We start from the raw sequence: 57,671 nt of genomic DNA, 5'->3' as shown, positions 1-57,671 counted from the left end.
CTACCTGACCTGGGAGAGCAACGGCAGCGAATTCCAGCTCTACGACGGCGACGGCACGACCCTCTACGAAGGGCCCGCCACCTCCTACACCATCCCGAGGGACAAGATTCTCAACGACACCACCTTCACCCTTCAGGCGTCCATGACCTCCGAAGCCCAGCAATCCACCGGCTTCCACCCGGTCTACCAGTACGCCACCATCACCATCACGATCAACAACCCGACCTTGAGCCAGATGACCGTCACCAACGGCACACGCACGCCCTGGATCCAAGGAGCTGTGGACGGAAAGAAGAGCCGCGTCACCTTCTCCGAAGCGGGTGTGGAGATCCTCGACAACACGGGTGCTTGGGGGGCCCTGCAGGCCGACAAGGCCGACCTCAACGGCGTGAACACCGAATGGGTACAGGGAAAGAACGCCTACGACGGCCGGATCACCTTCCCGACAGAGGGACTGAATGTGAGGCGAGCAGGCGGCGGGGACTGGGGGACGGTGTTCGCCGACAAGGCCGACCTCAACGGCGTGAACACCGAATGGGTACAGGGAAAGAACACTGACGACGGCCGGATCACCTTCCCGACAGAAGGACTGAACGTGAGGCGAGCAGGCGGCCAGGACTGGGGAACGGTGTTCGCCGACAAAGCCGACCTCAACGGCGTGAAGACCACATGGGTACAGGGGAGAAGCACCGACGACGGATGGATCGGCTTCTACTCGGAAGGGCTGCACGTGTACCAGGGGCAGGGGAATCACAACTGGGGGACCGTGCAGGCCGACAAGGCCGACCTCAACACTTTGAAGGTCAAATACCTATAGTTAAAACGCTGAAATTGCTCCGGAGGCATGGAAACCAGGTCGAACTGGGGAAAGTATTCTTTTGAGCCGTGCCACCAGGTTGCAGACATTAGCAGCGCGGTCGCCGAGGGCAGTATCACCATACGAGGGCATGCGGCCTCTGAACGGCTCAAGCAGGCGGTGCGAGCGCAGCAGCGCGATGCCTTCCGCAGGTATTGCACGCCGTTCCCTTGGGATATGCGGGGTCGACAGCGTATCTCCATTCCGGAATCTGTGCCCCGCACGCGATGGCGCCGATAGTGCGACTTACCCGTATTGCATGGTTGCGCGATAAAGCACTGTCAACGATCGACGAGAGGGGCTACGCGATGGTCCTCGCCAATAACGACATCCTCCAGGGTGAGAACTCGCTCGACTTCGCCGATGGAGGTGAGGCCGACCCGGATCGCTTTCGCAACCTGATGAAGAAGGTGCGAGGTAAGTACACCGAATACGCGCCGGATACGTGCCGGAACTGCAAGGACAGTAAGCCTTGCACGAACACCGCATGCTTTTTTCGCGTTGACATGGCGTTATCGGACGAGAGGTCAATCCAATTTTACTTCACGAAACGTGATCTGTATCTGATCGGATGGACGATCGGCGATCCCGACTACGTGCCCGCACCGGGAGACGATCGACCAAAGTATGTTGCAGCCGGCGGCGACAACGATTTCCAAACCATGCCTGCAGGGTTGGATCGGATCAACGACGCCAACCAAATCCCTATCATGCACGGCCAGTTCAAGCAATTCAGTGAGATGAACGTATGGCTCATGGGCGGCAAGCTGGATGATCTCTACAATTTCCTGAAAGACCTCCGCGCCTACAAGGCCAATCGCAAAGCGGGGAAGAAACCCGATCAGAGCAATGCCGGCGTGGCGTTCAATGCAATGATCTACATGACGTCGGAGATGGTCCGGTTCGGGGCGTACTGTGATGGCTTCTTGAAGTGTTGGGTAGCCGGCGAATGGGATCAGTATCCCTTTGTAAGCGAATCAAAACGCACAGATCTTCCTCCCTTCTGTGGCGCAGTAACGGAGTGGGGCAAGCTCTCCCAGCTGATTGACAACGCCGACCGCAAGGGCGAAACCGGGAGCACGGTGGATATTGGCGGCAATATCAAATTAACCCTGCAGAATGCCAGAGACATGATAGGCGACGGAGTGTTGTGCCGCCCCGGCACCCCACAGGGCAGCTCATCGGGCCCTTCCTCATCGGGCGGTAAGTCGGGCAAGAAGTCGGGCAAGAAGTAGGGCGGGCAGTGAGACATGGATGATCTGCGGTCCGGCGGAGAGGATTCCGTCGATCTTGATGCGTTGAAGGCGTCTTTCCTGGGTGGTCTGCCGACGCTGAGCGCCACGGACTCCGCGCTTCCGGTGCGGTTGCGAGACATGCTCGGCACGTTCCCGAGCGGTTCCTGCCAGGGGGCGGCCGGTTCGGGGCGGGCGGAGGCGGATGCGGGACATACGACGCTGACGCTCTCCCTGACGTGCGCGTCGTTCGCCTGGCCCACCGGCGCGATCGCGACCGTCGCGGTGACGGGCGTGACGGCGGCGGTGACGAACAAGGGCGTGGTGACCCTCACCCTCAGCGGAACGTTCGATGGGGTCGAGGTGACCTCGACGATGACCGCGGCCGGTGCCGGGCGGCTGATGGTCGCGGTGCGGCCGACCCGGCAGGGTGCCTTCGCCGGAGAGATAGAGAGCTTGGGCAGGCGCTTCGCCGGTGACGTGTGGCAGAGCGCGCAGGCCGGGTTGAGCGAGTTCGGGTTCGACCCCGGGAACGTCGCCGGTTTCGACTACCGCCTGGTGAAGGATGCGGCCGACCTCTACAAGGTGTCGTCCGTGGCGGTGGTGGCCGACCTCGACATCAAGGGACTTCCGCTCCAGATCGCGTTGTGGCTTCCCGACCTGCGGATCATCGGTTCGCTTCGCGACGACAAGCCGATCGATGTCCGGTCACTGCTGGAGTCGTTCGGCATCCCCGCAGATGAGGTGCCCGCGGAGCTGGCCATCAGCGACCTGTCGTTCGCCGCCGCCCTCGGACACGCCTACATGGTCCGGATGAAGGTCACCGGCTTGTGGTCGTTCGACTCCTTCAAGATCGCTTCCCTGTCGCTGAACCTGGCCTACAACAAGTACGAGAAGTTCGTCGCCAATATCGCGGGCACCGTGGCGATCGGCTCGGTCCTCAGCATCGATGTCTCCGCCACCAAAGGCTTCGGCAAACAGGGCGGCTGGTCCTTCCGGGGCGGTCTCGCGGCCGGTGAGGACCTCGGCATGGCGGAGGTGACCGCGGCCCTGGGCCTGTCGGACGTGCCGGAACCGATCAAGAGCCTGGAGCTGACCGGCCTGTGGTTCTCCTACAGCACCGGTGCCGGCGCAAGCGTCTTCGACCTCGTGTTCCAGGGCGACATGATGATCACCGATGAGGTCCGCGCCTCGCTTGAGGTGACGGTCACCCGGGACGGTTCGGGAACGCGGTACGCCGGGACGCTGGACGTCGCCGGCTTCGACTTCGAGGTCGTCTTCGACAAAGACAAGTCCGGCACCGATGTGTTCGCCGCCACGTTCCGCGGCGGCGACGGGGGCATCGAGATCGTGCTGCGTGACTGGGTCGCGCACTTCTCCGCCGACCTGGCGGCGGATGTCCCCGACAGCCTGCGGATCGACTTGAAGGACGCCAAGTTCGTCCGGGTGAAGCCCGCGGACGGCCCGGCGCGGTTCTGCGTCGGCGTCGACCTGGCGGCGGGCATCGACCTTTCCCAGCTTCCCCTGGTCGGCGGGTTCCTGTCGCAGGTGGGGACGTTGAGCGTGGAGAACCTCCAGGTCCTCTACAGCTCCGGCGAATTCGCACCCCAGGCCGTCACGCTGGTCAACGGGCTGCTCGGGCAGGCGGAGGTGGTGCCGCTCCCGACGGCCGGGCTGAAGGCGGGTGTGGCGGCCCTGGCGGAGCTGAAGGTCGGGAGCGAGACCACGCCGGTCGCCCTCGGCGTGCCCTCCACCAACGCCCCCGCCACCAAGGGGAACGGTCAGTCCAACGCCCCCGCGGTACCGAACCCCTCCACCCCCGCCCCGCAGAGCACGCCGGCCTCCAACGTCCACTGGATCTCGGTGCAGAAGAAGCTCGGCGTCGTCCAGATCAACCGGGTCGGCGTGATGTACCAGCACAACGTGCTGCTCTTCGAGCTGGACGCCGCGGTCACTCTGGGGCCGCTGTCCCTGTCGTTCGACGGGCTGGCGGTCGGCTCGCCGCTGGACAGGTTCGCCCCCACATTCGACCTCTCCGGGCTCGGCGTGTCCTACAACGCCCCGCCGGTGGAGATCTCCGGTGCCCTGCTGCACCTGCCCGACGACCAGCTCGACCCCAGCGTGGCGTTCCAGTACGACGGTACGGCGACGCTCGCCCTGCCGAGCTTCTCGCTGGCCGCCATCGGCTCCTACGCGCAGCTGAAGGACGGCGAGCCCTCGCTGTTCATCTTCGCCCAACTGGAGGCGCCCCTGCTGGAGGTGCCGCCGGTCCTGGTCTCCGGGCTGATGGCCGGCTTCGGGTACAACCGGGAGCTGACCATGCCCTCGGCCATGGAGGTGTCCGGCTTCCCGCTGCTGACCCTGCACAAGCAAGGGCCTGACTCCGACGCGAACAATCCCCTGCACGTGCTGAACGTCCTGGAGGGGCGTGAGCCGGCCGTCGCAGGTAGCCAGCCGCGGCAGTGGATCGCCCCGCGCCAGGGCTCGTACTGGCTGGCGTTGGGGGTGGAGTTCAGCGTCGCCGAGGTGGTGAATGCCAAGGTGTTGCTGGCGGCGGAGTTCGGCCACGACCTGGTGCTGGCCGTACTGGGGATCGCGACCCTGCAGCTGCCGCTGCCCTCGGAGTCCGCCACCCGCACCTATGTTTACGCGGAGCTGGGCCTGGAAGCCACACTCCGGCCCATCCAGGGGACCTTCGAACTGGCCGCGCAGCTGTCCCCGGCCTCCTATGTGCTGACGCCCGACTGCCACCTCACCGGGGGGTTCGCCGCCGCGGTGTGGTTCGGGTCGAACCCGAACGCCGGGCAGTTCGTGGTCACCCTCGGCGGATACCATCCGGCGTTCCAACCGCCCGCCTGCTACCCGAGGGTGCCGCGGCTGGGCATCGACTGGGCGGTCGGCCACGGAGTGTCGATCACCGCGCAGGCGTATCTGGCGGTGACGCCGTCGTGCGCGATGGCGGGCGCGAAGCTCAGCGCCGTCTACCAGGGGGGTTCCGTCCGGGCGTGGTTCACCGCCCAGGCCGATCTGCTGCTGTCGTGGCGGCCGTTCTGGTTCACCGCGGGCATCTCGGTGAGTATCGGCGCCTCGTGCCAGGTCGACGTCTGGTTCGTGCACAAGACCGTCACTGTGTCGGTCGGCGCCGACGTGCAGCTGTGGGGGCCACCGGTGGGCGGTACGGTCACCGTCCACGTCGTGTGCTTCACCGTCACGGTCAGTTTCGGCCACGGGCGCCCCGGAACCGGCGACAAGACACTGGGATGGTCTGAGTTCGCCAGCATGCTGCCGAAACCAGCGGACATGGTCACCATCGCGGCGGTCAGCGGTCTGGACAAGACCATTGACGACGACGGCGGCGGCAACGGCGGCAAGGTGTGGCTGGTCCGCGCCCGCGACCTGCGTTTCTTCACCCAGGCCGGGATCCCGGCCAGCCATCTGCGGACGGGGGAGGAGCCGCTGTCCTCATCCGGGCCCGATGACGGACCTCTGGTCGACGTACGCCCCATGAAACGCAGCGGCCTGGTCAGCGAGCACCGCCTGAAGCTCTACTTCGAGAACGAGCTCACGCGGACCGACGGCTGGACGCTGACGCCCCGCCTCCGGAACCTGCCCGCGTCGCTGTGGGGCACCCCGCCCAAGACCGTCAAAATGGGGTTCCTGACCGGCGAAGAACGCGAGGCGCCCAGCGCCGACGTGCTCCCCGACCGTCCGGTCGGCTTCGACGTCCAGGCGCCGCGGCCCGAGCTGGCCCCCTCACGCGGCGTCTTCCCGCTCAGCGAGTACAGCGAGGACGAGCTCCCGCCCGGCCTCTCACCGCTGCCCCGGCGGCCCGCCGCCAACGGCGACTTCGTCTCCGCCCCCGACCCGTCGTGCGTGGACCTCATCGGTCGCACCGACCGCGGGGACGCCAAGAACGGCCGCGACCAGGTGTATGCGGCCCTGGCCGACGCCAAGCTGTTCACCGGCCCCAACGACTCCCTGGCCGGCCTGGCGGGCAACGCCGGCCACCTGTTCAGCCAGGCCCCCATGACCCAGGACGCAGGGAGCCGGACGTGAGCCCGAGCCCGCAACACTCCGCCCGCGACACGATCCCCGTCGGGGACATCGAGCTGCACGACGACTACCTGCCCGCTCTGCCCGCGGGTGACTACCGCGTCGAGGTCACCCACACGCTGTGGACCGAACCGGAGGCCGGGGAGGCGTTCACGGCCGTCCAGAGGTTCACCGTCCGCGGCCCGCAGATCGCGATCGACACCGGCGCGGTGGTCGCCAAGCAGCCGCCGGACGCCTCAAGCGGCCGGTACGCCGAGGTCCTGCCGCACGTTGTGCTCGGCGATCCCATGCTGCCGTGGGAACGCGCCATGCGCGGCGCCCCGGCTGGAACTCCCTGGCTGGCGCTGCTGGTGCTCACCGACGACCAGCTCGTCGACGGAACGACCGCCCCTACCCGCACGATCTCCGGCACGGTCGGAGACTTCCTCGCCGACGACCCGGACGTGCTCAAACCCGAACTTGCCCTGGAAGCCGACCTCGGTGACGCCGATCCCTGCGCGTACATCCAGGTCGTGGCCGAGGAGTTCCACGCGGTGGCGCCACGGCTGGCGGAGCTGCGGTTCCTGGCGCACTGCCGGGGGGCCAACACCGGTGACCGAGCCATCATGGGCATCAAGGAGGACGGACTGTTCGCCGTCGTCGTGGCGGGCCGCTTCCCGGCCACCGCTCCGCCCGGCTCCACCACCGCGACCAAGAACATCGTGCACCTGGTCTCCCTGGAGGGCCACGAGAAGATCCTGGTGGACGACCCGGACTTCCAGGGCTGCGACTCGGTGGCGCTGCTGTCCCTCGCCAGCTGGTCGTTCTGGGCCTATCCCGATCGGCAGGCCGACTTCGCCGATCTCGCCGAAGGACTCACCCGCACCCCGGACGGAAACCAGGCCGGCCGCGAGGAGATGTGGCTGCGGCCGGCCTCGCCGTACCAGGACACCGACGGCACCCCGGCGCCGCAGCGGCAGGTGGCGCGGCGGCTCAACGACGGCTACCTGCCGCTGCCGTACCTGACCCGCTCAGGCGAGGCCACCTACGGCTGGTACCGGGGGCCGCTCACCCCCGTCATGCCCGTGGCCACCGCGCGGGCGGCGCAGGCCACCACCGCCGACGCGCTCATCGGCTACGACCCCGCCTGGGGCAGCTTCGACATGTCGCTGGCCACCGCGTTCGAGACCGGCCGGGCGCTCGCCGTGGCCGACGCCGCCTTCGCCCAGCACCTGCTCGCGTTCAAACACGCCGCCCGGCACCTGATCGACACCCTCTACCACCAGGCCACCAGCAACCACCTGCCGCCAGACGACGACGGGCCGAAGACGGCGCGGGCCGCGTTCGGCAGCCTCCTCGACAGCGACCTGCTCACCGCCCTCGGCACGCCACCGGGCAGGCCCGCCGCCCCGTGGACACCGCCCGCGCCGGCCGCGCCACCGGCCGACCCGGCCCAGGCACTGGAGGACTTCCTGCGATCCGACGCCACCCGCGCCACCCTCACCGGGGCACTCGCCGACGGCGACGGGCTCAAGGACCATTTCGCCCCCATAGCACAGTGGCTCGGGCGGCTCATGCTGCTCCACCCCGTGCCGTTCACCCACCTTGTGCCTGAGGAGCGGATGCTGCCGCAGGAGTCGCTGCGCTTCTTCCACGTCGACCCCACCTGGCTGGACGCGCTGGTCTCCGGCGCCCTCAGCATCGGCGCGCAGTCGAGCCGGGACACCCTCCAGGACCAGATCGTGGCCGACACCGTCCGGACGGCGGCAGCCCGGACGGCGGCGGCGCATCGTGACACGCTCCGCGGCACCACACCCGACGACCCCGTCCCCGACGACACCACCGCCGGGGACGCCGGGAACGGCTTGGGCAGCGCCGCCCGGCCCGTCTCCGGGCTGCTGCTGCGCTCGGCGCTGGTCTCCGGCTGGCCGAACCTGGCCGTCCGCGCCGGAGGCCCGGACGGCGCGCTGCTGCCGGTGCTGCGCATGGACCACCTGGCGCCCACCGTGCTGCTGTGCCTGTTCGACGGCTTACCCGCGACGGTCGAACTCAGCGAACCCCAAGAAGGCTTCCGGTTCGGCGTCGAGGACCACGGCCTGATCCCGCTGCGGAACATGCTGCCGCCGAACTCGCCCACCGGCCCGCAGCTCGGCGAGCAGCTCGGCACCGACGTCACCTTCCCCGTCCTGGACCACCTGAGGACCGGCACCGGCGGCCGGGTCCTGGACATCGGCTCGCTCATCCCCGCGCTGACGGCCGCGCTGGAGACCGCACACAGCACCACTGTCGGCCCGGTCGGCCCCGCCGACCTGGCCATGCAGATGGTCAAGGTCCCCGAGGCCATCCGCTTCACCGGCCCGAACGGAGACCGACGATGACCACCAGCCCCGCACTCGTCGTCCCCGTCGGCCTGGACGCCCTCGTGGTGAACACCGCCCTGCGGGGCCGGGACGGCTTCCGCACCTGGCAGCACAACTACCAGGCGCTGAACGACTACATGAGCCCGGAGCCGGACGAGGGCGACCGGCAGAGCAACGAAGCGGTCCACAACCACACCGGCGTGCACCTGCACTGGACGCTGCCCCGAGGGCTCCGCCACGGCGTCCAGGATCCGCAGACCGGAGAGGTCCGCTATCCCTTGGTGCCCAACCGGTGGCTGGTGGTCCGTTTCAGCGGCACTTCCACCCGCCGGGCCAAGGCATGGGTGATCGAAAGCGACTGCCCGTACAGCGGCACCGCCTACCAGAACGGTCATCCCTACGACAGGTCGAGCTCCTATCTGGTTTCCGACGCCACCCTGCGTGCCTGGCAGTCCAGCCCCGACCCCTACCGCAACACCATGACGCCCGACGCGCCCCAGGTCCTCATCGGGCTCGCCTTCCCGCTCACCGACACCGCTCCCTGGACGGAACGAGCCACGGACGTCCCCCTGTTCGTCACCGCCATGGCCACCGGCGACCCGTACTTCACCACCTACACGCCGCACAACAGCAACGTCTTCTCCTTCCTCGACGACCTGTCCGACGTCACCGCCGCCGACACGCTCGGCTACCAGGTCATCGGCTGGTACTCCGACCCCGGCGCCGACATCCTCGCCTCCCTCCCGCCCGGCGCCTCCTACGCCGACCACCTCGCCCATCTCGGCTGGCAGGACCCCCGCCTCACCGGCGACCCCGACCAGGACACCGCGGTCACCCCCGCCACCCGCAGCCTGTACTCCGGCATGGCCCTGACCATCCCCTGGGACCCGAACGCCACCTCGGCACCCGCCCCGGACCCCCTGGACACGATCCGGGACAGCGGCGGGCTCAACGTCGCCGTCGGCAACACCACCGAAGACGCCTTCACCGCGCTCGCCGGCCGTACCCTGCACGCCACCGGCGCCTCCCCCTCCGGCTCGGACCTGCAGCTGCTCCGCACGTTCCTGCACAACGTCCTGGACATCGCCGACGAGAAGGGCGGCGACGCGCGGGTACGCCGCCACGTCCACGACGCCTCGTTCGGAGCCTCGGCCGGAGGCCACCACTGGACCGTGACACCACCCCCCGCCGACACGGCGGATCCGACGGCGACGCCCGCCCCCTTCACCCCGCCGACCTGGCTGGCCACCCTCAACGACGACCAGCACCGGCTCGACAAGCAGCTCGGCGAGCTGTACACCCACCAGTGGCGGCTGAACGCCCTGTGGCTGAAGTACGGCCTGGCCGACGCGCTGTCACCGCGTCCCGGCGCCGCGCCGGACCCGGACCGGATGCGACAGGAACTGGACCCCAACCAGGAAGGCTCGCTCGCCCACACGGTGCACGCCATGACCGCCCAGGTGCGGGACCTGGCCGCGAAGGTCCCCCAGCCCGACGACACCCGTCCCCATGCGGGCGACCACGACGCGCTCCTCGCCGGGATCAGCGCCTTCGCCGAAGCCCGGGGGCTCACCGGAGGCGCCACGCTCAAGGCCGTCCCCCGTCACCCGTACTGGCAGAGCAACAACCCCGTGGTCAGCGTGTCCGGTCTCCTGCCGCCGGCCGACACCACCGTCTCCGACGAGCCGGTGCCCGTACGGCCGCTCACCGACGACGGCACCTCGCCCCTGGTCGGCGCCGTCACGGTCGCGGGTACGACGATCAGCGCGACGCCCGGCGGTGCAGGTCACGGGGCGATGCCCGCCGTCCCGGGCCTTTCCGCACTCCCGCAGGAGATCTCCGCGCTGCTCGCCGAGTGCTTCCTGCTGGACGCGGGCAGCGCGCCCGCGCTGGCCGCCGCCACCGGCCTGCCGGTCAACGACATCAGCGCCGTCATCGCCGCCCACCGACCCGCCGACTACACCGGCACCCTGCCCGCGCTCGGCCTGGACCCCTGGGCCCAGTCCTGGGAACCCCTGATCATGGAGTGGAAGGTCGCCTACCGCCACATCCCCTACGCCGCAGGCACACAGCGCTGCTGGACCTTCGACGGCACCGACTACCGCTACACCGGCGCGGTCGGCGCCGCCCCGGACCCGGTCACCGTCACGGGCATCTCCGGTCTCGGCCCGCACCCCCGCTCCCTGTTCGCCGCCCGGCTGAAGGAGTACATCGCCCACCACGGCACCGACGACCAGCGCGGACAACTCGACGCCTGGCTGACGTCGATCGGCGGCTGGGCGTTCCTCGCCCAGGAACTCACCGGCTTCAACGAACGGCTGGCCGCCCGCGACCTGCGCGCCTTCCGCCGTCCCAGCACCGACGACACCGACCACCCGCACATCGCCGGCCTGGCCGGCTACCTCGACGCCGCCACCGACGACGGACTGCCCGCCCGTTACCGGGGCCGGGTCACCAGCTCGCCGTACCTCCCCGGAGGCGCCGGCGCCCCCTTCCACGAGACTCGGCAAGGGCAGATCCACGTCGAAGAGCTCTTCCTCTACGACAAGTTCGGCCGCGTCCTCGACGTCGTCAGCCCCGACACCGAAGGCGGCGGGCTGCACGACTACCGCAACTTCCCCCTTGTCGTCGACACCCTCCTCACCGCCGAGACGTCGCTCACCCCCACGATCGCGGCCGTCGCCCAGCTGCCACCACGCCCCCTCCAGCCCGCCCGGCTCGACTTCGACCTCCTCGACGCCCAGACCGGCACCCGCATCGTGCGCACCGCGGCCGACCCCAACCCCATCGGCGGCTGGATCCTGCCCAACCACCTCGACCACAGCCTGCTGCTCTACGACCCGGCAGGCCGCCTGCTCGGCACCTACCGCCTGCTCACCGGTGCCCAAGGGCAGCGCAGCGGCCGGTGGGAACCGCCGCCCGACGGCACCGTCACCACCCTGGACCAGGTCGCGGCGCTCGCTCCCCTGGTCGCGGGGCTGATCGGTTCATCCAACCTCGCCACGGAAGCCAACTTCACCGCCTTCCTCGACGTCATCGACGCAACCCTGTGGACCACCGAGCCACTCGGCCAGCGCGCCGACCAGAACCTGACCCTTTTGATCGGACGCCCTCTGGCCCTCGTCCCCGCACAGCTCCGGCTGACCCTCGAAGGGCCACCCCTGGGAGACACCGGCTGGGCCGCCACCCTCGACCCATCGCCCCCCGCCTTCACCGCCGACCGGTTCGCGGTCCGCCTCGGCGACCAAGCCGCCCGCGATGACGGCCTCATCGGCTACTTCACCGCCGACGACCCGGCCGCCTACCGGTACGACAGGTTCCACAGCGTCACCGCGCCCGATGACGGGCAGGACTACGCCACACAGATCGGGCCCCTCGGCACCCAGCAGGGCGGCAACTACCCTGAGCTGACCTTCGGCGATCCCGCCCCGACCCGGCTGCTGCTGCTCCTGGACCCGCGCGCCGCCGTACACGCCACCAGCGGCATCGCCCCCACCGCCGCCGTCACCGTGCCACCCCGGCACGTCGACGACGCGCTACGCCACGTGCAGGCTCTCTTCCGGTTCGGCCCCGTCCTCACCACCGAACACGCCCAGACCCTCGTCTTCCCCCGGCCGGCCGAGAAACGCGGCACCTGGTCCTGGCTGCGCCCCGCACCGGGACAGGCCCCCTGGACACCGTACGAGCTGACCCCCGCACTGCCGGACGCGCAATTTCCCGACAGCCCCGCCACGCTCGAAGACGGCATGCTCCGCCTCCTCACCGAACCAGAACAAGAGCACTAGCCCACACCCCACCCCCTCACCCGACTGGGAGGCTTCCCCATGTCCGACGCCCTGCTGCACTACAGCACCACCACCAGCCCAGCGCCGCTTGAAGCAGGCAGACCCGACAAACCCGCCTCCGCCCGTATCGACCTGACCGTCTCCGCCCCGGCCGGCCCGAACATCTACTGCGAAAGGATCCTCGTCGCCGTCCCGATCAGCGACCCGGACGGCGGAGGGGCGTACTTCACCGAGCAACCGCACGCAGAGATCATCGGCGGCCCTTGGAGCGCCCCGTCGGCCCAGATGAAGTCCGGGCAGGAACTCGGCCTCGCCGCTGCCACGAACTACTACTACATCCCCTTCGAGGCTCCGCCCGTACCTGGGTTGGACCTCGTCGACAAACCATTGCAATTCCGCATCACCGGCACGCTCGCCGCCACCACCGGCAGCGGACTCACCTGCCTGGTCACCGAAACCTCCGGCATGAGCAGCGGCACATACACCCGCAAGGACACGTTCGAGCTTGCCCTGCCCACCGCCGAGCCCGTCTTCTACCTGAACAACTTCCTGGCAAACGACCCGGACAAGCTGACCATCCCCAGGACGAAGTTCAACGCCGGCGATGCCGTCAACTTCACCTGGGAGAGCAACGGCAGCTATTTCCAGCTGTACGACGGCGACGGCACGCCCCTTTACGAGGGACCCGGCACCGTCTACACCCTCCCGAAGGACAAGATCGTCAACGACACCACCTTCACCCTGCAGGCGTCCGTGACCTCCGGAACCCAGCAATCCACCGACGTCCAGCCGGTCTACCAGTACGCCACTCTCACCATCACCGTCTCCAACCCAACCCTCACCGGGCTCACCGTAAACGGACTGCTTTCCGCCAAAAACGACCTCACCGTCTCCGGCTCTGGCTACGGGGAGAAGATCACCACGGTCGGCGCCAACGGCCTGATAGTCCAGAACGACTGTAGCGTCGTGAAAGACCTCTCCTCCGCCAGTCTCAACACGCGCGGCGACATCGACTGCGCCGGAGGACTTCTCGTCAAGGGGGACCTCGCCTGCGACGATCTCGACACGCGCGGCGACATCAACTGCCAAAAGGGGCTTTCGGTAGACGGGGAATCCAAGTTGAACGGCGACGTCACCCTCGGGGACCAAGTCAGCCATCACAGCATTACGGTAAACGGCGACGTGACAATCCAGGAAGACCTGGCAGTCGAGGGTTACTGCACCGTCAACAAGCTGCTGCATGCCAAAAACGACCTCGCCGTAGCTGGAGACGGCGCAGAGAAGATCAGCACGCGCGGGACCGACGGCCTTTACGTGGATGGCACCCTCACTCACTATGGGGATATAATCCGGGGTTAGTGGGCGTTTGACCCACTTGTCTAATCGACAAGATTTATTTAAGCTCGGTAAGCGATAACTCTCTGCGTTCTCATAAATGGACCAGATGCGAGAGTTCTGCGAGAGGCCCGAAACCGATCACGTTTCCGCAGATCGCTGTTCGCAGAAAACCTCTCAAAACCCAGGCGTTCTGCGAGACAGTTCTGACACGATGCCGCTGTGGATCTGACGCCGGCGCTGGTGCCCGAGGACCGCGCTCCCCGGCGGCCCTGGAAGCCGGGGCCGCCCGTCGAGGCCGCGCCGGCCGCCGCAGCGGCCAACCCGATCCGGATCGGGTACGCCCGCTGCTCGACGGCCCAGCAGGAACTCCAGAGCCAGCTCGACGCGCTCGCCCTGGCGAACTGCAAGCGGGTCTTCTCCGAGAAGATCAGTATCCGGGTCAAGACGCGGCCGGAGCTGGAGAAGGCGCTCAAGCTTGCGTACGACATCAAGGAGGCCGCCCCCGGTCAGGAGGCCATCCTCGGCCCCTTTCTGGCGTATTCGGGGACTGCCAGCTCTGGACCCGTTTAGGTATTTCCGATATAAAGAGATCTCCACAAGGTTCTGGAGGTGGTTAGAATGGCGTTCAATCCGGCCGGTACGCGGTGGTCTGTGGCGGCCTTCGACGACAACGGGAAGCTCAACAGTTTCCACCCCACGCCTTGGGAATTTCACGAGCAGGTGATGAATGCGGGAGACCTCTGGGTTGGCGGCTACACCATCACAACGGGCGACGCTGACCGGTTGAAATGCCAAAACATCGCCTCGGGGGAGACGTCGGTGACCGACACGTTCGAGGTCCACTTCGTGACCCCCAACCGGTTCATCGCCACCAAGGATGGATCGCTTTACCGGTTCGGTAAGAGAATCTGACGGCATCCTTAGGGACCGCCAGTTTCAGTCTTGAATCATTTCGTATCCCGCCGGCGCTGGGCGGGGCGAGCCGGACGCGCAATTCCCCTGGCTCAAGCGCCGGTTGCCTCTTGCCAGGGCCTACGCCCGAATCCGTCCTGATTGACGCTCCGCCTCCGGGGAGCCTGGAGAAGGGGCTCTTGGGGTGGGAAGGGCGCGGTTCGTTGAGCGCGCCCGCGCGGTCCTTCAAGGGGCGCCGTCAGGGGGCGCTTGGGGGTGGGTGGGAGCGGGTGGCGTGGACGCCGGCCTGGAAGCGGGTGCGGGCGCCGAGACGGGCCATCAGGTTGGCGATCCGGCGCTCGGCCGTACGGTGGCCGATGCCGAGCTGGCGGGCGATGGCCTCGTCGGTGAGCCCCGACAGCAGCAGCGCGACCAGCCGCGCGTCGTCCCGGGAGTCCCTCGGCGGGTTGCGGGCCGACGGGGCCAGGCCGAATGGCAGCGCCCGCTGCCACAGCCCCTCGAACAGCCGGATCAACGCCTCCAGCAGCCCCGACGGGTGGATGACCAGTGCCGACACCGCGTCCGCCGGCTCGTGTCTGAGCAGGAGGAGCGCCAGCCGGTCGTCCACCACGTACAGCTTCATCGGCAGGTCCGGAAGCACCCGCGCCTGCTGACCGGCCTCGACCATCTCTTCGATCTGCCGTAGCGCGCCCTCGGCCGCCACGAACTCCCGCTCGTAGATCATGCGGCTGGTGACGCCCCGTTCGAGCAGCTCGCGCTGGGCGGCCACACTGCCCAGCGGGTCGAAGTAGGGCCGCTTGGACAGGCACCGGAGCTGCTGCCGGGCCGCGCGCTGGATCTGGGCGTGCCGCTGCTCGACCGCGCGCCGACCGGTGACCACCTCGACGACCACCGGGGGAGTGCGTTCCCTGGCGCGTTCCTGGAACACCTCCTCCAGCTCCCGGGCCCGCTCCCGGACCCGGAGCAGGTCGCGCTCGGCGGCGAGCAGCAGGACGTCGAGCGCGATCTCCGGGGCGACGGCGGCGTAGACGGGCGGCGGCCCGGGTGATGTGCTGAGCAACCCCTTGCGCTCCAGCGCCGCAAGCAAGGGCTGGAGGTCGGCGCGCGGCCAGACGGCGGTGAGCTGGTCGAGGGTGGCGGGCGAGCGGTCCAGCAGCACCTCGTACAGCGCCTCCTCGTCGGGTCCGAGCCCGATGGCCCCCAGCGACGTCACGAGTCCAGCCAGCCGCGGAGGGCCGCCTGATAGCCCGCCTGGAAGCGGGTCCGGGCGTCGAGCTGGACCAGCAGCGCGCGGACGTGGCGGCGTACCGTGCGGTCGCTCCAGCCGAGGTGGGCGGCGATGGCCGCGTCGGTCAGCCCCGCGGTGAGCAGCGGCAGCAGGTCGCGCTGCGCGTCGGCGGCCCTCGTCGCCTCGGCCAGGCGGCCATGTCGGACCTGCAGCGGCACCGCCCGCTCCCAGTACATCTCGAACAGCGCCGACAACGCGTCCAGCAGCGTCGAGTCGTGCACCACCAGCGCCGATTCCACGACGTGCTGGTCGTGGCGTAACGGCATGATCGCCATGGGTTGATCGTTCAGCGCCAGCTTGACGGGCACGTCGCCGACCCTGGCCTGCTCGCCGGCCGCGACGTAGCGGGTGATGAGCGAGAGGGTCCCCGGCACCTCCATGGCGCGCCGGTCGTACAGCGCCCGATACTCGACACCCCGCTCCAGCAGCTCGAACTCCACGGCGTTCCCGCCCATGGGTGTCGCGTACGGCGGCGCGTCGAAGACCCGGATCTGCCGCCGCGCGCTCTCCTGGAGCCGATGGAACCACCGGCCCACCCCGTCCTTGCCGATCACCACCTCCACCAGCTCGGCCGAGTCCTGGTCCGGCACCGAGCGGTGGAAGCGGGCCGCGAGCTGGGCGGCGCGGTGGCGGGCCGCGGCCAGCTCCCGGGTGCGCGCCCGGATCAGCGCGTCCAGCCCCATCTCGGGGGAGACCGCCACGTACCGCGGTGGGTCTTCGGGGAGCCGGGTGATCAGCCCGAGCTCCTCCAGGCCGGCGGCCGTGGACGCGGCGTGCCCCAGTTCGGCGAGCGTGGCGGGGGATCGCTCGACCAGTGCCTCGTACAGCGCCTGCTCGGCGTACGAGAGCCCGATGATCTCCAGCACGTCCCCAGCATGTCCTATTTCCGTACATGGCGGAAAGAGGACTCACTGCCGTCTTTCGCGTCTTTACTGTGATCTGTCATGGTTCCCGGGGACACCGATGATCTCTGAGGAGAAGCATGATCGGCCGGTCGCTTGTCGCGTTAGGCGTGCTGCTTTCCACTGGGATGGCCGCGCCGACCCCACCTCCCGCTCCCTCCGTCCCGGCGCCCGTCGTCGGGACGGCCGAAGAGCCCCAGAAGAAGATCACGCTGATCACCGGGGACGTGGTGACCTACACCACCGACCAGGACGGCAGCCCGCAGGTGCGGATCGAGCCGGCGAAACGGCCCGACGGCGCGCCGGTGTTCTTCCTGTCGGTACGCGAGGGTGACGCGTACTACGTCTACCCCACGGACGTCATGAGCCGGCTGTCGGCCGGACAGCTCGACAAGGGCCTGTTCGACGTGGCGTACCTGGCGGGCAACGGCTACTCCGACGCGGAGAGCCCCACCCTGCCCGTCATCGTCCAGCACGGGCCGCAGCAGCGCATCGCCGGGGCGCGCACCCTGGCCAGCATCGACGGCGCGGCCGTCAAGGTCGACAAGAAGGCCGCCGGCCAGTTCTGGGCCGGGCTCAGCACGGCCAGGTCGGCGTCCCAGAAGATCTGGCTCGACCGCAAGGTCCAGGTCTCCCTCGACCGGAGCGTCAAGCAGATCGGCGCCCCCGAGGCGTGGGCCGCCGGGCTCGAGGGCGCCGGCGTCAAGGTGGCCGTGCTGGACACCGGCATCGACGCCACCCACCCCGATCTGGCCGGACGGATCGCCGCCACCCAGAACTTCAGCTCCGAGTCGAGCGCCCAGGACGGGCACGGCCACGGCACCCACGTGGCCTCGATCATCGCGGGCAACGGCGCGAAGTACCGGGGAGTCGCTCCCGAGGCGTCGCTGCTGGTCGGCAAAGTGCTCAACAACTACGGCAGCGGCCTCGAGTCCGACGTCATCGAAGGCATGCAGTGGGCGGCCGCCCAGCAGGCCCGCGTGGTCAGCATGAGCCTCGGCGGCTGCTGCCCTGGGCCGGACAACCCGCTCGACCAGGCACTGAACAAGCTCACCGCCGAGTCGGGAACGCTGTTCGTGGTCGCCGCGGGCAACGACGGCAAGAGCCGCGCGATCGGCTCGCCGGGCACCGCCGCCTCGGCGCTCACCGTCGCCGCGGTGGACCGTTCGGACGCCCTCGCCTCCTTCTCCAGCCAGGGCCCGACCGCTGTCGACTACAGCCTCAAGCCCGACATCAGCGCCCCCGGCGTGGACATCGTCGCCGCCCGCGCGCGCGACACGTCCATGGGGGAGCCCGCCGAGGACGGCTACACCACGGCGTCCGGCACGTCGATGGCCACCCCGCACGTCGCGGGCGCTGCCGCGCTGCTCGCCCAGCAGCACCCCGACTGGACGAACACCCAGCTCAAGGCCGCGCTCACCAGCACCGCCCACGGCGACGGCCAGGACGCCTACGAGGAGGGCGCCGGGCGCGTCGACGTCGCCCGCGCCGTCAAGCAGCGGGTACGCGGCTCCGGCAGCATCGACTTCGGCTTCCTGCCCTCGCCCCAGAACGGCGCGGTCACCAAGACCCTCACCTACACCAACGACGGCGACCAGCCCGTCACCCTCACCTTGAGCACCGGCGTCAAGGCCCACCGGGGCGGCGCGCCGCCGTCGAACACGCTCACCCTCGACCGCGACACGGTCACCGTCCCCGCGCACGGCACCGCGCCGGTCACGGTCACGTTCGACCCCTCAGGACCTGACACCTGGTACGAGGGCTTCGTCCGGGCCTCGAACGGCGACGTCCAGGTGAACACGGCCGTCGGCGCGTTCGTCGAGCCGAAGAAGGTCACCGTCCGGGCCAAACTGGTGCTCCCCGCCGGCGCGAGCGACAACACGCAGATCCCGTGGCTGTTCATGCGCACCGACGACCGCGACGACCTCCAGTACTCCTACCTCCCCGCCACCGGCATGGAGACCGAGGCCCAGGTCTACCCCGGCACCTACACCGTGATCAGCGCGCTGGCCTGGCGCGGCGCGGACGGCGAGTGGGTCCAGTCGCTGCCGGCCGACCCGCAGATCGAGATCACCAAGGACACCACGGTCACGCTCGACCTGCGCAAGGCGCGCAAGGTGTCGGTGAAGACACCGCGCGACTCAGAGGTCCACCTCTCCCAGTACGCCTTCCGCCGCATCGCCGCCAACGGCGTCGCCTACGTAGACGTGGAGTCCCTGTATCCGGGGTACGGGCTCGACGACTACGTGCTGCTGCCCACCCGCAAGGTCACCCAGGGTTCCTTCACCCTCACCGGCCGCTACCAGCTCGGCGCGCCCGCCATCACCATGAAGGTGCCCGGGGGCTCCAGCCTCACCCCGCGCTACCAGAACGTCCAGTCGAGCACGCCCAAGCTCGACGGCCGCAGCCGGCTCCCGCTCGTCCACGCCGGCAAGGGCGTCGACTTCAGCGGCCTGGACGTGCGCGGCAAGCTGGTCCTGCTCAACCTTGAGGACCTCTGCCCGGCCACGACCTGCTCGGGCAACGCCCTGGACCGGGTCAAGGCAGCCCAGCAGGCGGGCGCCGTCGCCGTCCTCGGCTACGGGGCTGCCGGGCGGGCCTTCCTCGACCCGGCGGGCAGCTGGCCCGTGTACCCGATCCCGACCATGAGCCTGCCGGCCAAGGAGGGGCGGGCGCTGGCCGCCCTGGCCGGGCGCCGGCCGGTGACCGTCACGGCCGAGGGCGTCGCGACCACGCCGTACCTCTACTCGCTGATGCTCCCCGAGCAGGGCAAGGTGCCCTCCGACCTCGATTATTCGGTCAGGACCCGCGACCTGCAGCGGATCGAGGACCGCTTCCACGCCGACCGGCCCGGCGGGGTGAGGCTGACCATCTCGGCTTCGATGATCAAGCCGGTCAGGTATTCGGGGGTGTGGTCCATGGACCACGACGTGCGCTCGCAGACCACCCTCACCGAGTACGTGGGGCCGGTCTCGCCGGACGTCGTCTGGACCCGTTCCAACACCACGACCTACGAAGGCGGCACCGACTACCACACCAAGCGCGGGCTGTCGGCGACGGCCGTGGACATCTTCGCCTCCGCCGGCTCGCGAACCGAGCCGTGGGGCATCCAGCCCCGCGTGCCGGGCAACGTCGTCGTCTCCGACGCGGTGCGCCGCTCCGGCACCCTGCAGTGCTTCCCGTGCCGCACCAATGACACCTTCCTGGCGGCTCTGCCGATCATGGGACCGGTGCCGAACCACCAGGAGGCGTTCGCGTACAACGCCAACTTCCAGAGCGACAAGCACGGTGGCAAGGACGAGATGCACCTGTACCGCGACGGGCAGGAGGTGCCGCTCGTCGAGGCCACGGTCGTACTCGCCATCTTCGCGATCATCGTGCCGACGTTCACGCTCCCGGAGGAGGACGCGGCCTATCGACTCACCGACAAGTTCCACACTCCCAACCCGTCGCAGCTGTACGCCAAGGACGTCGAGACCGCGTGGACGTTCCGCGCCAAGCGGCCGACCGGCGGGATGACCAGCACGGCCGACGGGCTCTGCCTGGCCTGGCTCGCCACGGGCAAGCTGGCGCCGTGCGAACCGGTCAGGCGGCTCAACCTCCGCTATGACGTGCCGCTCGACCTGGACAACCGGATCAAGGCGGGCACGTCGCACCGGATCACCGTCAGCGGCTACCACGGTTCCTACACCGCGCAGGACGCGAAGGTCACCGACGTGAAGCTGTCGGTCACGTTCGACGACGGCGCCCACTGGACGCCGGTCCCCGTCTCGGCCTCGGGCCGTGCCACCATCACACCTCCCCAGCTGTCGCGCACGACGGGGGCCCTCGGCCTCAGGGTCCAGGCCACCGACGCCGAGGGCAACGCCGTCGAGCAGACCGTCCACCGGGCGTACGGGCTGAAGTGACTCCCGGCCTCCCCGCTTCCAGGATTCGGAAGCGGGGAGGTCGGGTGGCCAGGAAGCGTCCTCGTCGATTAGCCCTTGTCGCCGCTTTCGTTGGCGCGGACGAACCTGCGCTGGAATATCACCACTGCGGCCCTTGGATGCCGAAGAAGCCGAGCACCTGCGTGAGCGCCCCGATCCGGTCGCGGGTGTCCCCGTACGGCTCCAGCGCGCCGATGCTGGCGTGGTCGGCGAATCGCGCGGTGTCCATCCCTGACAGGTGATCGACCATGAACGGCAGAACGCCACGATGCCCGCGCCCGGGGCCGGGTGCGGGCTGGGCGGTCGTCTACCGAGGGTGGTCTGGCCACCGAGCCGCATTAATTTCAATTGATACCGTATTGAATGAAATGATGGCTGATAATATTGGTTCATGAGCGCCGACGTTCCGCACAGAACCACTGTCTCGCGTGCGACTGACCGCCCCGGGGATGCCTCGCCTTTCGCTCTCGGCTTGCTGCTGCGCCAGGCGCACTGGCGCGCCGCCACGGTGATGGCAGAGGCGCTTCGGCCGTTCGGCATTGAGTTGCGGCATTTTGCCGTGCTGATCGTGCTGGTCGACCGCGGGCCCACGGTGCAGCGGGACTTGGCGGCGGCGACGGGGTCGGACAAGGCGGGAATCATGCGGGTCGTGGACGACCTGGAGCGAAAGGGGCTGGCCGTACGAAAGACCGTTCCGGGGGACCGGCGGGTGCGGGCAGTGGAGATCACGCCTCAGGGCGTCGAGCTTTTCGATGCAGCCCATGTGGCGGCGGAGCCGCTGGCTGAGCGTCTGGTCGCCGAACTGGGGCCCGGCGGGTCCGAGCAGCTGAGGGATTTGTTGACCCGGTTTGCCTATCCCGCAGGCGGTGAGGCGTAAGCGCGTCCGCGCGCCGGTTGCCTGCCGCGTGGGCGCCCCGCGCGGTAGTAGACGACGGCGGCGTTCGTGGTCGGTTCCTGTACTGGTCACCTTCCTCACGATGTGCGAGGGCCCAGATTTCTCGCCAAATGGTATTGAATGATACTATCGTGAATGATACCGTTGTGAACGTAACGAAGGTGGGCACGTCGAGCAGACAGGGAGGTAGCGATCTTGGACGTCTATGAGGCGGTCACGAGCCGACGGGCGGTGCGCGGGTTCACCGACCGGCCTGTCCCGAAGGAGGTGCTGGAGCGCGTCCTGTCCGCCGCGGCTTGGTCGCCGTCCGGATCGAACCTCCAGCCCTGGCACGCCTACGTGCTGACCGGCGGACCGCTGGCCGAGCTCAAGAAGCGCGCCGGCGAGCGCGTGGCCGCACGCGACCCCTGGGACGAGCGGGAGTACGAGATGTACCCGTCCGCGCTGAAGTCCCCGTACCGCGAGCGCCGATCCGCCTTCGGCCAGGAGCGCTACAGCGCCCTCGGTATCTCGGGCGAGGACTGGGAGGCGCGCCAGCGGGCCGCTTCCGCGAACTGGGACGCTTTCGGCGCGCCCGCCGCCCTGTTCTGTTACATCGACCGCGACCTGGGCCTGCCTCAATGGTCCGATGTCGGCATGTATCTGCAGACCGTCATGCTGCTGCTCCGCGCCGAAGGGCTGCACAGTTGCCCGCAGATGGCGTGGTCGGTGTATCGCAGGACCGTCGCGGAGGTCCTGTCACCCCCGGACGAACTCATGCTCTTCTGCGGCATGTCGATCGGGTTCGAGGACGTCACGGTGGATTACATCCGTACGGGCCGGGCGCCGCTCGACGAGACGGTCACGTTCGTCGAGGGTCGGCCCACAGGAGAAGGATTATCACGGCACCCGCGGCCAGACGCAGGACGTCGCGGCCAAGCCTGACGTCGGCGGGTTCACCTGTTCGCTCGCCCGTGAGCTGGGCGGCTACAACATCACCGCCAACGTGATCACCCCCGGCCTCGCCGTCACCGAACAGGCACGCAAAGCGTTCCCCGCGGCGCTGCCGGAAGCGCGGCGCAACACCCGCGCCCCGCGACGCGACCAGAAGCCCGAAGACCTCGTCGGCACGGTCCTCCGACGCCGACTTCATCACCGGCCAGACCGTCGATGTTGACGGCGGCAAGTTCATACCTTGAGAGGAAATGCAATGACTTACACCGTTGGTTACATCGTCGGGAGCCTGTCCCTGAAGTCGATCAACAGGAAACTCGCTCTGGCTTTGAGCCGTCTCGCGCCGCCGGAACTCCGCCTCACGGAGATCCCCATCGGCGAGCTGCCCCTATACAGCCACGACCACGATCCGAACTACCCCACCGTGGCCCAGGAGTTCAAGGACGCGATCAAAGCCTCCGACGCCCTCCTGTTCATCACCCCGGAGTACAACCGGTCAATCCCGGGCGCGTTGAAGAACGCCATCGACTGGGCGACCCGGCCCTATGGATCCAACGTGCTGAACGGCAAGCCGGCCGCGATCATCGGAACCTCACCCGGCCCGATCTCCACCGCGGTCGCACAGCAGCACCTCAAGACCATCCTGTCCTTCACCAACTCCCCGGTGCTGGGTCAGCCCGAGGCCTACATCCAGTTCACCAAGGGACTGATTGACGACGAGGGCGCCATCCAGGTGCCGTCCACCGCCGAATTCCTGACCGGATACATGCGGGCCTTCGTGGCGCACATCCGGCGCCACCACGATATCCCGGACCTGTAGGGCACCCTGAGAACGAGCCTCATCGTCGCCGCCGGCGCCGATCGGGCCGGCCTACGTGCACACCCTGGCCAGCACACCGGAGCAGGTGCTGCTGAGCATGCGCAGGCTGTGGCCGGCGGCGTTCAACGCGCTCGGGCACGACGAGCGCTCGGGGCTGTCGTGCGGGATGCCGACGGCCTGGGCGATGCTCCTACGACTCTCACGAGCGCTGCGCCGTACTCACCCGGTCGGTCGCCTGGCTGACGGACAGGGCGAGCCGGCCACGCCGCCGACCTCACGGGGCGGCGGGAAACCTGGCACCTCCCGTCGTCAAGACCGGCCGCCTTCTGGCGTCAGGTGCGGCGGCCCCGGGCCAGCAGCCATAGCAGGAGGGGAGCCCCGAGCACGCCGGTCACCACGCCGACCGGCAGCTCCACGTCCGGGATCAGCAGCCGCGCGACCAGATCGGCCGCCAGCACCACGCCGGCCCCGGCCAGCGCGGAGGCCACCGGCGGCGGCCACGCGGTGCGCGCGAGACGCTGGGCGATCTGCGGGGCGCCCAGCGCCACGAACGCGATCGGGCCGGCCGCCGCGGTGGCGAACGCGACCAGGGCGACGCCGGTCAGGAGCAGTGCCAGCCGCGCTGCCTGGACCGGCGTGCCGAGCACGGTCGCGACCTCGTCGCCGAGTTGGAGCGCCCGTGTCCAGCGGCCGAGCAGGAGCGCCGCCGGCAGGAGTACGGCCAGGGCCAGCGCCAGCGGCACCGCGTGGCTCCAGGAGCGCCCGTTGAGGTTGCCGAACAGCCAGCCCAGGGCCTGCTGTGCCTGGAAGTCGCCGCTGGTGACCATGAGATACTCGGTGGCGCTGGTGCAGATCCAGGACACGCCGATGCCGACCAGGACGATGCGGTAGCCGGTGGAGCCCCGCCCCCAGGCGAGCAGGTATGTCAGCAGTGCGGCGGCCACGGCGCCCGCGAAGCCCAGCACGGGCAGCCCGGACCCGACGCCGAGCACCAGCCCGGCCACCACCGCCACCCCCGCGCCCTGGGTGACGCCGATCATGTCGGGGCTGGCCAGCGGGTTGCGCGTCATGGCCTGGAAGAGCGCACCCGACAGGCCGAACGCCGCGCCCGCGAGCAGCCCGGTCAGCGCTCTGGGCAGGCGCAGCTCGCGCACCACGAACGCGATGCCCTGGTCGCCGGTCCCGAGGAGCGACTGGATGACCTCGCCCAGGCTGAGCGGGAACTCGCCGAGCCCGATGCCCAGGCAGAAGGCCAGGAAGGTCACAGCGGTCACGGCCACGCAGACCACGATGAGGCGCGGCCGCAGCACCCCGGAAACGGGCGGTACGGCAAGCCGGAACGTCACCCGGTTCATAGCTGGGCCAGACGCTGGCGGCGGGCCAGCACCAGGAAGAAGGGGCCGCCGATGAGCGCGACGAGGAGTCCCGCCTGCACCTCGATCGGCGGTGCGATGATCCGGCCGGCGATGTCGGCCACCAGCAGCAGGCACGGCGCCAGCAGCGCGGACACCGGCAGCAGCAGCCGATGGTCGGCCTCGCGGCCGCCGTGCCTGGCCATGAGGCGCGCAAGGTGCGGCACCACCAGCCCGACGAAGACCACGGGCCCGATGGCCGCCACCGCCGCGCCGGTGAGCAGCATCACCGCCGCCGCCCCCTGCACCCTGACCCAGCCGACCCGGCGCCCCAGCCCTCTGGCCACATCGTCGCCCAGGGCGATGCTGTTGAGCGCCGGCGCCGAGGCCAGCGCGAGCACCGCCCCCACGGCCACGAACGGCAGCAGCTGCGGCACGACCTGCGTCCCGGCGCCGGACAGCGACCCCGCGGACCAGAACCGGTACCTGCTCAGCGACTCCGGATCCACGAGCACGAACGCGCTGGTCACGGAGCTCAGCAGGAACGTGACCGCGACCCCGGCCAAAGCCAGCTTCACCGGCGACATCCCGTCCCGCCCGAGCCCGGCCAGGCCGTACACGACGATGCTGGCGATCAGCGCGCCGGCGAAGGCGAACCACACGAAACCGGACATTGTCATGATGCCCAGCAGGCCCATGGACAGGACCACGGCGAACGCCGCCCCCGCGCTGACGCCCAGGATGCCGGGGTCGGCCAGCGGGTTGCGGGTGAGCGCCTGCATGAGCGCGCCCGACAGCCCGAGCGCGACCCCGGCGAGCACGCCGAGCATCGTCCGCGGCGCCCGCACCGACCAGATCACGTCCCGTACCTCCTGGCTCACCTCCGCGTCGGTCAGTGCCCGCACTACTTGGTCCAGGGGGATCTGCCGGGCTCCGAGCGACAGCGACAGCAGGCAGACCAGGACTAGCGCGCCCGCCGCCGCTGCCACGAGCTTCACGAGGGCAGTTCGACTTCGGTCGTGGGCGAACCGTCCACGGCGTCCGCGAGCCTCGGCACCAGCGTGTCGAGTACGTACGGCAGGCTAAGCACGGTGAGGAAGGCGACGGCGTTGCCGTGATCGGTGCCCTCGGGCAGGTAGACCTCCCTGCCCTCCTTGACCACGTCGAGCTTGCTGTAGACGTCGTCTCCGTGCAGGATCTCCCGGCCCTTCGCCAGGTCGGTCACGCTCCAGACGATCACGCCGGTGTCGAGCAGGTCGAGCCGTTCCCTGCTGATGTTCGCGCCGAACTTGTCGCCGATGACCTTGTCCAGGTCGGGGGGCAGCGTGAAGCCGAGCGAGCCGAGCAGCCGTGAGCGATGGTCCTGGCTGCCGAAGACGAAGTAGCCCTCGTACGTCGTCGCCATGAGCCCGCTCGCGCCCTTGAACTCGGGGTGCTCCTTCTTCACCTGTACGAACCGGTCCTCGATCTGCTTGACCAGCGTTTCGGCGTCGGCGGCCCGGCCCACGGCGGTGCCGACCTTCTTCGTGATCTCCTGCCAGGGGATCCCGTAGTCGATGTACTCCTTGGGCTGGGCCACAGTGGGCGCGATCTTCGACAGTGTCGTGTACTGCTCCTTGGTGAGCCCCGAGTACAGGCCCAGGATCAGGTCGGGCCGCAGGGCCGCGATCTTCTCGAACTGCGGGCCGCTGCCGGTGTCCTTCAGGACCTGCGGCAGGGCCGCGCCGCCGAGCTTGGGCTGGGCCCATGGGCCGATCGCGCCGGGGTAGTCGCCGAACCACTCGGTGGTCGCGACCGGCACGATGCCGAGGGCGAGGAGGGTGTCCTGCTCCATCAGCCCGACGGTGACGATCCGCTTCGGTTGCGCCGGGATCGTGGTGCTGCCGTACTTGTGCGTCATCGTGACGGGGAACCCGCCAGGCGCCGCGCCGGACGAGGCGGCGGGGGCGGCGGGCTGGGCGGTCGAGCCGCAGCCGGCGATGGTGACCAGGAGCGCCACGAGGGCGATCGCGCGGGTCAGGTGCTTCATTCGTTGTGCTCCGATCGGCCCTGCCGCCAGTAGCCCATGAAGGCCACGGATCGTCTGTCCATACCGCGTTCGGCGACGAGGTGCCGTCGCAGCGCCTTGAGCATCGCGGCCTCGCCGGCCAGCCAGGCGTACAGCGGCTCGTGCTCCTCCACGTCCTCCTGCGGCACCTCCCAGAGTTCTTCGGCGTCGACGTCCACGTCGTCGAAGGAGTCGGGCAGGGGGAGCGGCGGGAGCAGCCGGTCGGCGGCGGCCCGGACGGCGGGGACCAGCAGGGCGCCGCGCTCGCCGCCCTCCCTGGCGAGCCAGCTCACCTTGACGGAGGCGGCCGTCTCGACCTCGAGGATGTCCTCCTCGCGCGGTACCTCCATCAGGGCCTCACCCTCGAAGCCCGCGGGCAGTCGCTCAAGGATGGAGCAGATCGCCGGCACCGCGGTCTCGTCACCGGCGATCAGCACCGCTCCCGTCCCGGCCGGCGGGCGGAACTCCAGGCCGCCCGGTCGCTCGCTCTCGTGGCGCGCGTCGGGGCCGTAGAGCGCGACCGGATCCCCTGGTCGCACCGTCTCCGCCCACCGCGCCACCGGGCCGCCGTCCGGGTGCACGACCACGTCGACGTCGACCTCCCGCGCGGCCGGGCGTACCAGCCGGGCGGTGTAGGTCCGCATGGGGTTGCGCCTGTCCTCATCCAGCTTCCGCCACTGCTGGAACCAGTCGGAGCCGGTGGGCAGGTGGGTCAGGCCGTGTTCGGGCAACGGAAGGATGAGCTTGATCCGCTGGTCGAACCCGTGGTCGGCGAAGACGTCCAGGTCGTCTCCGGTGAAGGTCACCCGGAGGAACGAAGGGCTCAGTTGGTGCAGGCTGTCAACGCGCACGTGAAACATACGAAAGGGCTCGAACACGCCCGGCTCACCCCGATTTCATAAGGTTTGCCTTACCTTACTCATGGGGCCGGATTTGTGCCACGCGGGCCGCGCCTTCGCCACTACCGTCTCGGCTCGAAGTGATCCATCATCAGTTTCCGCGGACCACCACGGAGTGGATCTTCATGGTGGTCGCCATGTCGGCCGGCGGATCGGCGTCAGGACGACCAGGTCGGCGAGTTCGCCCGGTTCGACCGTGCCCAGCGTCCGCTCCAGGCCGAGGAAACGCGCCGGTTCGCGGGTCGCCGTCTGCAGAGCGCGCATGGGGCTGAGCCCCGCGTGCACGAGGTTGGCGAGCTCGTCGTGCAGGTCGAACCCGGGGACGATGTACGGCACGTCGCCTCCGTCGGTTCCGGCGAGCACCGGCACCCCAGCCTGCGGGTCGGATGAGACCGGACCGTCGGGCACGGGCTGGTCAGGCAGGACGTAGCCGATAGCGCTGTGGTGCTGCCCGAACTGTTGGCGGAGCCGCCGGTCCGGTCGGTTCGGCGGTCTCGTGTGCTCAGGTGGCGCGGGGGAAGATGCGCTGCACGGCGGTCACGACGGCGGCGCGGCGGGCGGCGGCGGAGGGGTCGGCGGCATGCTGGGCGGCGGCTGCGGACAGTTCGGGCTGGGCCGCCCAGGTGGTGGCGATCTGGTTGATGAGGGCGAGGATGTCGGCGGGGTCCCAGGAGGAGTCGAGCCTCCCGGCCTGCTGAGCCTGGCGGAGCTGGCCGAGTTTGCGGTTGATGGAGGTCTGGGTGGCGTCCCCGCCGGTGGCGGGGCGGGCCAGTTCCAGGCGGCCCCAGGTGATCAGCCGGTGGTGGTCGGGGCGGGCGCTGAAGTAATCGAACAGACGGCCCGCGTAGCCGGGAAGGTCGGCGGGGTCCAGCTGGGTGGCCTCGGCGATCACCACGAGCTCGCGCTCGGCGACGTGCGCGTACAGCGCCTCCTTGCTGCGAAAGTAGGCGTAGATGCGCTCCTTGCTCGTGCGGGCCTGGCGGGCGATGCGGTCCACCCGGGCGCCCGCGATGCCGTGCAGGGCGAACTCCTCCTTGGCCGCCGCGACGATCCGCTCTCGCGTGGTGTCGCCGTCGGCAGCGGCTGAAGGGCCGGCGGTGCCGACGTCGGAGAGCTCAGGCATGTAACCACCATAAATGACCAAACCATCCGGTTTGGACAAGGTCGCCGCACATACATAGACTCCCAAACCAAACAGTTCGGTTCGGCCCATGGGCCGGCCGCGAGGAGAGGGCTTCTTCATGCAGCACCGCAAACTGGGCTCCCAAGGCCTGCGCGTCTCGGCACTCGGCCTGGGCGTGATGGGAATGACCATGGCGTACGGGCCCTCCGACGAGCAGGAGAGCATCGCCACCATCCGCCGCGCCCACGACCTCGGGGTCGATTTCCTCGACACGGCCGAGCTGTACGGGGCGGGCACCGGCAGCAACGAGCTCCTGCTCGGCACGGCGGTCAAGGACTTCCGCGAGGAGGTCGTGCTGGCCACCAAGTTCGGGTTCGACATGACGGCCGAGCCGTTCGGAGCGGGTTTCAACAGCCGCCCCGCCAACATCCGCAAGGTCGCCGAGAACAGTCTGCGCTACCTGCAGACCGACTACATCGACCTGTTCTACCAGCACATCTCCGACCCGGATGTGCCGATCGAGGACGTCGCGGGGACGGTCGGCGAGCTCATCGCCGAGGGCAAGGTCAAATATTTCGGGTTGAGCAACGTCGGCCCCCAGTACATCCGCCGCGCCCACGCCGTCACCCCGGTGTCGGCCCTGCAATCCGAATACTCTCTGTTCGAACGGGAGATCGAGGACACGATCCTGCCGGTCCTGCGTGAACTCGGCATCGGCCTGGTCCCCTACTCCCCGCTCGGCCGCGGCTTCCTCACCGGCGCCGTCAAACCCGCCGACGCCTACTCCGCCGACGACATGCGCAGCTGGGACGAACGCTGGCAGGGCGACAACTACGCCTACAACCTCAACGCCACCCGCCGGCTCACCGAGCTCGCCGAAGGCAAGGGCATCACCACCGCCCAGCTCGCCCTCGCCTGGCTCCTCGCCCAGGGCGAGGACGTCGTCCCCATCCCCGGCACCCGCAACGCCCAGCGCCTTCAGGAGAACACCGCCGCCGCCGACATCCACCTCACCGGCGACGACATCGCACGCATCAACCAGATCCTCCCCGAAGGGTCAGCCGGCAGCCGCTATCCCGCCGCCCTTCTGGTCAACTTCCAGACCGACTGAGGAGACACGTAAGGCGCTTAACACTTGGGGCAGCACCTCGGTTCCTAAACCTCCACGCACCTTCCAGGCCGCTTCCTCAGAGAGTGGCCTTTGGTGGGCCAACCAGTCCAGCGATGAAACCCGGTCGACAGGCAAGCCCACGGTGCACTGTGATAGTCCGGCCGCCCGCCGTACGGAGCGGGCCGATCGCAGGAGTTGCTCTTGGCAGCCGTGAGAACCGCGGACACCCGCCCCACGATCAATGCCGCACTGGTCAGGAGGCTGGTCGATACGCAGTTCCCGCAGTGGGCCGCGTTGCCTCTGGAACTGCTCGATCCGGCCGGCTCGGACCATGTGATCTACCGGCTGGGGGAGCAGTTGTCCGTCCGGCTGCCCCGCCACGCCGGCGCCATCGGACAGGCCGCGAAGGAACTCGAGTGGCTGCCCCGGCTCGCCTTGCGACTGCCCCTGGCCATCCCGGTACCGGTGGGAGTGGGTGAGCCCGACTTTGGCTATCCGTGGCGGTGGGCGGTGTCCCGCTGGCTGGAGGGCGAGGTGGCGACCATCGAGGCACTGGCCGACTCGTCCGCGGCCGCCGTCGAACTGGCGGAGTTCCTGGTCGCCCTTCAGCAGTTCATGTGCGATGACGTTCAGGCCATGGAGGCCCGCGAGGACCTCGCCGACCAGCCGTTGGCGGGCCGGGATCGCGCGACGCGGGCCGCCATCGCAGAGGTCGGCGGCGTGTTCGACACCACCGCCATGACCGAACTGTGGAACGCGGCCGTGAGCGCCCCCGGATGGCAACGCCCTCCGGTCTGGTTCCACGGCGACTTCCACACCGGCAACTTGCTGACCGTGGGCGGTCGTCTCAGCGCGGTCATCGACTTCGGTGGGCTCGGCATCGGCGATCCGGCCTGTGATCTGACCATCGCCTTCACCCTGATGTCGGCCGACAGCCGGGCCGCCTTCCGCACCGCGCTCGGTGTGGACGACGACACCTGGACCCGGGGTCGCGGCTGGGCCCTTGCCACCGGCCTGAACGCCTACACCGCCTATGCCGCCGTCAACCCGAGGGTCGCCGCGCAGACCACCCGTCAGATCACCGAGGCCCTCATCGGCTAGATCAGACTTCGTTGGAAGGCGGAGCAGCAGCTGTACTCTGCAGGAGGCCAGCTCGTTAAGCGACTGGGGGCATGCTGAAAGCATGACTGGTGATCAGGTAAGCGCTGCTGTCCGTGTATTAATCACTCGATATGACCCTGAAGGTCTGTTGGGTATGGGGGCTCCTGAAGATGAGTACGATCCCGAAGTGCGCGATCTCGCCGCTCTAGTTGACGGTAGTGAAGAGATCACCGCCGACGCTGTCGGCTCTATCTGGAACCGATGGTTCAACATGGCCTCCAATTGGTGCACCCGACAGCCCGAGCAGGTCGTTGAGGTCGCAGCCGCGCTGGAGAGGCTTCGTGGCCAACGGCAGCGCTCGGGTCCTTCCTGATAACAGTCGGATAGGCGACCTCACTCCGTTGCGTTGACGGCGGTGCGGGTGGCGGATTTGCCGACGATGTTTTGTCCGCGGGGAAGGTGGCCGGCAGGGCTTGGAGCGCGAGATTGTTGATCGCGCGGGGCTGGCCGCGGCTGGTGGTGTGGATCAGCGAGGCGGCGTCGTCGGTGAACAGCGGGTCGGATCGGTCGGCCAAGCCCACGGGGGGGTGAGTCTGGGGATAGGTCATACTCCGCGAGTGCGTGCAGCCTATGACCGCCAAAATTTCTGTCCAGCTTTATTGGTGCATGGAGGGATACCTTCCCCGCATGATGTACACCTTGGAGCAACTCCGAGGCTCTGTCGCCGTGGCCGAGGAACTGCACTTTGGCCGGGCGGCCATGCGGCTTCGCATGACCCAGCCGCCGCTGAGCCGTCAGATCCGGAAACTCGAATCAGCAGTGGGCGTGCAACTGCTCGAACGCGACCACGTTCCGCCGAGTGACGGCGACCCATCGCGCTCGCAGGCCTACGCGCAAGGATACGGCTACATCCTCGGCATGATCGCGGCCGCCGAACATCGAGCAGCGCGAGGGTAACCCGGGGGGGCACCGCCGGTCAGACGACCGACGGTGCCCCTTCTGGCGCGTCCCGCTACCTGCGCGCGGACGAGCGGATTCATCTCGCTGACCGGGTGCGGGAGAGGTTTCGATCCGCGAGATCGCGCGCGAGCTGGGCCGTGCGCCTTCGACTATCAGCCGGGAGATCCGGCGCAACCGGCATCCCACCAACGGCCAGGCCTGTGCCGACGCGCGCCGACCCCGCCCGAAACCGAGCAAGATCGGCAGCCCGCTGCCTCGGCGAAGGGAACGCCTTGACCGTAGAGCTCTCTCGCCGACGTATCGCCCCGTGATCACTCACTGGTTCAGCGACGCCCCCTCAGGGACAACGAGTGATGACGGAGAGGCCGTTGTGAATCTTGGTCCAGACGTTGGGAGTTCCGGAGTACTTGTAGATCTCGTCCGTAACGTGGTTCTGGCGGTAGATCGTACGGTCGGTGACGACGAAATGGAAGCCTGGTGAGCTGATCTTCTTCCAGACGCCGGGTGGTCCGGTGTAGAGGTACACATCGCCGAGGTTGTCGTCGGTGCCGGCGATTATTCCGAAGCCCCCGGACCACACGACTGCGACGTTGAGGCCGGGTGCGTTGATGCGGACCCAGGAGCCGTCAACCTTGTTGCGGACGAAGATGCCACCGATTTCGCCGACGTTCTCTTCCACGGCGTAGATGTCGGTGGTGGTGGACATGTAGACGATTCGTCGGTCGCCCGGCGGCCTCCCGAGTGGCGTCCAGACGTGAGGGGTGCCGGTGTAGAGGAAGGCTGCGTATGTGCCAGGCTGCGTGGAGATGAGCCCTTGTGGTCCCCCGGAAAGGCCGGCATGCGGCCCGCCGACCGCGGTCCAGCTACCGGGAACCCCGGAGAACTGCATGATCACTGACCGGTTGTAGGGCGTTCCATACACCGTCGTGCCGACGAAGGTGAAAACGCCCGGATTTCCGATCCAGCGCCAGTCGGTTCCGCTGAGGTGCTGGAAGACATGATCCGTTACTGGATTGGTGGCCAGGAGGGTGTGGTTGTTGCCGTAGATCATCCGGGGCGGATCACCGATCTGCGTCCACTGCCCAGGTGTTCCTGTGTAGCGCATGATCGCTTTGCCGGCTGCGCTTGAGTACCCACACAGGGTTCCGTCGTCGGCTGCGGCGGCCGGAGAGGCCGCGGTGGTCTCCAGCGCCGTCGGGCCGCCTGTGATCAGCAGCGCCGCCGCTGCGATGCGCGCGGTCCGCGATCGCATCCGCAGACGTCTGCGTCCCCGCGCCACACCTTCTGCTACGCCAGATCGCTCCCCAGATCGCTCCATGGTCCCACTCCCGCGCTCGGATGTCCCCGACACATGCCGCCGTTTCCCGGCTGACACGTCGACGGTGGGGGCATCACGCCGCGCCCGGCAACGGCCCGCCGAATCATCCGTACAAGCCCGTACAGGGCGTAGCCACAGCGCCTGACTCTCACACGGCGAACAGTTCGCCGATCTCTTCCAGCGGAGCCGCCGGCGTCCGCGCGCGGTGACTCGCGGGCCGTCGACAAGATCGATCGATCAACGATTGCAAACAGTTATTCGCGAATGAGTGTTTGCGAATGAGTGTTTGCGGTCTAGCCTTCGAGGCATGACCGAACCCGGCGAGAGCGTGGTCGTCCTCGATGCCAAAGGCCTGCGGGCCCTGGCCCACCCGGTACGGGTGCAGCTCGTGGACCTGCTGCGCAGACATGGCCCGTCCACTGCCACCCGCCTGGCCGAGCGCCTGGGGGTGAATTCGGGCACGGCCAGCTACCATCTGCGCAGGCTCGGCGCTGCCGGATTCGTGGAGGAGGACACCGAGCGCGGCAACGCCCGCGAGCGCTGGTGGCGCTCGGTCCACCTCATCACCCGCCTCACCGACGAGGAGCTGGCGGAGCGGGAGCCCGAGGCGGCGCTGGCCTACATGCAGTCCGTGGCCGCCGTGTACAACCTGCGCACCCAGCGGACGCTGAACGAGCTGCAGACCATGCCAGGGGAGTGGCGGCGCGTGCTCGACCTCAGCTCCTTCGCGCTGCGCCTCACCCCGGAGGAGGGGCAGCGGCTGCGCGAGGAACTGGAAGAGGTCATCTCCCGCTACCGCCGCGACATGCCCGGCGAGACGGCGCCCGAGGGCGCCGTGCGGGTCTCGCTGATCACGCAGCTCCTGCCCGAACTGCCGGAGGGCGCGTGACGGGTTCGCGCGGGTCCTTACGCCCGATGGCCGGCCTGCTCGCGGCCATGACGGTGTCGCTGACCGGCACGCGGGTGTCGGCCATCGCACTGCCCTGGTTCGTACTGACGACGACCGGGAGCCCGGCGCAGACGGGAGTGGTGGCGTTCGCGGAGATGGCCCCATACGTGCTGGTCAAGGCGCTGACCGGGCCGCTGGTCGATCGGGTCGGGCCGCGCCGGATCTCGTGGGTCGGCGACGTGGTGAGCGCCGCGGCGGCCGGGGCCGTGGTCCTTCTGCACGCGCTGGACCTGCTGCCGCTGGGTGCGCTGATCGCCCTGGTCGCGGTGGTCGGCGCGGCCCGCGGTCCAGGGGACCTGGCCAAGGAGATCATGGTTCCCGAGGCGGCCGAGCAAGGGCGGGTGCCGCTGGAGCGAGCCACCGGGCTGATGGGCGTGACCGAGCGGCTGGCCCAGACGGTGGGGCCCGCGGCGGGAGGCGCAGTGGTGGCGCTACTCGGGCCGCTGGCCAGCCTGGGCATCAGCGTCGCCTGCTTCGCGCTCGGCTCCGTGGTCGTGGCGTGGGCGTTGCCCCGCGGCATGGGGCACCGCGCGCCGGCGCAGCAGGACAAGGAGGGGTACTGGCAGCGGTTCGGCCAGGGCTTCGCGTTCCTGCGCGGCGAACCGCTGCTGCTCTCCGTGATCGTCATGGTCGGCGTCACGAACCTGCTCGACGCGGCCTTCAGCCAGGTCCTCGCGCCCGTGTGGGCCAAGGAGTCCGGCCACGGCCCCGCCATGGTCGGTCTGAACAGCAGCGTGATGGGGTTGACGGCCGTCGGCGGCAGCCTGGTCGCGGCCGCCGTGGCGCACCGGATGCGGCGCAGACCGGTGTTCTTCGTGGCGTTCCTGCTCGCCGGGCCGTCGCGCTTCCTCATCCTGGCGGTGGACGCGCCGGTATGGGCCATGGTGGCGGTGTTCGCGGTGGGCGGGTTCGCCGGCGGGTTCCTGAACCCGATCCTTGGGGCGATCTCGTACGAGCGGGTGCCGCGGCGCCTGCTGGGCCGGGTCAACGCGCTGAAGGACTCCCTCGCATGGGCCGGGATCCCGCTCGGCGGGCTGGTGGGCGGGGTGGCGGTGGCGGCCGCGGGGTTGGCGCCGGTGCTGCTCGCAGGCGGGGCGGCCTATGCGCTCACCACCAGCCTGACAGGGCTGCGGCCCGAATGGCGCGAGATGGACCGGCTGCGCGGCCAGGGCCCACCCGCCGTACCAGCGCCACGGGAATGTACCGACACGACGGACGTAGGCAACGCTGATCAACGGTCGCCCTGATCAGGCATAGCATCCGGGTGTACCTGGGTCGGGCCAGGGCGCGGTGCTGGTCTCGCGATCAGTCCGTTTCCCTGACCCGCCCGCCGAACCCGGCGTGCATGTCTCCACGCACCGGGCTCTCCGCGTGTCTTGCCCGGGGGTCGACCGCCTGCAACGGCGGTTGCCGGTGGTGGTGTCCACGGCGTCGGACTTTTGGTTCCGCACTAACGGCAGCGGGTCACTTTGACGCGGGATGCGCCGGTGAACTCGACGCCGTTGCAGGCCAGTTTCCAGGTGCCGGGCAGGCAGAACCGGCGGTGCAGCTGTCGCCGGCTGATCCGGGAGTGTTTGCGGAAGATCCAGCCGACGATGCGATGCCACGCGTGGTTATCGATCGCGCCCCTTGGACACTCCATGCCGGAAGTAGTCGATCGCCCTTGTCTGTAGCTGCCTCGTCCATCGCCTCTCCTGTGACCTCGGCGCCTCGGCGGCAGCCGAACCGAGCCCGGGCGGCCCTGTGGCTCACGACATACTGACCAACAGAACCATATTGGTCAGTTAATTGGTAGTTTGGTCGCGACGGCACCGGAAGGGGAACGACATGGGAAACACGATCGGGCGCGGCCGGGCGCTGGTGGTCGGACTCGGGATCGCGGGCATCGCGACCGCCTTGCGGCTGCGGCAGGTGGGCTGGGAGCCGGTCCTGGTGGAACGGGCCGCCGGCCGCCGTTCGGACGGGTACTTCATCATGCTGTTCGGTGCCGGCGTCGCCTCCGCGCGCCGGCTGGGTGTGCTGGAGGCGATCGGCGACCGCAGCGGCTCGCAAGTCGCCTACGAGGTGAACCGGGCCGGGCGCCGCGCCCCCGGCATGAGCCCGGCCAACCTGCCCGGCAGTCCCCGGCAGCTGTTGCGCGGCGACATCGAGAAGGCGCTGTTCGCAGCGCTGCCTGACGATGTGGAGATCCGCTACTCCACCGTGCCCACCCACATCACCCAGGACGACTCCGCGGCCGAGGTCGCCCTGCACGACACCGTTTCCGACACCACCGTCACCGAACGCTACGACCTGGTCGTGGGCGCCGACGGCATGCGCTCGACGGTACGTAGGCTCGCCTTCGGCGCCGAGGACTACCTGCACCCGCTGCACTACATGATCGGCGCCACCGTCCTGGACAAGCCGATCCACGGCTTCCGCCAGGAGGAAGGCCTCATCCTGGCTGAGCCCGGCCGCTCGGCATGGACCTTTCCTACACCAACCACACCCCGGGCCTGCTGTTCTCCTACCGCACCAGCAACATCGACGCCGAGTTCACCCGCTCGCCGATCGAGTCCATCCGCGCCGCCTTTGGCCCCCAGCCCCCCGGCGAGCTGCTGGAAAGCCTGTTCACCGCGTTCGAACAAGCCCCTGACCACCTGTTCGACTCCGTCAACCAGGTGAAAATGCCGCGCTGGCACCGCGGCCGGGTCGTCCTGGTCGGCGACGCCGCCTGGTGCGTTACTCTCTTCGCGGGCATGGGCGCCTCCAGCGGGCTCGCCGGCGGCGAACTCCTCGGCACCATGCTGCAACGCCACGACGGTGACCTGCCGGCCGCGCTGCGCGCCTGGGAGGCCCGGATGCGGCCGTTCATCCACACCGAACAGGACAGCGCCCTGGCCATGCGCAGGATCTTCACCCCGCACGACCGCAAGGAACAGCTCATCCGCGCCGCGATGCTGCGCCTGATGCGCGCACCGGCTATCGGCCCGGTCATGGGTAAGATAATGAACGGGCCCAACATGACCAACAAGAACCTCGACGTCGCCGCCGTGTGACCCCTCACCCGGCCCGGCAGGAACAGGACAACCCAGGGTGAGCCCGCTGATCGAACACCATTCGCGCAAAGCCGCCCGCATCCTGGACTGCACCCGCAAACTGGTGGCCGACCATGGCGTGCGCAAGGTCACCGTCAGCGAGATCGCCGGCGCCGCCGGCGTCGGCAAGGGCACCGTCTACCTGTACTGGCCCACCAAGGAAGACCTCATCCTCGGCCTGTTCGCCCGGGAACTGCTCACCTTCCTGGACGCGATCATCGCCCGCATCACCGCCGACCCCACCGCCGTGCTACCGCGCCGCCTGGCCCCGCTACTGCTGCGCACCGGGCAGGAATCCGCGCTGGCGCGCCGCCTCAGCAGCGGCGACGCCGACCTGCTGCGGCTGCTCACCGAACAGGCCGGCGACCGCGACCTGTTCGACCGCACCCAGCCCAGCGCGCTGTGCGAGGCGGTCATGCCGATCCTGCGTCGGCACGGCCTGACCCGCGCCGACCAGCCCCTGGCCGACCAGGCCTACGCCATGCACGCGGTCCTGGTCGGATTCGGCAGCGCCATGGCCGACCCGGCCTCCGCCCCGCACAGCACCGGCGACCCCGGCGACGTCCTCGCCGACACCGTCGCCCTGCTGCTCGAACCCCCGGCCGCGCCCGGCGAGCAGGCCATCACCGCGGCCGCCGACGCGACCGTCGCCGTCTTCCGCCAGGCCCAGGACGCCGTCCTGGCCGTCATCGACCGCAGCCAGACCCCCCAGCGGTGAAGACCCCTTCCTCGGCTCCGAGCAGCCCATCCGATTCCGGACCTCCACCATCGTCACCGTGGCCGCCTGCCTGCTGCTGTATCGCGCCCTTCCGCCAACGCGATCCGGTGGAACCAGTCCTGCTCCGCGTTGTGTAACGCCTTGCGCACGAGTCTGGTCATGCGGCCGGGCGACGGCGGCTGAGCGTCCCATTCTTTGTCTCCCTCGACAGGCTCTGCTCTCTGCCGGGCGGAGGCCCTGGTCAAGGTGGAGCGCCCGCGGCGAAGCGAGGACGAATGACCTTGACCAGCAGCTTCGCTCGGCGATCATCAGAGTGATGAGGAAAGAGAGCCGATGGCGCGATCGACTTGTTCGGCCGGATACGGGGTTGCCCGGCTCTCCCCGAACAGGTCCCAATAGAAGTCGTTCATCACGACCGTGGCCGGCGCGTACCGGCGGATCATCGCCGCCAGGGGCTCAGGAACGCCTACAGGCTGCTCACCTTCGGCGTACCTCCGGATGTGTTCGTTTCGCGCGGTAGGCCCGCCGGCCCTCGGAACGGCCACGCCGCACACGTTGGTCACCAGCCAGTTGACCAGGTTCATGACCACATAGCCCAAATCATGGCTCGTGTTGCGCGCGATGAAGTCCGACTCGTCGGCCGACAGGTCGAACCGCGGTGACGTAGCCAGCCCGAGATCTGCGAAGTAGAGGCGCTGACCGTCGGTGAGAATGTTGCGGAAGTGAGCGTCGAAGTGCAGTAGCCCGTTGGTGTTCATGAACGCCACATCGGTCAGCAGGCACCGTTCGACCATCGCGCAGGCCGAGATCAAGGCGTCGGCGCCGGCAGCAAGCTGTGTTGCCAGCCAGGCATTCAAGGTCATCGGGATGTACTCAAGGAACAACACGACGCTCGCCGACGCCGAAGCGACGGCTTCCAGCCGTTCACGCACGGCCGGCGAGCCACCCCAGTACGCAACGGTCCGGTCGATGTCGGCATGTTCATCGTCCACCGGTGCCGCCCCGGGGAGCACTCGCCAGTGATACATCATCGAGAACGCCTGACTCCGCTCGGCCAGTGCCCAGTTCGTGGTCAAGGCGTTGGCCGCCAGCTCGCGCCAGGCACCGAACCCGGGTCCACCGACTCCGTACTGGCAGAACGTGGGAAGCCCGAACACATTCGCCGTGGACATGACGTTCTCTGGACGGCGCTCGAGGTCTGTGAGCGAGATCCGCTTGGCGAACACGGGCACACCATCGATCTCTAGCCGCGTGGACATGCCGCCTATCCCGGACCCGATGACGCTCGCCTTGCCGACGAGCTCACTGAGCTGTCGATCACTGAGGAGCGCCAAGGCAGTCGACACGGCGCCGTACTTGACTACCCGCGCCTCATACGAGATTCCCACAACCGGTGTCCTGTCCTGATCCCAGATGATCCTTTGCAGCGGAGAGACTGTCAACGCCTCCTCGCCCGCGTCGACGGACGAGGACCACACAGGATCGTCAACGGGCATTGACGTCTGTCTGCCGGGAGCACCTGACCGAGGCAATCAGGTTGCCGGTCACTCGCCGGTAGCGCCATCGGTTCTCTCCCGGAGTAGGTCGGCGTGGCCGTTGTGCCGTGCGTACTCCTCGATCACGTGCAACAGCACCCAGCGGACCGTCACCAGCGATCCGTCCCCGCGAGTGCCGGTGTCGTCCGGGGAACGTCCCGCAATGATCGCCCGTGAGCGTTCGATGGTCTGCCTCCAGACATCGAATGCCTGCCCCACGTTGGCGGAATCGACATCGTCGAAGTCTCCGTCGGGGTTGGCGTCGTCGGAGTAGAGCGGGAGAAGATCTAATCCACCGACACAGCTGCCGATCCAACCGCGCTCGACATCGGTGAGATGGCGAACAAGGCCGAGCAGCGATAGCGACGACGGGGGCACGGCGCGTTCACGGACAGCGTCGTCGCTCATGCCGGTGCACTTGAGTGCAAGGGTGGCGCGATGAAAGTCGAGGTAGGCGGCCAGAGTGGCGGTCTCTCCCGCTATTTGAGGTGGAGTCTCGCGATTCATGCGACCGATCCTGCCTTAACTCGATCTTCGTGGATGCGCATCTGGCTCGTCCCTGCTGTCCAGTCGCTCGCAGGCCGGCCCGAGTTTCCTAGGATCACTCTCCGGCGGGGGCTGAGGATTCAGCGCCCCAGGCGCGTGGCCTGGGGCGCTCCGTCTGACCGAGCCCGAACGTGCGCACGGCACCGGGATACGCCTCTACTTCGCGGTCCATGACACTGACCCGAGCGGAGGGCCTGGTTGGATGATCATTGTCGGGCGCCGGGCCGATGGTGATGTGGAGCAACGAGTACGAAGGACTGTCAGGTGGAGGACGAAGCACGGCTGTGGGCGTTGGTAGAGGCTGCGTGGGCGTCCCTGGGCGTGGAGGTCAACCAGGCGCGGCAAGCGCTGGAACACCGAACGCCGGTGCCGGACGAGGAGTTGGATGGTGCGCCGGCCTTCTCCCTCGTGGACGATGCGCTGGAGGACTTTCTTGAGCAACCCCGCCGTCAGCAGCGAGAATCTGTCGGCCGAGGAGTTGACCAGTCTTGATCGAGCGGTCGCTGATCGGCGGTAAAGGGCCGGGGTCAGCGGCACTGGTGTTGCGCCGTTTCGCCGAGACGGTTGAGTAGGTGCACCCAGCCGTGGCTGGTCTCGTGTTCGAGATGGGGTGGCAGGCCGGTGTGCCGGAGGGTGAGCATGGTGCCGTCGCCGTCTCGGACGAGGGTGACTTCGACGCGGGAGCTGCCGGGCAGTAGGTCGGGCACCCCGGGAGCGGTCTTCCAGCCGAAGGTGAAGACGATCCGTTCATAGGGCACAAGCTCCACGAACTGACCGCACATCACCGGGCGTGGGCCTTCTTGCATGTGCACACGCAAGGCGCCACCAGGGCGGGCGTCCAGCTCTGCCTCACCCCACCATTGGGCCAGGCGAGCCGGATCGGTGAAGAACGACCAGACCGTCTCGGGTCGGGCCTGGATACGCAACGTCTGCTCGATTGTTCCGCTCTCCCCAACGCTCATCATGATCCCCTCATGTCGTCCTCACCGGTATGTGCGCGCTCCTGCCGCTCGGCGGCGTCCTTGAGTCGGCCGAGCGAGGCCGACCACATCGTCTCCAGGAACGTCACCGCCTCTGCGAGGCCCTCGGGGCGTAGCCGGTAGAAACGCCGGTTGCCGGCACGACGGAGGTCGAGAAGCCCTGCTGCGACCAGGATCCGCAGGTGCTGGGAGACCGCCGGACGGCTGATGTCGGAAAAATGCCGGGCGATGTCACCCGCCGATACTTCGCGGTCGCGTACCAGCACGAGGATCGCGCGACGGGTCGGGTCGGCGACCGCTCGCAGCGCCTCGTCCACCGTCCACCGCCTTCACCCGGTCCGCTTGCGCATCCACCGGATCGCTTGTAAGTATTTAAGCAACATCTTACACACTTTCTGGATCAGGGGAAACGCGCCATGCCCGACAACACCCAAGCGTCGACACCGGAGAACGAGCACCTGAACGCGCTGGTCGGCCGGTGGCGTTCACAAGGGCAGACGGTCGCCACCTCGACCGAACCCGCCCTCCAGATCACCGGATCCGACACATACGAGTGGCTGGAGGGCAGGTTCTTCCTCATTCACCGCGTGGACGTGCGCATCAACAATGACAAGGTCGAAGTCATCGAAATGATCGGCCCCTACGATCCCGAGACCCGGACCTACCCCATGCGCTCCTTCGACAACCGGGGCGACTTCGGCACGATGCGGGCGAGCGTGAACGACAACGGCATCTGGACATTCGCCGGCGAAACAGAACGGGCCACACTGGTGATCGCCGAAGACCACACCACTATGACGGCCAAGTGGGAACGCATCGACAACGGCTCGGATTGGCTGCACTGGATGGACATGACCTTCACAAAGGTCTCCTAACCCCAGCCGTCTCCTCACCTCGTCGCCAAGCCTCCGGCAGCGCCGCAAGGGGTCACCGCGGTAGCGAACAGCGACCGCAGCGCGGTGAACGTGCCCGCGCGCTGGTGACCGCTCAAGACGTTCAACACCTGAGGGACGTCGCTTCGGGTGATCTTCCGCAACTGATGCCGGAGACGTCCGCGCCGGGAGCGGGCGGCGCACCCGGCTGCGGCTGAACCTCGTGGTCGGGGATGCCCACAGAGCGCTCACGGAGATCGTCATCAGACTTGATCACAGCGGAGACGACGCCATCGCCGAGGCTTCGATGCAGGTGCCGGAGCCGGTGATCGCCCTTCTGCAGGACCTGTCCGAACAGGACCGGCAAGCCCTCGCCGAGCTGATCAACCACCAGTGATTCAAGGTCCAGTGAAGTAGCCAAGTATCTCCATGAGATACACCCCTTGGACCTCGCCACCTCAACGCCATTGGAGTGACCGAGCGGTGACCACGGCGTGAGCGACGGCGGCAATCATTACCGCGCAACGACAAGGTCGCTGCGCCTATCTCATCACTCGTCCGAGGAGACGGCATGTCACACAAGCTCCGGGCCCTACCGATGGCACTCCTCCTCGCGGGAGGCATGACCCTCTTCCCGACACCGGCACATGCGGTCCCGGGCCTCCTCATCATCAACGGAGAACGCATCATCGACCCGCCCGACGGCTCTTGCCATGTGAGGACACCGCCCTTGACCGTCTACCACGAACTGGGGGGCTCCTATAAGCGGGTCACCGTGCATTCGGTTCCCAACTGCAGGGAAACCGTCGGCGGCCTTTCAAGAGGGCAGAGGTACACATTTCCTGACTACGTGGTCGCCGTGAAGGTCCACTTCTGAACGACCAGGCCGACGACGCCTCTGGTGAGCCGGGCACGCCGATCCCGGCCGCGGTCGGCTACCGGGGAACGTGCTCGCCGGGCACCGTCGTCTCTTCGAAGCGCCAGAGCTGGAGCTGGCCGGGGCCGCGGTGGTCGGCCAGGACGGCCCGGTAGCCGTCCGAACGCGGATACCGGTGTGTCGTTGCCCGGCTGTCGTCAGACGCGCGTGAAGGACATGATCCAGTTCTGCTCCCAGGTCTGGCCGTCGTCAAAGGAGAAAGCCTGCTCCCACCGCGCCGACTCCACGCCGGGTGTCCAGTCGAACCGGACTTTGATGGGTCGTCCGTCCAGCACGTCGTCGCAGAAGAAGACGCCCTGTCCGTCGACGAAGCGGCCCTCCATCGGAGGGTCGAGGCGTCCGGGCATGCCGGTGGAGGCCCACCAGATGCGCCACACATCGGCCTGCGGGTCGAACAGTCGCAAGGTCATGCCCTCGTACGCTCCGCGGCCGGGCAGGTCCGTGGTGATGAAGCTGTCGATATTGCCGAGCCCGCCCAGGATCGGACGGGCCTCTCCCTCAGCGGTGAACTCGGTCCACTCCGCGGACCCGGGTTCGAGCATGTTGGTCAGTTTCCGGTTGTGGATGGTCCATCGCCCGAAGATGAAATCGAAGTCGTGGCGGCCGTCGACGCGGGTTTGGGTTGCTGTCATGCGGCCATGATCGCCGAGCTTCCCTGACACGTTATGTCAGTGAAGTTGGGCACACTTGCGATATGCGCGCAAGCCGACTGCTCTCCATCCTCCTGCTGGTCCAGGCTCGAGGTCGGTTGACCGCTCAGCAGCTCGCCGACGAACTCGGCGTCTCGGTGCGCACAGTGTACCGGGACGTGGAGTCGCTGAGCTCGGCGGGTGTCCCGCTCTACGGCGAGGCAGGTCACGCCGGCGGTTACCGCCTTGTCGACGGGTACCGCACCCGCCTGACCGGCCTGACCCCCGGCGAGGCCGAGGTGCTCTTCCTCGCCGGACTTCCCGGCCCCGCCGCCGATCTGGGATTGGGCACCGCGCTGGCCACCGCCCAGCTCAAGCTGATGGCTGCCCTGCCCCAAGAGCTGCGGGAACGGGCCGGGGCGCTGCGGCAGCGGTTCCATCTGGACACCTCCGGCTGGTACGCCGAGGCGGAGACCATCCCGCACCTGGCCGCCGTGGTCGACGCCGTGTGGCACCAGCGACGGATCCGGATCCGTTACCGGCGCTGGGCGGCACCCCAGGAGGTGACCCACACGCTGGAGCCCTACGGCATGGTGTTCAAGGCCGGCCACTGGTATGTGGTGGCCTCCGGATCGGAGTCCATCCGCACCTACCGTGTCTCCCAGATCCTGCGGCTGCGGATCCTGGAGACCGTCTTCGAGCGGCCCGACGGGTTCGACCTGGCCGAACACTGGACGTCCTATCTCGACCAGTTCGATGCCCGGCGCCATCGCCGCGAGGCGATCATGCGCGTGTCGCCGGATCTCTTGCGACGGCTACCCGACCTGCTGGAGCCGGCCGTCGCGCGAGCCGCCCAGTCCACTGCCGGGCCACCGGACACCGACGGCCGGATCGAGGTCACCATCCCGATCGAGTCGGTCGACCACGCCGCCGAAGTCCTGCTCCGGCTCGGCGCTGAGGCTGAGATCCTGACGCCGGCCGACCTACGCCAGCGAATCACCGAAATCGTCACCGCGCTGGCCGCCACCTACTCGATGCCGCCCCGTCCCGCCGGCAACACCGCGATCCGTGCGGCCCCGGCACACGCCTGACCGAATGTGATGGTCGGAATCGCCTGCCATGCGCCGGAGAGTGGCCATCGGTACGACAAACGACTTTGCGTAATTACGATCTTGCTAACGCAGGTACAAACAACACTTCCGTGAAACGGAACGTCTGGTGATGCAGGCCTGGCATGGCAAGTCTTCGTCATCTTCGCTGGTTAGGCTCTCAGGCCCCTGTGGTGACTATGGCCGCGTCATTAATAGGGCCCGAGCTGCACAGCGTTTGCCGCCATGGCTCAGGTGGCCGGTTCCCGGCGCGCCGGTCTGAAACTTTCGGATTCTTTAGAGCGTTTTCCCACGTCGGCAGTGGCTTCCATCCGCGTTTATTGACATAGGTGCGACGGTTCGGGTTCCTCTGTTGTCGAGGGTAGTCATGGTGATCCCCCGTGCTCTTCCCGTGCCATTTCTCGCCGCACCTTGCGATGGCGCGGGACCCGACTGCGGCGCCGGCGGCCGCGATGCCGCCCATGGTGGGCGTCGTGAGCCCGAAGTAGTTCGTGAACTACAGCGGGTTCGAGGCGAATGGAGGAACGGATGCACCAACGAGGATTACGCAGGGGCCTTGTCGCTTGGGCCTTAGCCGTCTGCCTGGTCAGCGCCGCGGTGGCGACCACGGTTACGGCGCATGCTGCCGCGGTCGGCTGTCAGGTCACCTACACCGTAGGCAGCCAGTGGGGCGGCGGCTTCGGCGCCAACGTCGCGATCAAGAACCTGGGTGATCCACTCGCGAGCTGGACCCTGCGCTGGAGCTTCGGCGCCGGGCAGACGATAAGTCAGGCGTGGAACGCCGGCGTGACGCAGAGCGGCAGTGCGGTGACCGCCTCCAACGTGAGCTGGAACGGCTCCATGGCAACGGGCGGCAGCGCCTCGTTCGGATTCAACGGCACCTGGAACAACTCCAGCAATCCCGTGCCGACCAGTTTCACGCTCAACGGCGTCGCCTGCACGGGCAGCACGACGCCTTCCCCCACCGTGACCCCTTCCCCAACCGTGACCCCGTCGCCGGGTATCCCGCCGGTGCGGACGGTGCGGGTCTTCTGGCTCAAGCCGTCGGACGTGGCGTACGACCAGCGGTACCCGGACGGCATCGCCAAGGTCATGCAGGAGGCGCAGCGCTTCTTCAAGCAGGAGTTGGGCAAGACGTTCACGTTGAACAGCCCGGTCGTCGAGGTCGTCAACGGCGACCAGTTGCGAAGCTGGTACGAGAACACGCCGAACTGCGGTGAGAAGTACTGGTGGTCAGTGTGCAACATGCAGGCCGAACTGCGTCGCAAGTTCGGCCTTGGCGCACCGGACAGCCGTTGGCTCAACGTCGGCGAGATCAGCGCTGAGGGCGAGGGCGCCGGTGGTGGCGGCGGCAACGGGTGGGTGATCCTCAGCGGCCACGACGCTGACGGCGCCGCAGGCATCAACGGCGCGATGAATCGCTGGTACGGCGGTATGGTGCACGAACTGGGGCACGCGTTCGGGCTGCCCGACGCCACGTCCACCGATGGCACGTGCATGTCGGCATCCTTCTACGCGTACCCGAACTGCCACTTCAGCCAGGCACAGAAAGACGGCATCCTCCGCGGCCCCTACGGCAGCTTCCTCTCCTGAGCAGTCACGGGCGGCGTGACAGGCCGTCACGCCGCCCCGATCCACGGCGGGCAGACGCCATGTTCCTGGCCGTGCCACCTCCGCCCAGTGGATGGAGAGCAACCTCAATTCCTCCGAGAACGCCGCCAGTTCCTCGTGGCTCACCACCGCCTCGCCGCGGCGCAGGCGAGCGAGGATCGGAAGTCGGATGAGCCAAGCCTGTTTCAGCTGATTCTGCCGCGGCCGTGCCTAGTTGATGCTCGGCGTGTCCCGGCTCCAAATCTGGGTGCATCGAGGGAGGTCCTCGATGCCGCCACCTTCCGGGATCATGCCCCAGAGGAAGGGGATCAGGTATTGAGGCGGTTCGCCCAGGAGCGCGGTCAGTTCGTCCTCAGTAACGCTGAGGGTGAATGCCGAGCCCGGTTGCGCCGAGTTCCATCCTTGTCCTAGGGCCCGGCGAATGCATCCGACGACGAGGACGGGACGGATCGCGATCGTTCGCGCTCCTAGCCAGTTGTCCGGCCGGGCACAGGGGAGCGACACCACGAGAACGCCTCCCGGCTCCTCGGCTCGCTCGACGGCGAAGCTGAGCGGACTCCAGTCGTTGCCTTGGCTGTAGGTCGGCTTGTGGCTGACCCGCCAGCGGAATACGGCGCCGTCGACGGTGATGAGCCGCGAGCCCTTCTTCGGCATTGCCACAGCCGCCTCCATGCTCTGCTCTTGTTCCGTCGCTGTTCCGTGGGAGCACTGGAGTCCAGCGAGAAGTGACGCGGGACGCCGGCAAGCGTAACCGCTATGCCCGGACCGCCAGGCCTTTCCATGCCACCGACACCGATGGAAGCGAGGCCACCAGGTCGGCAACCTCCTGTATCGCGGGCATCTGCGTGCCCAGGATCCGGCTCATCAGAGCTGGGGCCTGCGCCGCGAACTCAGATGCGGTCATCCTTGATCCTCCGGTTCATGACTTCCGCCGCCGCGTCGATCGCGGCTGCCACGACGAGTTCGCCGCTTCCCTTGGCGACCGGGCTGACCAGGGTCTCGTAGCTCGTCGGGGTGTCACGGCTCGGCAGATATCCGAGATAGCCGTTGGCGTAGCCCAGGACGACGACGTCGATGCCCGGCGCCGCCGCCCCGTCACGGATCTTCTCTCCCAGCTCCAGGAACAGCTCGCCCGGTACGGCCACCAGCGTGACAGCGCCCAGACCGACCGCATGCACCTCGATCTCGTACGGATCGGAGTGATCGCGGTCCATCAGGTCGCGCGCGATTCGCCGTCCCTGTTCAAGGACGCTCAGGCTGCGCCCGTGGGTGACGCCGCCGTCGCCCGGGACCACTGCCTCTTGCGGCTGCTTCGCCGTGAGCCGGACACTTGCCGGCACCGGAGGGACGAGCGCCATGTTCTCCGGGGCGTCCGCCGGATGCATCGTGTCGTGGAGCCGATCGGCCACGAGTGCGCCGAGCCGGTCGACCTCCCGCTGATCGCGTCCCTGCCGGGTGTGTCTGGTGCTGATGTCTCCCGCGGGCCCGGTGGCCGCCACCACCCAGTGCGCGGGGGTGGTGAGCGCGCGCCTGATACCTCCGCTGAGGTCGGCGCTGGCGCTGTGGTTGTCGGATGGGAGAACCGTGGGGTGCACGGGCGAGACCACGATCGCCCCCACGGCCTGGCCCTCCGAGCTCACCACGAGCACGTCCACCGGTATGTCGATCGCTTGCCACTCCGGAAGGTGACGACGGCTGGCAAGATCCGAAATCTTTGTGCGGCTGGTGTGCAGCGTGGCATTCCGTTCGTCCGCGAGCGCCGCGGTGGTGGCGCGCATCGCGGCTGAAACGAGGCGCTCGGCGAGCTCTGGAGGTGTCGGGGCACCGCCCGGGCTGCAGCCCGATTCCGGCCCGGCATGGGTATGGGTCGCCGCGACCCAGCACGAGTCGACGCCCACCGCGCTCGTGGTGGCCCGGATGCGCTCCACGACGTCGCTGTTCACACAGACCAGGTCGGCCACGATGAGGGCGAATCTGTGCTTCCCGTCCGCGAACGTGACGGCGTGGATCTCGAGGGGGTCGAGCACGTCGGACACCCCCTGCAGCCGGTCGACATATCCCCCCATCACCTCGCCGGCGACAATCTCCAGGTGATCGACGCCGTGTCCAACTCTCATCTTTTTCCTCAGGTTTCGATACACAACAAGGATTGGTAAGGCTCTTCCTGCCGCAGGAGCACCGGCCCACCCTCCAGCGGACCCGCCACTGGCGGGAGCAGGTCCAGCCCACGACCGGCGAGCGCGGCCGCCAGCTTCGTGTGCAGCGGCCCGCCGGGATCGATGAACCGGCCGCTCCATGAGACGCGGCGGCCCACCTCCGGAAGGAGGGAGGCCGCCGTCGCCGCGGACGCGGCGAGCTGGGCTGCGGCCTCATCGCAGATCGCACCGGCCACCGCGTCGTGGTCCGCTGCCTCCACGACCTCCCGGGCGAACCCGGCGATGCGCGCCACCAGCTCGGCGTCCCGGTAGAACGCCTGCAAGCTCGCCAGGTCGGTGCCGCCGAGCTCGCGCGTCAACCGGTCGGCGAGCTGGGTGGCCGGTCCGGTGCCATCATGTGCCGCCGTGGCCGCGCGCATGCCCGCCAGGCCGACGGCGTACGCGCTGCCGCGGTCACCGAGGGCTGGGCCCCAGCCGTCGACCTTGACCCTTCGACCGGATGCGCCGATGCCCAGCACCGTGGTGCCGGTGCCCGCGCAGATCACCGTGCCCACCCCGGCGAGCGCACCGGCGTGCGCCAGCAGACCGTCCTCTACCACCAGCGCCGGGCAACCGAAGAACTCCTCCAGCCGCCGGGCGAGCAGGCGCCGGTGAGCCGGATCTCCCGGCACCGCGGTGAGGCCGGCGACCACGGCCGCCGGGGCCGGGGGCTGCGCCAGCTTGGCCGCGGCGTCTCTGACACTGTCGAGGATGCGGTCGACACCGTCCTCGTGCGGGTGATAGATCAGGCCTGGTCCAACGCCGTATTCGCGGCGTTCCCCATCGGTCACCAGCAGGCGTAGTCCGGATTTGCCGCCGTCGATGCAGACCACGGTCTGGTGGGTGCTCATCGGGACATCCCTGCCGTCAACCCGGCGATGATCTGCCGAGTGGCGAACGCGAAGACCAGCGCGAGCGGCACGAGCGCGATCACCAGACCGGCGAAGAGCGTCGCGCGATCGGTGGCGAACTCGCCGAAGAAGCGGGTCAGTCCCACCGGGATGGTGTACTTGTCATCGCTCCTCAACAGGACGAGTGGATAGAAGAAGTCATTCCACGTGGGCGCGAACTGGAACACCGTGACCACGGCCAGCGCGGGCCGCATGAGAGGCAGCGCCACCGACACGAACAACCGGCCTTCCCCTGCGCCGTCCAGGCGGGCGGCCTCCTCCAGTTCGGTCGGCAGTCCGCGCATGAACCCCATGATCACGAAGAACGAGAACGGCACGCCGCTCGCCGCGTAGAGGAGGATCAGGCCGAGCCGGGTGTCGATCAGTCCCATGGACTGGAACATGTAGAACACCGGCAGCAGCCCAAGCTTGGCCGGGATCATCAAACCGGACAGGAAGAACGCCGCCAGAAGCGCACGACCGCGAAATCTCCAGCGGGACAGGGCGTAGGCGGCCATCGTCGACACCGCCACGCACAGCGCGACCGCGCCCACCGTGACCAGGATGGAATTGGCGAAGTAGGTCGAGACCGAGGCGGTCTCCCAGGCACGGAGATAGTTGGCCAGGTTCACCGAATCCGGCAGGCCCACGGGCTGCTGCAGGATGTCGGCGTTGGAGCGGAACGATCCGATCACCACCAGGACGAGCGGTCCGAAGGCGATCGCGGCGTAGGTCCACAACATGACCTGGGCGCTGAGCGGCACCACCAGTCTTTTCACGGGGTCACCTCTCGCCGGCGCAGAACCCGTTCCAGCACGACGGAGATTCCGAAGACGAGAGCGAAGATCATTATGGCGAGGGCGGAGGATTCACCGATCGCGTTCGTGCCGCCTTCGAAGGCTGTGCGGTAGTAGAGCAGGCCCAGGACGTCCATCGCGCCTCCGGGGCCTCCGTCCGATCCGCCCAGGGCGTAGACCAGGTCGAAGATGTTGAAGCATCCGATGAACGTCAGCACGGTGATGACCCCTACCGCCGGCATGAGCAGCGGGAAGCGCACGCTCCAGAAGGTCCGGAAGGCCGATGCGCCGTCCATGGCCGCCGCCTCCTCCAACTCGCGTGGAATGCCGCCCAGCGCGGCGAGGAAGATCAGCATGGGACCGCCGACCCACTGCCACGCGTTGACCAGGATGAGGACAGGCAGCGCGGTGTCCGGCTCGCCCAGCCACGGTCGCGCCCACGAGTCCAGCCCGACCGTGCGCAGCATGAAGTTGACCGGACCGAAGGACGGGCTCAGCAGCAGCGACCAGATGTAGCCGACGATCAGCGGGCTGATCAGGTACGGGAGAGAGAAGACCGTCTGGAAGAACCGCTTGCCGCGGGGGTTGCGGTACAGCAGGACGGCGAGCCCGAGGCCGACGGTGTTCTGGATGGCCATGGTGCCGACGAAGAAGAGCCCGTTGTGCCACAGAGCGGCGGGGATCTCCTCGCTCAGCGGATAGCGGGTCAGCACCTCGCCGTAGTTGCCGAGGCCGACGAACTCCCCCTGGCGGATGCCTTCCCATCGGAAGAGGCCGTAGTAGAAGGCGGTCACGAGGGGGACGACGACGAACAGCCCGTAGAGCAGCAGCGCGGGCAGGCAGAACGCCGCTATCCAGCGCCATGCGACGCGGTTGGCGCGATAGCCCCCTCGCCTGCGCGCCAACCGCCGCATGCCCGGCCTCACGGCGTCGGCTTGAACCATTGGTCAATACCCTGCTGGACGTGCTTGGCCGCCTGATCGGCGGTGGAACGGCCGAGGGCGAACTTCGACAGCGATTCCGATGCCAGGTCCCAAGCGGTCGGCGTGCCTCCGGAGAAGTACGCGTACGTGACGTACGGGCTGGGGTTGGCCTGGTACGCGGTGAGCGCCTGCGCGAGGAGGGGGTCCTCCGGCGCGACAGCGGGGACCGCGGAGATCTGGCGCAGTTCCTTGGAGAAGGCCTTCCCGAACTCCGGTGAGGCCATCCAGCGGACCAGATCCAGAGCCGCTGCCTTCTCTGGCGTTTTGGCCGAGACACCGAACGAACCGTCGACGAAGCCGGGGACCAAGGGCTCGGTGACCGCGGCGCCGGGTGCCGGGGGCACGTTGAAGATGCCCATCTCCAACTCGGGGCCGGCCTTGGCGAAGGCCGCGAGCTCCCAGATCCCGCCCGGGAACATCGCCGCCTTTCCTGAGGTGAACAGGGCCTGGGCGTCTGTGTAACTCGTGCCTTCGAACTGGGGGCCCCAGTACTTGCTCGTGCCCTTCCACGTCGTCAGCGAGTCCACCCACGGGCGGTCGGTGAATTTCGCCTGGCCGGCCAGCATGCGCTTCAGGTAGTCGTGCCCGCCGTAAGTGGTGGCGCCGAAGATCTCCTGCTGGACCGGCAGCATCCAGGTGTCGGTCATGGTGGCCGCGAGCGGGGTGACCTCCGCGGCCTTCAGCTTGTCGAAGGCCGCGATCATCGAGTCCCACGTCGTAGGCGGGGCGATGCCGTGCTTGTTGAGAATGGCCTTGTTGTAGATGACGTGCATGGTCTGGATGGCGAACGGCACGCCGTACACCTTCTTGTCGGTCACGCCGCGTGCGCCGTCCAGGATCGTCTCGGGGAAGGCGCCCAGTTCCTTGACCTCGTCACCGAGGGGAACCAGGCTGCCCGCCGCGACGAGTGGCTGGAGCAGGCCGTACGAGCGCAGTTGCGCGACGTCGGGTCCGTTGGCGTCGGCGAGTCCGGTGCGAAGGATGGTGTCGTACTCCGTGGACTTGTACGGCACGTACTTCACTTTCACGCCCGGGTGGGCGTCCTCGTAGATTTTGAAGATCTTCTTGTAGGCGGCCACGTCCTCCTGACGCCAACCCCACACATCAAGAGTGATCTGCTGTGCGGCTCCGCTGGAGCTCGCACTGTCGGGGGCGCTCGGCGCGCACGCCGTGAGGCCGATTATCAGCGGGGCGACGACCGCCACCACGCCGCGACGAGTCCGAAGCATTCGGGCCTCCCTGGGTCGGGTTGATGGCACCATGGCGGGGACGCTAATACTGGTATAGACCGAATGTCAACGCCTCGTCTTGGACGCCCCACCGCGAAGTGCTCGTAAGATGGGGCGTCTGGCGCGACAGATAGGAGCCTGCTGTGTCAAGGCAGCGACACGAAGTCAGGAATCTCGCGCCAGAGATCTTCACAGCCGACGATGGGCGCCCCAAGGGCCGGCACATCAAAGACGTCCTGACGACTCTGGTGCACGCGTCACGCGACGGCGAACTGCTGCCATCCGAGCGCGTACTGGCCGAGCGCTTCGGAGCGGCCAGGATGACCGTGCGCAACGCGATGGACGAACTGGAGTCCCAGGGCCTGGTGCGCCGCGTGGCGGGCCGGGGCACATTCGTGCAGCACCCGACGCTGGTCCACTCGGAGATCTTCCGCTCGTTCAGCGAGGACATGCGCATGCGCGGCATGGTGCCCGGCGCGAAGAGCTACCGGAGCCGCACGCGACCGGCGCCGCGCGACGTGGCCGCCCACCTCGGCGTCGCGCCCGGCGTCCCCGTCCACTTCATCGAGCGGGTGCGCACCGCGGACGGCGTCCCCATGGCCCTCGAGCGTACGAACCTGTCGGCCGAGCGCTTCCCCGCCCTGCTGGCCGAGATGGGGCGGGACGACTCCCTGTACGAGGTGCTCGGCAAGATGTACGGCGCCCGCCTGGAGACTGCCGAGCAGACCGTCTCGATCGCCCGGCTCAGCCCTGCCGAGGCCCGGCGGCTGGAGGTGCCGGACTACGAGCCCGCCTTCCTCGTGGAGCGCACCGCCGTGGACACCATGGGCAACGTCGTGGAGTACGGCCGATCGCTCTATCGAGGCGACCGCTACGCCATACAGATGCATGTCAGCAGGTCAGCGAGCCGCTGACCGCGGCACCCGCCCTAACGCAGCCGGGTTTTCCTCCCGCACACCTCTTGCCACCCCTTGCTCGGCAGTGTTACGTTCCGGCGCAAAATACTGGTCTAGACAGGAATTCTCTGGTGGCGATCATGAAACGTCCCATCACAGCAGCCGCAGCGGCAATCGCCCTGCTCCTGACAACACCCCTCGCCGCCGACGCGAACGCCGCGCCGTCAGCCGCGCACGGTGACCGGAAGATCCGAATGCTCGACTTCAACTTCGCCGGAAACGGCTTCAACAAGGGCAGCACCGGCGCACCGGTCGACGACACGGTCGCGAAGATCTCCGGGCAGAACGCCGAGATCATCGGCCTCAACGAGATGTGCTACACGCAATGGGTGGCCCTGCGTGACCGGCTGAAGGCCAAGCCGGGCTACGGGGGACTCTCCGAGCACGTCGTCGTGACCAACCACAACATTCCCAACTGCTACGACCCGGTCGTGAACCCCGGCGGCTGGTACGTCATGGGACTGCTGAGCAAGCACCCGTCCCAGCCGGTGATGTTCGGCGACACCCCCTACCTCGACATCGGGTACCACTACCGCGAGAGATTCCGCAAACTCGTCTGCGGTGACGTCGCCGTGCCGGACGCGGCCGTCGTCCGCGCCTGCGTGACACACACCGAGGTGCCGCTGGTCATCATCAACGAGACCAGCTTCCCCAACGATCCCGCCATCGCCGACGACCCCTACTACGGTCGCTCGATCAACTACGCCCAAGCGAAGCTGATCGCGGACACCATCACCCCGATGACCAGGCAGATGCCGGTCGCCCTGCTCGGAGACCTGAACGAGCTGCCCTTCCTCCCCTCACTCGATCACTTCTACTCCAGGTGCGGCGGCCGGGGCGTCTTCGACGAGGTCGACGGCGAGGACCCGCGCTGGCGCGGCAACATCCGGCGGTGGGTACTCGGGACCGAGGACTGCCGTCACCGCCAGGGCGAGTGGACCATGGGCGCCGACGGTCTCCCCGACGACTACCACCGCCCCTACCAGAGCAACCGGAAGATCGACTTCATCTTCGTCGACCGCCGTCACTTCAAGGTCGGCGCCGACTCCGGCTGGGTCATCTCGACCCCGTACTCCGACCATCGCATCGTCGTCGGCGACGTGACGCTTCGGCACTGAGGAGGCGTGATGCGCAAGAGGAAGACGGCCTGCGCGCTGATGGCGGGCCTGCTGTCCATCGGCCTCCTCACCTCTCCCGCCGCGGCGGCGCGACCGCTGCAGGAGTTCCGAGTCCTGCCCTACCTGCAGAGCCCGAGCTCGTCCGGGATCACGCTGACGTGGTTCACCGAGGACGGCGGGCCGGGGCGGCTGACCGTTCTCGGGCCGGGCATCGGCGTCCCGAGGACCTACGAGGTCGCCGGGGACGCGCAGCCCGCGCTGGCCTACACCCCCCTCGAACTCGCCGAGGAGATCCCCGGCCTGGACAAGGGATCGTGGCTGCGAGGGCAGGGCAACCACAAGCACACCGCCAGAATCGACGGCCTGCGGCCGGGCAGCCGCTACCGCTACACCGTGAAGCAGGGTGCGGCAACGCACCGCGGAAGCTTCCAGACCGCACCGGCGAAGGACCGCTGGAAGCACATCAGGCTGATCGCGATGTCCGACTCCGAGACCGAGCCGCGTGGCCGCGTGCAAAAACGGGAGTGGTCGCCGGGCGCGCTCGCGACCGGTAGCACGGCACGCCCGTCCGCCGACCCCGGATCGCTTTGGGATCGCACCCACGGCACCACAACCCTGCTGGGCTCTCGTGTCCTGCGCTACCCCCTCACCGAGGACGAGGGACTGCGCGTCAACCTGGCGACCGTGAAGAGCCGCGCACCGGACGCGGTACTCCTCACCGGCGATCTCGTCCAGGGCGGCGGATACCAGCCAGGCTGGGACGAGTTCTTCCGCCACACCGCGGGCGAGAGCGGCGACCTGCTGACCGGCGTCCCGATCCTGCCCGCCTTCGGAAACTGGGAGAGCTTCGGTGCGCTCAACGGCGGGTACGGCACGCCCCAGGACCGCACGGCAGTCGTGCGATCCCGCGCGAAGTACCACGCCTATTTCGACGCCCCCGACAACGGCACGCCCGCACACCGCGACAGCTACTACCGCGTCGACTACGGACCGGTCACGGTGCTCACTCTGGACAGCAACAACGGCGAGCCGGACGACCGCGCCGCCGCCCATCCACCCGAGAAGAAGCTGACCGGCCGGCAGTACACCGGCCCGGGAACCGACACGCAGGAGAACTTCACCCGCGCCGAGTACGAGGCGGCCGGTGGACGCGACCTGTCCGCCTTCAACCCCGGTGGCCCGCAGTGGGCCTGGGCGGAGGAGCAACTGCGCGCCGCCCGCGCCGAGGGCCAGATCGTCCTCGTGCAGTTCCACCACGCGCCTTACAGCAGCGGTGAACACGGCCTGCCGATGAACCATGCCCTTACCTCCGGCCAGGGAGGCACGCCGATGCGGGTCTACCACGACCTGTTCGAGAGGTACGGCGTGGCAGCCGTGATCTCCGGTCACAGCGAGATGTTCGAGCGGAGTTTCGTCGACGGCGATGGCGACGGTAGGGGAGTTCACTACTACGACGTCGGCGTGTCCGGCGACGGTCTGCGCGGCGTTCGCCGCGACGGGCCGACACTGGACAGCCCGCTCCTGGGCTACAACGCCTTCAGCCGCTGGACGGCCGACCAGAGCGAGCCCGAGACCTGGGAGAACGCAGGGGAGACGCTGCGGCTGACCTCAGGAGGCAAGCACTACGGCCACCTGGAAATCGACATCGACCGCGGTCACGGGAAGGATCGCACGACACGTCTGACGCTGACCCCGGTGCACCTCTTCCCCGTGCTCGGCGCCGACCTGAGCGTCGTCAGGACCGAACGGCGAACCTACGACGACCGCACCGTGATCGACATCTCCGCCGCCGGCACCCCGACCGGCTGAGGAGTTGGCGTGAATCCACGCGAGCACGCGCAGAGCGCACTTCTCATCGCGCTCTGCGCGGCGCTGATCGCGCTGCCGTCGAGCGCCACGGCTCAACAACTGGTACTGCTCTGACCACAGCGTCATGACGGGCACGGTGCCGGTCATGATCGGCTGACCCTCCAAGCCGTAGCCGGCCCGGCTTCCGCTGCGGAAGCCGGGCCGGCTCGACACGCGAAGCGCCCTGTCAGAAGTGCTGTGCCCAGCCGGTGCCGACCGCGGTGCCCGAGCCGAACCTGTTGCCGCCCTTGCCGTTCCAGACGGTCAGTTCCTTGGTCTCGCTGTGCACGGCGCCTATGTCGGTCTTGCCGTCCTGGTTGACGTCGCCCAGCGCCATCAACGTGCTCTCGTACGGTTTCCAGCCGGCCCCCAGCTCGATGGCCTGGGCGAACTCGTTGCCGCCCTCGCCGTTCCAGATGTGCAGTTTGCTGGTTTCCTTCTTGACGGCCATCAGGTCGCTGATTCCGTCGCCGTTGAAGTCGCCGGCGATCGGCCGGGTGAAGGGGGTCCAGCCGGAACCGATTTCGGTGGAGGAGCCGAACTGGTTGCCGCCCTTGCCGTTCCAGACGTAGAGCGTGCCGGTGTCGTTGTGTACGGCGCCTATGTCGGTCTTGCCGTCTCCGTTGACGTCGCCGAGTGACATCAAGGTATTGGCGTACGGTGCCCAGCCGGGCCCTAGTTCGATGGCAGTGGCGAAGTTGTTGGCGCCTTTGCCGTTCCAGATGTGCAGTTTGTTGGTGTCTTTCTTGACTGCCATCAGGTCGCTGAGCCCGTCGCCGTTGAAGTCGCCGGCGACCGGCCGGGAGAAGGCGGTCCCGATGGGGCTGACTGCGACGGCCGGGCCGAACTTGTTGCCGCCCTCGCCGTTCCAGATGTTCAGCGTTCCGGTGGCGGACGAGAAGAGGTCGCCCACACCGTCGGAGTCGAAGTCCGGCGTGTCCGACGCACCCGTCCCGGCGCCCTCCGGGTTCTGCGCGTGGGTGAGGGTCTCCCAGCCCAGGAAGTGGGACACCCCGTCGGGGCGGCTCTGCTCGACCCACTTCTTGGCATAGGGAACGTCGTCGTACCCGAGACGGTGGTGCAGCGCGTTGAAGCCGACCTCGAAGTGTTTCCCGAGGTCGCGCTTGAGCTTCCCGCCGCAGAGCCACGACGGGACCGTCGCGCCCAGTTGCAATTTGGCGTGGAAGTCCATCGCGAACCGCAGCCGGTGCTTGGCCTTGGCGTACAGGTCCACGCCCTGGATGCGGGCGGTCTCGGCGACGTGGGAGATGGCCGCGATGCCCCATCCTGTGTGCCAGAAGTCGCGGCAGGTCTCCTGTGCCAGGCCGTCCACGAACGTGGTCTGGCCTTTCCAGTAGTCGATGATCTCGGCTTTGGTGTTGTACTTGCTGCCTGGTGGTGCCTTGGGCAGCGAGCCGTCCGTCTTCAGGTAGATGTAGGCGGGCAGTCTGCCGCGCCAGGTCGCGACAGCTCGGTCGAACGAGGTGCGGTCGTCCAGGTGC

The 57,671-nt window shown here is 68.3% G+C and carries 52 protein-coding genes and 2 pseudogenes (1 of these 54 running past the window's edge); 31 read left to right on the top strand and 23 right to left on the bottom strand.

The features are described from left to right. From MBA17_RS29110 to MBA17_RS29075, 8 genes are all read left to right on the top strand, one after another. On the top strand, positions 1-817 hold the 3' portion of the coding sequence (locus MBA17_RS29110; protein WP_238499805.1) for a hypothetical protein. It extends 566 nt beyond the left edge of the window; 817 of the gene's 1,383 nt are visible here — the last part of the coding sequence; the start codon falls outside the window, past its left edge; the stop codon is at positions 815-817. Positions 818-1,164: 347 nt separating this feature from the next. Next, positions 1,165-2,091 (top strand): hypothetical protein, encoded by a 927-nt coding sequence (locus tag MBA17_RS29105; RefSeq protein WP_238499804.1) that lies wholly within the window; start codon positions 1,165-1,167, stop codon positions 2,089-2,091. Positions 2,092-2,154: 63 nt separating this feature from the next. Beyond that, a complete protein-coding gene (locus MBA17_RS29100; RefSeq protein WP_238499803.1) occupies positions 2,155-6,144 on the top strand; it encodes a DUF6603 domain-containing protein in 3,990 nt (1,329 codons plus the stop codon). Then, the gene (locus tag MBA17_RS29095) at positions 6,141-8,498 is read left to right on the top strand and encodes a hypothetical protein (RefSeq protein WP_238499802.1); all 2,358 of its coding nucleotides are present in this window, start codon (positions 6,141-6,143) and stop codon (positions 8,496-8,498) included. Before MBA17_RS29100 ends, MBA17_RS29095 begins: the two co-directional genes overlap by 4 nt. Further along, positions 8,495-12,265 (top strand): RHS repeat domain-containing protein, encoded by a 3,771-nt coding sequence (locus MBA17_RS29090; RefSeq protein ID WP_238499801.1) that lies wholly within the window; start codon positions 8,495-8,497, stop codon positions 12,263-12,265. The genes MBA17_RS29095 and MBA17_RS29090 overlap by 4 nt, the downstream gene beginning before the upstream one ends. Positions 12,266-12,304: 39 nt before the next feature. Next, positions 12,305-13,624, top strand: coding sequence for a hypothetical protein (locus tag MBA17_RS29085; RefSeq protein WP_238499800.1), 1,320 nt, complete (start codon positions 12,305-12,307; stop codon positions 13,622-13,624). Between the two features lie 198 nt (positions 13,625-13,822). After that, positions 13,823-14,173 (top strand): recombinase family protein, encoded by a 351-nt coding sequence (locus MBA17_RS29080; protein ID WP_238499799.1) that lies wholly within the window; start codon positions 13,823-13,825, stop codon positions 14,171-14,173. A gap of 48 nt (positions 14,174-14,221) precedes the next feature. Continuing rightward, positions 14,222-14,515 (top strand): hypothetical protein, encoded by a 294-nt coding sequence (locus tag MBA17_RS29075; RefSeq protein WP_238499798.1) that lies wholly within the window; start codon positions 14,222-14,224, stop codon positions 14,513-14,515. Positions 14,516-14,753: 238 nt separating this feature from the next. On the opposite strand, the gene MBA17_RS29070 is transcribed toward MBA17_RS29075, so the two are convergent. Both MBA17_RS29070 and MBA17_RS29065 read right to left on the bottom strand, forming a co-directional pair. After that, the gene (locus MBA17_RS29070; protein WP_238499797.1) at positions 14,754-15,728 is read right to left on the bottom strand and encodes a helix-turn-helix transcriptional regulator; all 975 of its coding nucleotides are present in this window, start codon (positions 15,726-15,728) and stop codon (positions 14,754-14,756) included. Further along, positions 15,725-16,669, bottom strand: a complete 945-nt coding sequence (locus MBA17_RS29065) for a transcriptional regulator (protein WP_238499796.1) — start codon at positions 16,667-16,669, stop codon at positions 15,725-15,727. The genes MBA17_RS29070 and MBA17_RS29065 overlap by 4 nt, the downstream gene beginning before the upstream one ends. A gap of 146 nt (positions 16,670-16,815) precedes the next feature. Between MBA17_RS29065 and MBA17_RS29060 the strand changes: the two genes are divergently transcribed. Continuing rightward, positions 16,816-20,613, top strand: coding sequence for a S8 family peptidase (locus MBA17_RS29060; RefSeq protein ID WP_238499795.1), 3,798 nt, complete (start codon positions 16,816-16,818; stop codon positions 20,611-20,613). A 118-nt stretch (positions 20,614-20,731) separates the two neighbouring features. Here MBA17_RS29060 and MBA17_RS49720 read toward each other — a convergent pair whose 3' ends face one another. Beyond that, complete coding sequence (locus tag MBA17_RS49720; RefSeq protein ID WP_274386129.1) at positions 20,732-20,860, bottom strand: hypothetical protein; 129 nt, start codon at positions 20,858-20,860, stop codon at positions 20,732-20,734. A gap of 162 nt (positions 20,861-21,022) precedes the next feature. Here MBA17_RS49720 and MBA17_RS29055 point away from each other — a divergent pair, with 162 nt between their 5' ends. The 3 genes from MBA17_RS29055 to MBA17_RS29045 all read left to right on the top strand — a co-directional run bounded on the left by MBA17_RS29055 (position 21,023) and on the right by MBA17_RS29045 (position 23,279). After that, the gene (locus MBA17_RS29055; protein WP_238499794.1) at positions 21,023-21,508 is read left to right on the top strand and encodes a MarR family winged helix-turn-helix transcriptional regulator; all 486 of its coding nucleotides are present in this window, start codon (positions 21,023-21,025) and stop codon (positions 21,506-21,508) included. A 213-nt stretch (positions 21,509-21,721) separates the two neighbouring features. After that, entirely contained in the window at positions 21,722-22,450 is a 729-nt protein-coding gene (locus tag MBA17_RS29050) for a nitroreductase (RefSeq protein ID WP_238499793.1), read from the top strand. Between the two features lie 265 nt (positions 22,451-22,715). Continuing rightward, the gene (locus MBA17_RS29045; protein WP_238499792.1) at positions 22,716-23,279 is read left to right on the top strand and encodes an NADPH-dependent FMN reductase; all 564 of its coding nucleotides are present in this window, start codon (positions 22,716-22,718) and stop codon (positions 23,277-23,279) included. Between the two features lie 332 nt (positions 23,280-23,611). Here the strand turns inward: MBA17_RS29045 and MBA17_RS29040 are convergent, their stop codons facing one another. The 6 genes from MBA17_RS29040 to MBA17_RS29015 all read right to left on the bottom strand — a co-directional run bounded on the left by MBA17_RS29040 (position 23,612) and on the right by MBA17_RS29015 (position 28,700). Continuing rightward, positions 23,612-24,559, bottom strand: coding sequence for a FecCD family ABC transporter permease (locus MBA17_RS29040; protein WP_238499791.1), 948 nt, complete (start codon positions 24,557-24,559; stop codon positions 23,612-23,614). 71 nt (positions 24,560-24,630) lie between these two features. Continuing rightward, positions 24,631-25,629 carry a FecCD family ABC transporter permease gene (locus MBA17_RS29035; RefSeq protein WP_238499790.1) on the bottom strand — a complete coding sequence of 333 codons (999 nt, stop codon included), beginning with the start codon at positions 25,627-25,629 and terminating at the stop codon, positions 24,631-24,633. Then, positions 25,626-26,660: an iron-siderophore ABC transporter substrate-binding protein gene (locus MBA17_RS29030; RefSeq protein ID WP_238499789.1), complete on the bottom strand. Its 1,035-nt coding sequence runs from the start codon at positions 26,658-26,660 to the stop codon at positions 25,626-25,628. Before MBA17_RS29030 ends, MBA17_RS29035 begins: the two co-directional genes overlap by 4 nt. Beyond that, positions 26,657-27,538 (bottom strand): siderophore-interacting protein, encoded by an 882-nt coding sequence (locus MBA17_RS29025; RefSeq protein WP_238499788.1) that lies wholly within the window; start codon positions 27,536-27,538, stop codon positions 26,657-26,659. Before MBA17_RS29025 ends, MBA17_RS29030 begins: the two co-directional genes overlap by 4 nt. Positions 27,539-27,700: 162 nt before the next feature. Continuing rightward, positions 27,701-27,940: an amidohydrolase family protein gene (locus tag MBA17_RS29020; RefSeq protein ID WP_238499787.1), complete on the bottom strand. Its 240-nt coding sequence runs from the start codon at positions 27,938-27,940 to the stop codon at positions 27,701-27,703. Positions 27,941-28,079: 139 nt separating this feature from the next. Further along, positions 28,080-28,700 (bottom strand): TetR/AcrR family transcriptional regulator, encoded by a 621-nt coding sequence (locus MBA17_RS29015; RefSeq protein ID WP_238499786.1) that lies wholly within the window; start codon positions 28,698-28,700, stop codon positions 28,080-28,082. Positions 28,701-28,818: 118 nt separating this feature from the next. Between MBA17_RS29015 and MBA17_RS29010 the strand changes: the two genes are divergently transcribed. From MBA17_RS29010 to MBA17_RS50590, 5 genes and pseudogenes are all read left to right on the top strand, one after another. Continuing rightward, positions 28,819-29,811 (top strand): aldo/keto reductase, encoded by a 993-nt coding sequence (locus MBA17_RS29010; RefSeq protein ID WP_238499785.1) that lies wholly within the window; start codon positions 28,819-28,821, stop codon positions 29,809-29,811. Between the two features lie 210 nt (positions 29,812-30,021). Then, on the top strand, positions 30,022-30,912 hold the full coding sequence (locus MBA17_RS29005) for an aminoglycoside phosphotransferase family protein (protein ID WP_238500145.1): 891 nt from the start codon (positions 30,022-30,024) through the stop codon (positions 30,910-30,912). An 82-nt stretch (positions 30,913-30,994) separates the two neighbouring features. Then, the gene (locus MBA17_RS29000; protein ID WP_238499784.1) at positions 30,995-31,285 is read left to right on the top strand and encodes a hypothetical protein; all 291 of its coding nucleotides are present in this window, start codon (positions 30,995-30,997) and stop codon (positions 31,283-31,285) included. 317 nt (positions 31,286-31,602) lie between these two features. Continuing rightward, positions 31,603-31,758, top strand: a pseudogene (locus MBA17_RS28995) (LysR family transcriptional regulator); the annotation flags it as partial. A gap of 123 nt (positions 31,759-31,881) precedes the next feature. Then, a pseudogene (locus tag MBA17_RS50590) lies at positions 31,882-32,116 on the top strand (helix-turn-helix domain-containing protein); the annotation flags it as partial. Between the two features lie 93 nt (positions 32,117-32,209). Here the strand turns inward: MBA17_RS50590 and MBA17_RS28985 are convergent. Continuing rightward, entirely contained in the window at positions 32,210-33,124 is a 915-nt protein-coding gene (locus tag MBA17_RS28985) for a hypothetical protein (protein WP_238499783.1), read from the bottom strand. Between the two features lie 373 nt (positions 33,125-33,497). Here MBA17_RS28985 and MBA17_RS28980 point away from each other — a divergent pair, with 373 nt between their 5' ends. The 5 genes from MBA17_RS28980 to MBA17_RS28960 all read left to right on the top strand — a co-directional run bounded on the left by MBA17_RS28980 (position 33,498) and on the right by MBA17_RS28960 (position 37,934). Next, positions 33,498-34,079 carry an ArsR/SmtB family transcription factor gene (locus MBA17_RS28980; RefSeq protein WP_238499782.1) on the top strand — a complete coding sequence of 194 codons (582 nt, stop codon included), beginning with the start codon at positions 33,498-33,500 and terminating at the stop codon, positions 34,077-34,079. Then, on the top strand, positions 34,076-35,386 hold the full coding sequence (locus tag MBA17_RS28975) for an MFS transporter (RefSeq protein ID WP_238499781.1): 1,311 nt from the start codon (positions 34,076-34,078) through the stop codon (positions 35,384-35,386). The genes MBA17_RS28980 and MBA17_RS28975 overlap by 4 nt, the downstream gene beginning before the upstream one ends. 580 nt (positions 35,387-35,966) lie before the next feature. Then, positions 35,967-36,803, top strand: a complete 837-nt coding sequence (locus MBA17_RS28970; protein WP_238499780.1) for an FAD-dependent monooxygenase — start codon at positions 35,967-35,969, stop codon at positions 36,801-36,803. A gap of 2 nt (positions 36,804-36,805) precedes the next feature. Next, on the top strand, positions 36,806-37,177 hold the full coding sequence (locus MBA17_RS28965; RefSeq protein ID WP_238499779.1) for a Rossmann-fold NAD(P)-binding domain-containing protein: 372 nt from the start codon (positions 36,806-36,808) through the stop codon (positions 37,175-37,177). Positions 37,178-37,214: 37 nt separating this feature from the next. After that, positions 37,215-37,934: a TetR family transcriptional regulator gene (locus tag MBA17_RS28960; protein WP_238499778.1), complete on the top strand. Its 720-nt coding sequence runs from the start codon at positions 37,215-37,217 to the stop codon at positions 37,932-37,934. Positions 37,935-38,242: 308 nt separating this feature from the next. On the opposite strand, the gene MBA17_RS28955 is transcribed toward MBA17_RS28960, so the two are convergent. Both MBA17_RS28955 and MBA17_RS28950 read right to left on the bottom strand, forming a co-directional pair. Next, a complete protein-coding gene (locus MBA17_RS28955; RefSeq protein WP_238499777.1) occupies positions 38,243-39,430 on the bottom strand; it encodes a serine/threonine protein phosphatase in 1,188 nt (395 codons plus the stop codon). A 48-nt stretch (positions 39,431-39,478) separates the two neighbouring features. Further along, positions 39,479-39,976, bottom strand: a complete 498-nt coding sequence (locus MBA17_RS28950; protein WP_238499776.1) for a DinB family protein — start codon at positions 39,974-39,976, stop codon at positions 39,479-39,481. A gap of 303 nt (positions 39,977-40,279) precedes the next feature. Here MBA17_RS28950 and MBA17_RS28945 point away from each other — a divergent pair, with 303 nt between their 5' ends. Next, entirely contained in the window at positions 40,280-40,507 is a 228-nt protein-coding gene (locus MBA17_RS28945) for a hypothetical protein (RefSeq protein WP_238499775.1), read from the top strand. Between the two features lie 35 nt (positions 40,508-40,542). On the opposite strand, the gene MBA17_RS28940 is transcribed toward MBA17_RS28945, so the two are convergent. Both MBA17_RS28940 and MBA17_RS28935 read right to left on the bottom strand, forming a co-directional pair. Further along, positions 40,543-40,977 (bottom strand): SRPBCC family protein, encoded by a 435-nt coding sequence (locus tag MBA17_RS28940; RefSeq protein WP_238499774.1) that lies wholly within the window; start codon positions 40,975-40,977, stop codon positions 40,543-40,545. After that, positions 40,977-41,312, bottom strand: coding sequence for an ArsR/SmtB family transcription factor (locus MBA17_RS28935; protein WP_238499773.1), 336 nt, complete (start codon positions 41,310-41,312; stop codon positions 40,977-40,979). The genes MBA17_RS28940 and MBA17_RS28935 overlap by 1 nt, the downstream gene beginning before the upstream one ends. 99 nt (positions 41,313-41,411) lie before the next feature. On the opposite strand from MBA17_RS28935, the gene MBA17_RS28930 reads away from it, so the two are divergent. From MBA17_RS28930 to MBA17_RS28920, 3 genes are all read left to right on the top strand, one after another. Next, positions 41,412-41,870 carry a DUF1579 family protein gene (locus MBA17_RS28930; protein WP_238499772.1) on the top strand — a complete coding sequence of 153 codons (459 nt, stop codon included), beginning with the start codon at positions 41,412-41,414 and terminating at the stop codon, positions 41,868-41,870. A 220-nt stretch (positions 41,871-42,090) separates the two neighbouring features. Further along, on the top strand, positions 42,091-42,264 hold the full coding sequence (locus MBA17_RS28925; protein ID WP_238499771.1) for a hypothetical protein: 174 nt from the start codon (positions 42,091-42,093) through the stop codon (positions 42,262-42,264). A 174-nt stretch (positions 42,265-42,438) separates the two neighbouring features. After that, positions 42,439-42,744, top strand: a complete 306-nt coding sequence (locus MBA17_RS28920; protein WP_238499770.1) for a hypothetical protein — start codon at positions 42,439-42,441, stop codon at positions 42,742-42,744. Between the two features lie 197 nt (positions 42,745-42,941). Here MBA17_RS28920 and MBA17_RS28915 read toward each other — a convergent pair whose 3' ends face one another. After that, positions 42,942-43,436 (bottom strand): hypothetical protein, encoded by a 495-nt coding sequence (locus MBA17_RS28915; protein ID WP_238499769.1) that lies wholly within the window; start codon positions 43,434-43,436, stop codon positions 42,942-42,944. Positions 43,437-43,498: 62 nt separating this feature from the next. Here MBA17_RS28915 and MBA17_RS28910 point away from each other — a divergent pair, with 62 nt between their 5' ends. Further along, the gene (locus tag MBA17_RS28910) at positions 43,499-44,524 is read left to right on the top strand and encodes a helix-turn-helix transcriptional regulator (protein WP_238499768.1); all 1,026 of its coding nucleotides are present in this window, start codon (positions 43,499-43,501) and stop codon (positions 44,522-44,524) included. Between the two features lie 534 nt (positions 44,525-45,058). Then, a complete protein-coding gene (locus tag MBA17_RS28905; protein WP_238499767.1) occupies positions 45,059-46,135 on the top strand; it encodes a cellulose-binding domain-containing protein in 1,077 nt (358 codons plus the stop codon). A gap of 228 nt (positions 46,136-46,363) precedes the next feature. On the opposite strand, the gene MBA17_RS28900 is transcribed toward MBA17_RS28905, so the two are convergent. The 7 genes from MBA17_RS28900 to MBA17_RS28870 all read right to left on the bottom strand — a co-directional run bounded on the left by MBA17_RS28900 (position 46,364) and on the right by MBA17_RS28870 (position 52,247). Then, complete coding sequence (locus MBA17_RS28900) at positions 46,364-46,813, bottom strand: hypothetical protein (protein WP_238499766.1); 450 nt, start codon at positions 46,811-46,813, stop codon at positions 46,364-46,366. Positions 46,814-46,907: 94 nt separating this feature from the next. After that, on the bottom strand, positions 46,908-47,057 hold the full coding sequence (locus MBA17_RS28895) for a hypothetical protein (protein WP_238499765.1): 150 nt from the start codon (positions 47,055-47,057) through the stop codon (positions 46,908-46,910). Next, the gene (locus MBA17_RS28890) at positions 47,044-48,114 is read right to left on the bottom strand and encodes a hypothetical protein (protein WP_238499764.1); all 1,071 of its coding nucleotides are present in this window, start codon (positions 48,112-48,114) and stop codon (positions 47,044-47,046) included. Before MBA17_RS28890 ends, MBA17_RS28895 begins: the two co-directional genes overlap by 14 nt. 164 nt (positions 48,115-48,278) lie before the next feature. Next, a complete protein-coding gene (locus tag MBA17_RS28885) occupies positions 48,279-49,199 on the bottom strand; it encodes an N-acetylglucosamine kinase (RefSeq protein WP_238499763.1) in 921 nt (306 codons plus the stop codon). Continuing rightward, positions 49,196-50,017, bottom strand: coding sequence for a carbohydrate ABC transporter permease (locus MBA17_RS28880; protein ID WP_238499762.1), 822 nt, complete (start codon positions 50,015-50,017; stop codon positions 49,196-49,198). Before MBA17_RS28880 ends, MBA17_RS28885 begins: the two co-directional genes overlap by 4 nt. Continuing rightward, positions 50,014-50,949, bottom strand: a complete 936-nt coding sequence (locus MBA17_RS28875) for a carbohydrate ABC transporter permease (RefSeq protein WP_238499761.1) — start codon at positions 50,947-50,949, stop codon at positions 50,014-50,016. The genes MBA17_RS28880 and MBA17_RS28875 overlap by 4 nt, the downstream gene beginning before the upstream one ends. A gap of 8 nt (positions 50,950-50,957) precedes the next feature. After that, on the bottom strand, positions 50,958-52,247 hold the full coding sequence (locus MBA17_RS28870; RefSeq protein ID WP_238499760.1) for an ABC transporter substrate-binding protein: 1,290 nt from the start codon (positions 52,245-52,247) through the stop codon (positions 50,958-50,960). 143 nt (positions 52,248-52,390) lie between these two features. Here MBA17_RS28870 and MBA17_RS28865 point away from each other — a divergent pair, with 143 nt between their 5' ends. The 3 genes from MBA17_RS28865 (at position 52,391) to MBA17_RS28855 (ending at position 56,130) form a co-directional block, all read left to right on the top strand. Beyond that, entirely contained in the window at positions 52,391-53,161 is a 771-nt protein-coding gene (locus MBA17_RS28865; RefSeq protein ID WP_238499759.1) for a GntR family transcriptional regulator, read from the top strand. 122 nt (positions 53,162-53,283) lie between these two features. After that, the gene (locus MBA17_RS28860) at positions 53,284-54,321 is read left to right on the top strand and encodes an endonuclease/exonuclease/phosphatase family protein (protein ID WP_238499758.1); all 1,038 of its coding nucleotides are present in this window, start codon (positions 53,284-53,286) and stop codon (positions 54,319-54,321) included. 9 nt (positions 54,322-54,330) lie between these two features. Further along, complete coding sequence (locus MBA17_RS28855; RefSeq protein ID WP_238499757.1) at positions 54,331-56,130, top strand: metallophosphoesterase family protein; 1,800 nt, start codon at positions 54,331-54,333, stop codon at positions 56,128-56,130. 226 nt (positions 56,131-56,356) lie between these two features. On the opposite strand, the gene MBA17_RS28850 is transcribed toward MBA17_RS28855, so the two are convergent. After that, positions 56,357-57,671 (bottom strand): FG-GAP repeat domain-containing protein (locus tag MBA17_RS28850; protein WP_238499756.1); only part of this gene is annotated, 1,315 nt, incomplete at its 5' end.

It is taken from the genome of Dolomitihabitans soli, from assembly GCF_022213955.1.
Lineage (GTDB): Bacteria > Actinomycetota > Actinomycetes > Streptosporangiales > Streptosporangiaceae > Streptosporangium_A > Streptosporangium_A soli.
Note: the sequence above shows the minus strand (reverse complement) of the source record. Positions and strands in the feature narration are given on the sequence as shown.

What these genes read in the sequence shown, in the direction of transcription:
- MBA17_RS29105 (WP_238499804.1), top strand. Translation starts at nt 1,165, where the DNA reads ATGGTCCTCGCCAATAACGACATCCTCCAGGGTGAGAACTCGCTCGAC.
- MBA17_RS29090 (WP_238499801.1), top strand. Translation starts at nt 8,495, where the DNA reads ATGACCACCAGCCCCGCACTCGTCGTCCCCGTCGGCCTGGACGCCCTC.
- MBA17_RS29085 (WP_238499800.1), top strand. Translation starts at nt 12,305, where the DNA reads ATGTCCGACGCCCTGCTGCACTACAGCACCACCACCAGCCCAGCGCCG.
- MBA17_RS29075 (WP_238499798.1), top strand. Translation starts at nt 14,222, where the DNA reads ATGGCGTTCAATCCGGCCGGTACGCGGTGGTCTGTGGCGGCCTTCGAC.
- MBA17_RS49720 (WP_274386129.1), bottom strand. Translation starts at nt 20,860, where the DNA reads ATGGACACCGCGCGATTCGCCGACCACGCCAGCATCGGCGCGCTGGAG.
- MBA17_RS29055 (WP_238499794.1), top strand. Translation starts at nt 21,023, where the DNA reads ATGAGCGCCGACGTTCCGCACAGAACCACTGTCTCGCGTGCGACTGAC.
- MBA17_RS29045 (WP_238499792.1), top strand. Translation starts at nt 22,716, where the DNA reads ATGACTTACACCGTTGGTTACATCGTCGGGAGCCTGTCCCTGAAGTCG.
- MBA17_RS29030 (WP_238499789.1), bottom strand. Translation starts at nt 26,660, where the DNA reads ATGAAGCACCTGACCCGCGCGATCGCCCTCGTGGCGCTCCTGGTCACC.
- MBA17_RS29025 (WP_238499788.1), bottom strand. Translation starts at nt 27,538, where the DNA reads ATGTTTCACGTGCGCGTTGACAGCCTGCACCAACTGAGCCCTTCGTTC.
- MBA17_RS29015 (WP_238499786.1), bottom strand. Translation starts at nt 28,700, where the DNA reads ATGCCTGAGCTCTCCGACGTCGGCACCGCCGGCCCTTCAGCCGCTGCC.
- MBA17_RS29010 (WP_238499785.1), top strand. Translation starts at nt 28,819, where the DNA reads ATGCAGCACCGCAAACTGGGCTCCCAAGGCCTGCGCGTCTCGGCACTC.
- MBA17_RS29000 (WP_238499784.1), top strand. Translation starts at nt 30,995, where the DNA reads ATGACTGGTGATCAGGTAAGCGCTGCTGTCCGTGTATTAATCACTCGA.
- MBA17_RS28985 (WP_238499783.1), bottom strand. Translation starts at nt 33,124, where the DNA reads ATGCGATCGCGGACCGCGCGCATCGCAGCGGCGGCGCTGCTGATCACA.
- MBA17_RS28980 (WP_238499782.1), top strand. Translation starts at nt 33,498, where the DNA reads ATGACCGAACCCGGCGAGAGCGTGGTCGTCCTCGATGCCAAAGGCCTG.
- MBA17_RS28970 (WP_238499780.1), top strand. Translation starts at nt 35,967, where the DNA reads ATGGGAAACACGATCGGGCGCGGCCGGGCGCTGGTGGTCGGACTCGGG.
- MBA17_RS28965 (WP_238499779.1), top strand. Translation starts at nt 36,806, where the DNA reads ATGCCGCGCTGGCACCGCGGCCGGGTCGTCCTGGTCGGCGACGCCGCC.
- MBA17_RS28955 (WP_238499777.1), bottom strand. Translation starts at nt 39,430, where the DNA reads ATGCCCGTTGACGATCCTGTGTGGTCCTCGTCCGTCGACGCGGGCGAG.
- MBA17_RS28950 (WP_238499776.1), bottom strand. Translation starts at nt 39,976, where the DNA reads ATGAATCGCGAGACTCCACCTCAAATAGCGGGAGAGACCGCCACTCTG.
- MBA17_RS28940 (WP_238499774.1), bottom strand. Translation starts at nt 40,977, where the DNA reads ATGAGCGTTGGGGAGAGCGGAACAATCGAGCAGACGTTGCGTATCCAG.
- MBA17_RS28930 (WP_238499772.1), top strand. Translation starts at nt 41,412, where the DNA reads ATGCCCGACAACACCCAAGCGTCGACACCGGAGAACGAGCACCTGAAC.
- MBA17_RS28920 (WP_238499770.1), top strand. Translation starts at nt 42,439, where the DNA reads ATGTCACACAAGCTCCGGGCCCTACCGATGGCACTCCTCCTCGCGGGA.
- MBA17_RS28915 (WP_238499769.1), bottom strand. Translation starts at nt 43,436, where the DNA reads ATGACAGCAACCCAAACCCGCGTCGACGGCCGCCACGACTTCGATTTC.
- MBA17_RS28910 (WP_238499768.1), top strand. Translation starts at nt 43,499, where the DNA reads ATGCGCGCAAGCCGACTGCTCTCCATCCTCCTGCTGGTCCAGGCTCGA.
- MBA17_RS28905 (WP_238499767.1), top strand. Translation starts at nt 45,059, where the DNA reads ATGGAGGAACGGATGCACCAACGAGGATTACGCAGGGGCCTTGTCGCT.
- MBA17_RS28895 (WP_238499765.1), bottom strand. Translation starts at nt 47,057, where the DNA reads ATGACCGCATCTGAGTTCGCGGCGCAGGCCCCAGCTCTGATGAGCCGG.
- MBA17_RS28885 (WP_238499763.1), bottom strand. Translation starts at nt 49,199, where the DNA reads ATGAGCACCCACCAGACCGTGGTCTGCATCGACGGCGGCAAATCCGGA.
- MBA17_RS28875 (WP_238499761.1), bottom strand. Translation starts at nt 50,949, where the DNA reads ATGCGGCGGTTGGCGCGCAGGCGAGGGGGCTATCGCGCCAACCGCGTC.
- MBA17_RS28870 (WP_238499760.1), bottom strand. Translation starts at nt 52,247, where the DNA reads ATGCTTCGGACTCGTCGCGGCGTGGTGGCGGTCGTCGCCCCGCTGATA.
- MBA17_RS28860 (WP_238499758.1), top strand. Translation starts at nt 53,284, where the DNA reads ATGAAACGTCCCATCACAGCAGCCGCAGCGGCAATCGCCCTGCTCCTG.
- MBA17_RS28855 (WP_238499757.1), top strand. Translation starts at nt 54,331, where the DNA reads ATGCGCAAGAGGAAGACGGCCTGCGCGCTGATGGCGGGCCTGCTGTCC.